The sequence below is a fragment of the Hyphomicrobium sp. 99 genome (assembly GCF_000384335.2).
In the GTDB taxonomy this organism is placed as follows: Bacteria; Pseudomonadota; Alphaproteobacteria; order Rhizobiales; family Hyphomicrobiaceae; genus Hyphomicrobium_B.
In genome coordinates, this window is sequence record NZ_KQ031382.1 from 570,942 (window position 1) to 628,612 (window position 57,671).

A 57,671-nucleotide genomic window follows, 5' to 3' on the forward strand; every position below is an offset into this window, starting at 1 on the left:
TTTTCCAAGGTAGAAAAGCTTGTGACTTTTTGTTCGTTCTCTGCTTCGTGCTGCTTTGAAATAAGCGACGAAGTGCTCCGATAATATAAAAGGGGATCAATATATGACGATCGGGCGTGTGGTATCGCGACTTGGTTTGGCGACGGCTCTTCTCGTGGCGGTATCGCCCGGAGCGTTCGCCGAAAACAGCATTCTGAATGCTTCTTACGACGTCTCGCGCGAGCTCTATAAGGAAATCAATCCGGCATTCGTCGCGAACTGGAAGAAGTCGTCAGGCAACGACATTGAAGTGAAGCAAGCACACGGGGGATCGACGAAGCAGGCGCAAGCCGTGTCTGAAGGCCTCGAGGCTGACGTCGTCACTCTCAATCAACCGACGGACCTGGACTTCCTCGTCAGCAAAGGCGTGGTTTCTAGCGATTGGCGGAATAAATTCCCGCACGGCGCCGCGCCTTATACGACAACGACTGTTTTTCTGGTCCGCAAAGGCAACCCAAAGGCCATTGCCGATTGGAGTGATCTCGTAAAGCCCGGCATCTCCGTCGTCATCCCCAACCCGAAGACGTCTGGCAACGGCCGCTATACGTATCTTGCGGCTTGGGGATATGCGCTCGATAAACTGGGTTCCGAAGACAAGGCGCGCGAATTCGTCGGTAAGCTCTTCGCCAACGTTCCGGTGTTCGACGGCGGCGGACGTGGAGCCACGACAAGCTTTACACAGCGCGCCATCGGCGATGTCCTGGTGACGTTCGAAAACGAAGCCGCACTCATCAAGGCCGAGGTCGATGGGCAAAATTTTGATGTCGTCTATCCGTCGCTCAGCGTCGAAGCGGCCCCGCCGGTAGCAATCGTCGATACGGTCGTCGAGAAGCGCAAGACAGCCGATGTCGCGAAGGCTTATCTCGACTTCCTTTATTCGGATGACGCGCAGAAGATCATAGCCAAGCATCATTTCCGCCCGCGCAGCGAAGCTGCACTGAAGGAAGCGAACCTGCCGGCCATCAAAACCTTTTCGGTCGAAGACAAGATCGGGCCATGGGCGACCGTGCAAAAGACGCACTTCGCGGATGGCGGCGTCTACGATCAAATTACGACCAAGCAGAACTGAACCGGTTCGGCACGTCCTGAGCAAGCCGCGACATCGCGCGCGGCTTGCTCCTCTTCGATCACAATCCCTCGTCCTTGGGCCGAATGACTGCTAGAAGCGTCGCGGCCGCTGGCGCTTTTTGGCGTCGCCAAGACGTTTGGAACGGGGAGGATGAGCGATGGGTGATCACTTTTGGCCGGCGATGTATCCGGGCTTGATTGTCGGCGTTCTCTACGGCTTATCGCTGCGCGGAGTATTCAATACCGTCATCGCGGCGCTCGGTGGTCTCATCGGAGCAGCCATCGCCTACGAAGGTTTGCTTGCGGCCAATCTTAATGACGGCCTCCCCTCGGTGATCGGTCTCATCGTCGGAGCATTCCTCGGAGCTTATCTTTTGACGAGTATTGCTCAGCGTTTCTCCAGCACACGTCCGAAAACCTAAGCAGGATTGCGCGCACGCCGCCCCGGGTACAATCTGAGGGTTGATTTCCCCTTGTGTCATGCGGCCGTCGCACAACTGTCGTCGAAATTTCACTGAATCCTGGAATGCAGCAATGGAATTGCTAACCAGGGAGGTGAGATGGCCGATTTCGTAACGGCGGCGGCTCTGGTCTTCTGCGCAGTGGCGACTGCCACACATCTCGTAACGATCACTCTGGCATTATTCCGCGTTGCTTCATCCCGCTCCCGGCAGCGCGGATTGAGTGTCGAGCCCGTCAGCATCATCCGCCCGGTTTGCGGTCGCGACCACTTCGACGAAATGACGCTTCGCTCGACGTTCGAGCTTGGCGCCAGCGGCTATGAAATCATTTTTTGCGCGGCTCGCGAGGACGACCTCGCGGTGCCATTCGTCAGAAACTTGATCGCGCAGTATCCGCATGTCGAAGCGAAACTACTCATTGGCGACGACAGGCCGACAAGCAATCCGAAGCTCAACAACATCGTCAAGGGATGGGCGGCCGCGCGGTTTCCCTGGATCGTCCTGGCCGACAACAATGTCTTGATGCCGAAGACCTATCTCGATGATCTGTTTCGCAGCTTCGAACCCAACGTCGGCCTCGTCTGCTCTCCGCCCGTCGGAAGCCATCCGATAGGGTTTTGGGCCGAACTCGAATGTGCTTTCCTCAATACTTATCAGGCACGCTGGCAAAGCGCCGCCGACACGGTCGGTCTCGGATTTGCGCAAGGCAAATCGATGCTCTGGCGCCGCGATATGCTCGATGACGCTGGCGGCGTCGTAGCTCTGGGCGCAGAGATCGCCGAAGACGCCGCCGCCACGAAGATCGTCCGCTCTCATGGCCTCAGCGTGCGCCTCGTCGACCGCCCATTCGAACAGCCGTTGGGTCCACGATCCGCGGCGCAGGTATGGGCGCGCCAGGTGCGCTGGGCGAGGCTGCGGCGCGTAACGTTCCCGATTTTCTACGCGCCCGAAATTCTTACCGGCTCCACGCTGCCAATTGCAGCCGGCGTTGCCGCGGCTTCGGGCTACGGTCTCGAGCCAGTGCCGGTGTTCTTCGCGCTGCTTGCCGTTTGGTTCGGCTCCGAAGCGCTTTTGGCGCGTGTGGCCGGCTGGCACATGAAATGGCAGTCACCCATCGCGTGGATGCTGCGCGATGCGCTGCTCCCTCTTCTTTGGGTCGAGGGTTGGGCCGGAGATACGTTCGTTTGGCGCGGGAACGACATGAGCGTCGCAAAATCCGACACTAGCAACCCGATCGCCAATTCGAGTGTGTAGAGCGCGGGGGCAGGACCCGACCCCGAGAGAGGGTCCTTACTTCTTCTGAGCCACCGCGGCATCCGGCACGAGCCCGACCGTGCGTCCTTCAAAGCCTGCCGCGTCGAAGTATTTCGTTTCGCCCGCAACTTGGTAATTGAGGATCGTCCGTAATCCCGACGACGACGGTTCGGAGACGAGCGTCTTACGCTCCCACGTTGGCACAGAGCCATCTGTCAAAGCTTCGCCAAGCGTTCTCCCGACAAGCTTGCCATGACTTTCCGGAATCAAGCCAAGGATCGTCGCGATGGTGCGGCCGACATCGGCGTTGCTGGCGGGCGACGCGCTGACGAAGCCCTTCTTGAAATCAGGTCCGAACGCCGCCATGAAATTTGCCGTATCCGCACGGCTGAAGCTTCCATGCATTCCCTGCCCTTGCTGGAGACCCGTATCGGCAACCTCTGCCGTGCAGAGTTCAGGTTGGGCGCATCCCGTTGAGATGCTTTTAAAATTGACGACGATCGACGGCCGCGGCATCAGCGACGAACCCTGCAGGTTGATCGCCGAGAGCGGCAAGGTCCCCGGGAATTTCCCCAGGTGGTCATCGACGAAGAGGCCGCTGACATAATCCTGAGCCAGCAGCGCATCGACTGTCTTCTGCGCCAGTTCTTGATCACCGCTCGGAATATAGATGAGGTCCGATCCGCCGTTCGCCGCGACAACCACCTTCGGTGCATTGGCATCTTCACCGATCAAGCCGTCTGCGACTTTGGGGTGGTTGCCGGGTTCGATTTTCGCGTTCGTATTCTCAGGGTCATACAGCGGCAAGTTCAACGCCGCAGCGAGATCGAGTGCGAGAAATCCCGGCGGTAGCATGACAGGGGGAACATCGGCATAACTCGCCCGGGCGGCGCCGCTCGTCTCGCTCTGCTTTGAAATCGTCGAGAATCCGTGATCTGCGGAGACGACGATATCGGTCGTCTCGGAAATACCGAGTTGATCGAGCGTCCGCCGGATTGCTGCGAGGTTCGAGTCCGCATTGCGGATCGCTGCCATCGACGTCGGTCCGTTAATGCCCGGTTCGAGCTTCAACAGGCTATCGCCCTGGTTATGTTGCGTTCCATCCGGATCGCGCGACCAGAAAACAACGACGAATGGTTTTCCGTCAGCTTTGAACTTCGGCAGAACGACCCGCGTCAGCGCCGCAGTGAAATACCCCTGCTGAACGACATTGGCGTCCTTGGTGCCGGGCTCGTGAAAATTTCCGCTTTCTTTGTTCGTCAACCGGCTCGGAGCCTCCAATGGCAGACCGGCCGCTTTGAGGCCATCGCTCAGCCAAGGGGTGAGCGGAATACCTGCGGGAGTTCCCGTCGCATCGTCCACGATGACACTTTCACCGCCGTCGCGAGACGTATGATCGAACACGAGTGTCGGACCGATCTTGCCGATCGCAGCGGTGTTGAAACCCGCGCGATGAGCAACATGCAGGATCGTTTCCTCGTCGATGAAGTTGCCGGCAAAATGCTCGTCGATGTCACCAAGAACGCCATCGTTTTCAATGAACGCCATGCGCGCCGAAGCAGCCGTGCGGATCGGGAAGCCCGCGTAGAGAACATTTCCGAAAATGCTGGTGTCGCCCAAATAATGACCGGTCGCCATGCCGCTCGAGTTCGGCATCGTGAATGTCGGAAACAGCGAATGGCTGTTGACGAAGTTGACGCCCTTGTCCCGGATATCGGCGAAGGTCGGCGCAGTCTCGGGCGTCACGATGCCGGCCCGCAATCCATCAGGAACAAAAAGCACGACGTTATGCCGGCTGCCATCAGCAACGGCTGGCGCCGCGCTCGCAAATGCGGCGAGAACTGCGCATGAGATGAGCTGCTTTGCTGACATTTAACCCTCACTCGAACTGACGCCCGGAAATTGGTCCGGGAAACGATGAACATTTGAATCTAGCGCTCGGCGATGACTCCCTCATGTCGCTCGTCATCGCGTCTGCGCCACTTTCTTGGTGGTGGAAATTTTTTCTCTACTATGCCACAGGGATTACTCCGCAGCATGCATTGGGGGGCTCGTGCGCTTTCTCGTATTTCAACACATCGCCTGTGAGCATCCGGGCATCTTTCGCAAATTCTTCGCCGCCGACGGCATTTCCTGGGACGCGGTTGAACTCGACGAGGGAGAGACCATCCCGCCGCTCGAAAACTATGATGCGCTTTGGGTCATGGGCGGACCGATGGACGTATGGGATGTCGAAGAACATCCCTGGCTAATCGAGGAGAAGCGCGCGATCCGGCGCTGGGTCCGCGATTTGGGCCGTCCCTTCGTGGGGCTCTGTCTTGGCCACCAGCTCCTCGCAGATGCACTGGGTGGCACATGTGGCCCGCAGCGCCCGCCGGAAATTGGAATCCTCGACATTGCGTTGACGCCGGAAGCCGCAAGCGATCCGGTGTTCGGCGATCTGCCGAACGAGTTTAAAGCGGTCCAATGGCATTCTGTGCGTGTAGCTCAGCCGCCTGAAGGCGCGGTGGTGCTGGCTAAATCCGACATCTGTCCCTGTCAGGCAATGCGCGTCGGTCGAAACGCCTGGAGCATGCAGTATCACGTTGAGGTCGAGGAAAATACGATCGCCGATTGGGGTAATATTCCGGCTTACGCTGAGGCTCTGGAGCGAACGCACGGACCCGGCGCGCTGCCGCGTATGGCCGAGACTGCGAAGCCTCATGCGTCAAATTTTGCTGCAAACGCACAAAAGCTCTATCGCAACTTCATGCGCGAAATTCGCTCTCGTTGAGCGACTGCAGCAATCGTCTTAAGAAAACAATTTGACTGGCAATTTGGCAAATTCGTTGCGTTCAATGATCATTATGATACGCTAAAAAGGCCCTAGTTTTACAGGGTTATTGGTTGCGATTGGTACAGAGGTTCGCATGTCCGTCCTGGACACCGCGCAACGAACCGGAGCCATAGCGGGCAGAAATGCCTGCAGCGTCTGGTGTTGTCCCAGGCGCGCGAAAATTTTCGAAATTCGACTGCTCGCTTAGCGCCACGCGCCGGAGACCCGGTTCGTGGCGCTTCTCGTTTTGCCCACTGATGAAAATCAAGCTCGGGGGATACGCATGACGGCGACTTACGAAAAACAAGCTGGGGACATTTCCGGAAACACACTTCATCGAGCAATCGATTGGCGCGGTGCATTTTGGGTGGCGAGCGGCGTGCCCGCGCTCGTCCTGTTCTCGATCGGCGGCATTGCCGGCACCGCGGGAAAGCTCGCCTTCGTCGTTTGGACACTCTCCATGATCATGGGGTTTGTGCAGTCCTTCACCTACGCGGAAATCGCCGGCCTATTCCCCAATAAATCCGGTGGCGCCTCGGTCTATGGCGCGACCGCCTGGCTTCGCTATTCGAAACTGATCGCACCTCTCTCCGTCTGGTGTAATTGGTTCGCCTGGTCGCCGGTACTGTCGCTCGGATGCGCCATCGCGGCAGGCTATATTTTGAACGCCGTGGCGCCGATCCCGCTCTTTACGGATCAATCGCCCGAAGTCATCGCTTGGCTCGCCGATCCCGCCAATACGGGGAAGGCAGCCGCGGACGCGATCACAGCCGTAACTGCGGTCCACACGCCAGCCATCCAATCCTTTAATGCGCTGAGCGTGGCGATTCCGGGTCTCGGAACGCTGAACTTCAACTCGTCGTTCTTTATCGGCGCCATACTGATGCTGATCGTGTTCGCGATTCAGCATCGAGGCATCCTCGGCACGGCCAATGCGCAGAAATATATCGGCCTTCTCGTCATCATCCCGATGCTGATCGTCGGCATCGTACCGCTCTTCAACGGCAAGTTCCACGCCGAGAACGTGGCAGGACCTTATCTCCCTGGGGCCGACGGTAACGTAGGATGGACACTCTTTCTCGGCGGTATGTTCATCGCAGCTTGGTCGACCTACGCGTTTGAAACCGCAATCTGCTACACCCGGGAATTCCGCAACCCTCGAACCGATACGTTCAAGGCCATCTTCTATTCCGGACTTCTCTGCCTTCTGCTCTACATCCTGGTGCCCTTTACGTTTCAAGGCGTTCTCGGCGTCGAAGGGATGAAAGATCCCGGGATTGTTGCCGGCACAGGTGTAGCCGATGCCATGGCGAATATGGTCGCGAGTGGCAACGCGTTCATCAAGCAAGTCTTCGTCGCGCTCATGATCTTGGCTCTCGTGCTCGCGATCATGACGGCGATGGCGGGATCGTCGCGGACACTGTACCAGGGGTCGGTCGACGGATGGCTGCCGCGCTATCTGAGCTATACGAACGAGCACGGCGCCCCGACGCGCGCCATGTGGACGGACCTTGTCTTCAATCTCTTCTTGCTCGCGATCGCATCGGATTCGGCCGGTTACTTCTTCATCCTCGCCGTATCGAACGTCGGCTACATCATCTTCAACTTCCTGAACCTCAATGCGGGATGGATGCACCGCGTAGATAGCGGCTACATCGATCGCCCATATCGTGCGCCAACGTGGCTGATCGGGCTGAATACGATTCTCGCCTTCGTCAACGCGCTTTTCATGGGGGCAGGGGCGAAGGTCTGGGGCTATTCGAACGCGCTCTTAGTCGGTTTCATCTTCGCAGCGCTCATCATCCCGGTCTTCGCCTTCAGGCACTATGTCCAAGACAAAGGGCAGTTCCCGAAAGGTGCTCTCGATGATCTGGGATTGACAGGTCAGGACCTCGGAGAACGCAAGGCCGGGATACTCCCATACTTGGCGCTGCTTGCAGGTCTCGCCGTGGTGCTTACAGCGAACTGGTATTTCGAGATGCCCCCGGCGTGACCGGGAAACAGTGAGCGTACTGAAATCTCTTCAGAAGGAGCAGGCGGTCGGCTCCTTCTGATTGCTTCCCGAAGTCGCGCCCAGCAGTCTCGACGAGTGAAAGATGGAAGATCGAGTTGGGGTCTTAATAGCGAGTTCGAGCGGGCTCGAAGGCGCACGACGTTTCGAGGGAAATCCTTCGTCTCTGCTGCGCTGCAGAAGACTTAACTTGCGCGCAGCGCGCAGAGCGAAATTGCGCGAAACGGAAGCGCTGATTTTTACCACGAAAGGGAAAGGAGAAGTCGAGGCGTGTGCTGTTTAAATAATCGACGATTGCCTTGAAATTGGCCTTGTACGCATCACGGCAATAGTCGCATAGTTCAAAAATAATCACTCCCAGGAAAAAACGGGTGATGCCGATTTCCTACTTTGATCTCAACAAAGTTGGCTTGGAGGCTAACCAATGTACCGTTCCGTCAAAGGTGTTTTGACCGGTGGAGCTTGCGCAGCATTGCTATCTTTAGCGTGTCTGCCTCAAGCGATGGCGGCTCCTGAATCCAATGATCCGATCAAGATTGCGCTGTTCGATTGGACAAGTGTGAACCTCAACGCCAAAATTCTCGGCGGCATTCTCACCAAGCTCGGATACAACGTCGAATATCCGACCGCTGATTATCTTTCGAGCCTGACGACGGGTCTCACCAACGGCGACATCGATGTCGGTGTCGAGTTTTGGGATACGACGGCTGCCGAGGCGATGAAGGCATCGGACGCTACGGGCCAGACTGAGCGTCTCGGGGCTCTGGGTCCCAAGGCAAAGGAAGAGTGGTGGTATCCGCTCTATATGAAGGAAAAGTGCCCCGGCCTTCCCGATTGGAAAGCGCTGAAAGATCCGAAGTGTGCGGAGGCGTTCTCCACGCCTGATACCGCCCCCAAAGGTCGCTATCTCGGCGGCCCCGTGACGTGGGAAGGGTTCGATGACGAGCGTGTTGAAGCGCTAGGGCTGCCCTTCACCGTTGTTCATGCCGGAACCGACGGCGCCATGTTCGCCGAACTTGATTCAGCCTACCAGCGCAAGGCGCCGATGCTGTTGTGGATCTATTCCCCGCACTGGGCACCTGCGAAATACCAAGGCGAATGGGTGCAATTCCCCGAATACGAACCGGCCTGCTACACGGACCCGAAGTGGGGCGTCAATCCGGATAAGAAATACGATTGCGGCAAGCCGCACGGCGAAATCTGGAAGTACTCCTGGAAGGGCTTCAAGGATAAGTGGCCCGTCGCCTACAAGGTCGCCAAGGCCTACACCATCGACGTCAATGAGTTGAACAAGCTGTCAGGTCAGGTCGATCTCGATGGCAAATCGATTGACGATGTCGCCGCCGAGTGGGTCAACGCCAACGAGGCGAAGTGGAAGGAATGGGCGAAGTAAGAAGAGGACTTTTTCTTTGCCGTACTGATTGAAACGACGGGAACCGGCGGTCATCACGAAGACTGTCCGGTTCTCTTTGTATTTGAGAAAATCCTTCACGACCGCATAGGGCACTCCCGAATGAACAATCAAGCGCCGCTGCGCGATGAAACAAATGCGGCCGCAGATAACCGGCCAGTGAAACTGCGTTGCAAGGACGTTTGGAAAGTCTTTGGTGCGGGGGCGGAAAAGTTTCTGGCAGACCGAAACGGCGTGGCGACTGCGGAAAATCTCAGCGAGGCCAAGCTTGTCGGCGCCGTCCGGCACGCCTCCCTTGAAGTGAGAATCGGCGAGATTTTCATTGTCATGGGCCTCTCGGGGTCGGGCAAGTCTACGCTCGTGCGTTGTCTCTCTCGCCTTATCGAGCCGACGTGGGGAAGCGTCGAGCTGGACGGTATGGATCTGCTCAAAGCGAAGCCCGACGAACTGATCGAAATCCGCCGCCATCGCATGGGCATGGTGTTTCAACATTTTGCGCTGCTACCGCATCTGACTGTGCTCGAAAACATCGCCTTCCCGCTGTCGGTGCAGGGTGTCGATCGCAAATCGCGCGAGGCTCGCGCTCAGAAAGTGATCGAGCTCGTCGGCCTGAGCGGGCGCGAACAGTTCTATCCACGCGAGCTATCCGGCGGCCAGCAACAGCGCGTCGGCATCGCGCGAAGCCTCGCCGTCGAACCGGAAATCTGGTTTCTCGACGAGCCGTTCTCCGCGCTCGATCCGCTCATTCGCCGGGAGATGCAAACTGAGCTCATTCGTTTGCAGAGCGTACTGAAGAAAACGATTGTCTTCATCACCCACGACTTCGATGAGGCAATCCGACTGGCTGACCGCATCGCCATCATGAAGGACGGTGAGATCATCCAGACCGGCACGCCGGAAGACCTCGTTTTGCATCCGGCAACGGATTACGTCGCCGAGTTCACGCGAGATGTTCAGCGCTCCAAGGTCATGTCGGCTGCACGTCTCATGCGGCCGATAACATCGGGCGCCAATTACGGTGGAACGGTTCTGGCGAGCGATAAAATATCGACGTTCTCCGCGCGAATAGTTGGCTGCCGGAAAAACTTCCTTGTTACGGCAGCCGACGGCAGGCCGCTCGGGGAAGTAACGCCTGATGCCGTCATTGATCTGCTGGCCGATCGCGATCTGTCGCGCGAGGGACGCGCATGACGGTCGCGGACACTCATTCTCCCGCGCGCGCGCCCGCAGTTTCCGGTTGGACGCTCGTGTGGGTCGCGGCCGTCGCCGGCGTCGCCGTTCTCTACATGCTGCCCGATATTGCTCCTTGGGCCGTGAAGTATCCCTCGACCGCGATCATCCCCGTCGCCGATTGGATCTCGGCGTTCATGGCCTGGTTGAAAACCAATTTTACATGGTTGACGCGAGGCATAACCGATCTCTTCAACGTGCCGCTTCAGTGGGCCATGAGCCTCCTCGCGAAGGGATGGAAATTCGGATACGGGCCGGACGCGCTCGTGCTGCCGCGATTGTCGTGGATCGGTGTTTGCACCGCCTTCGCCCTCGCCGGTTACGCCTTCGGCGGCGTCAGGCTCGCCGCACTGGCAGCAGGCTGCATGATTTACATCGCGCTATTCGGCCAATGGGATAGCGCCATGCTGACGTTGGCGTTGATCGCGATAAGCGTTCCGCTGTGCGTCATCTTCGGGCTTCTGCTCGGCGTTCTCGCATTCCGCAAGCCTTGGATCGATCGCTCCATCATTCAGCCCATGCTTGATCTGATGCAGACGATGCCGACATTCGCCTATCTCATCCCGATGCTGCTCCTGTTCGGCAACAGTCCGGTTTCGGGAATGCTGGCGACGGCCATTTTCGCGATGCCGCCGATGGTGCGTTCCACGGTGCTCGCGCTGAAGCGCGTGCCCCACGAAATCGACGATTTTGGCGAAATGGTCGGCTGCACGCCGCGGCAGAAGTTGTTGAAGGTCTTGCTGCCCTCGGGCCGTCCGACGCTGATGGTCGGCGTCAATCAAGTGATCATGCTCGCCCTCAACATGGTCATCATTTCTTCGATGATCGGCGCCGGCGGATTGGGCTACGACGTGCTTCTCGCATTGCGCGCGTTGAAGATCGGGCAAGGCATGGAAGCGGGTCTCGCAATCGTCGCGCTTGCCATCGTGCTGGATCGGCTGAGCCAGGCGGCTGCGCGCCAGCGTCCATCCGCTCACATGCCGGATCAGAATTTCCTGCAACGATACCCAATGCTGACGGCCGCGATCGCCGTCCTTGCGGGCACAACTCTGCTGAGCCATTTCATCCCGGCGTTTGCATCAGTTCCGGCAGCAATCAAGATGTCGACCGCGCCGTGGTGGAAAGCTGTCGTCGATTGGGTGAACATCCACTTCTTCGATACGATCGAAGCTTTTCGGACATTCCTGCTGCTCTACATCCTCAATCCGATAAGGGATTTCCTTGTTGGCTTTCCGTGGCTCGGAATGGTCTTTCTCGTTGGCCTTGCCGGTTATCGCCTTTCAGGTCCCCGCCTCGCGGCCATTGTCGTCCTGATGACGGCTTTCTGCGCCGCGACGGGCCTCTGGGAAAAATCGATGGCGACGCTCTACCTTTGCGGTGTCTCGGCGTTTGTCGCGGCGCTACTCGGTATCGCGCTCGGCATAGCGGCATCGCGAAGCAACCGGTTCGCCGCGTTTCTCATGCCGATCTGCGACACGCTGCAGACGCTTCCGTCGTTCTGCTTCATCATTCCCGTCGTCATGCTCTTCCGAGTGGGCGACGTAACCGCGATGATTGCAACAGTCCTCTTCGCGATCGTCCCCGCAATTCGCTACACCAATCACGGCATCCGCCAGATCCCCGAAAGCTTGATCGAAGCCGCAACCGTATCCGGTTGCACGCCGCGTCAGATGTTCTGGAGGGTTCAGTTGCCATTGGCACTGCCGGAGATCATGCTCGGGCTCAACCAGACAGTGCTGCTCGCGCTCAGCATGATCATCATCTGCGCGATGATCGGAACGCGCGATCTTGGTCAGGAAGTCTTCATTGCCTTGGCGAAAGCCGACGCTGGGCGAGGCCTGACCGCCGGCTTTGCGATCGCCTTCATCGGCATCGTCGCCGACCGGCTTCTGAGGGCATCGACGGATCGATTGCAATCGCGGCTCGGCCTCGTCTGAGGAGGCCAAGCCACCTCGGCGTTGCGATTACTGAACCACGCGCTCGATGGCGATGGCGGTCGCCTCGCCACCGCCGATGCACGCCGACGCGATGCCCTTCGTCATGCCGCGATTCTCGAGAGCATGAAGCAGCGTCACGATGAGACGCGCGCCTGTCGCGCCGATCGGATGCCCGAGCGCACACGCGCCACCGTTCACGTTGAGTTTGTCACGCGGGATTGCAAGGTCCTTCTGCGCAGCCATGGCGACCGCAGCGAAGGCCTCGTTGATCTCATAAAGATCGACCTCACCCGCTTCCCATCCGACTTTCGCGAGAACTTTGCGCATCGCAGGGATCGGCGCCGTGGTGAACCACGCAGGTTCCTGACTATGCGTCGCGTGCGCACGGATTTCCGCCAAGATGGGAAGCCCTTCACGCTGTGCCACCGACCGGCGCGTGAGAACCAGGGCGGCCGCGCCGTCGGCGTTCGCTGAAGCGCTTGCAGCTGTAATCGTGCCGTTCGGCCGGAAAGCGGGCTTGAGTTTCGCGACTTTTTCCGGCGAAACCTTCAGCGGGTTCTCATCATCCGCGATGATCTTTTCGCCGTCCTTGGTCGCGATTTTGATCGGCGCAATTTCAGCTTTGAATGCGCCAGAGTGAATCGCCGTTCGGGCTCGCGTTAGAGTTTCAACGGCGAAGGCATCCTGATCGGCCCGCGAGAATTGATAGGCTTCGGCCGTCGCTTCTCCGAAGTCGCCCATGCTTCGCCCCTTCTCATAGGCATCTTCGAGGCCATCGAGCAGCATGTGATCCAACACCTGACCATGGCCCATGCGAAAACCGGAGCGCGCCTTCTGCAGAAGATACGGCGCATTCGACATGGACTCCATGCCGCCGGAGACGACGATATCCGCTGATCCGGCCGCCAGAAGATCGTGAGCTAGAAAGGTCGCTTTCATTCCAGACCCGCAAACTTTGTTGATCGTCGTCGCGCCGGTTGCGTCCGGAAGCCCGGCGGCTCTCGCGGCCTGCCGCGCCGGAGCCTGCCCCTGCCCGGCAGTCAGCACGTTGCCGAACAGAACTTCATCGACTTTATCAGGAGAGAGTTTCGCGCGTTCGACCGCGGAGCGAATAGCGTGCGCCCCGAGTTCGGACGCCTGAAGCGGCGCCAGATCCCCCAGGAAGCGGCCAAGCGGCGTCCTGACTGCGGATACGATGACGATCGGGTCTTGCGACATGACTTGGTCCCTCGAATGGCCGTTTCTGAAGGGTGGCCTAATATATGATGATCATAATTAAAACGGCGCATCTCGCCAACACCGAAAGTTGACGCACCGGATCGCCGGGAACTTTCCGGCGGCAATAGCATCGCCCTCGACACCACAAACGCTTATGCTAAGAGCGCTTAGGCGCGTCTGGAGAAGCAATGGAACTGCCCAGGCGTCGCGGACGTAAGTGCAGGGGCGAGGAGACAGAACATGCCGCGGGTATCGCGCAAGCAGGCCGATCAACATCGCAAAGACGTTGTCGATGCCGCCTCCCGGCTTTTCCTTGAGCGCGGCATCGACGGCGTCAGTGTCCCCGATGTGATGGCCGAGGCCGGCCTCACCCACGGAGGCTTCTACGGCCATTTCAGCTCGAAAGACGCGCTGGTAGCGGAAGCCTGCGTCAAAGCCTTCGAAGATCGGCGCGCCACGTATGAAGGCTACATCGAGCGGAATGGGACCGATCGGAAAGCCGCCCGGACTGAATTCATCAAGCGCTACACGTCAAAAAATCATCGCGATGGTATTGGCGCCGGCTGTCCCGCAGCCGCGATGTGCGGTGATCTCGCGCGCGACAATCCTAGAGGATCCGTTCGCGCCGCGTTCGCAACGGCAATGGGCACGCTTGTCGAACGGCTCAGCCCCTTGTTGTCGGGAAAAAAGAAAGCCGCGACACGTGAAGAAACGCTGGCGCAACTCTCCATGTTGGTCGGCGGGCTGATGCTGGCGCGATCGACCAAGGGCCACCCCATCTCCGAGGAGATTTTGCAATCCGTCCGATCCGCTCTCATCGATGAATAGTCGTTGCCTTTGAGCATCCGACGTTGCCGAGTGCGTTGCACTCAACGTCCAAGGAGCAACCCTGCGTTTACTTTCACCGATGTCGTTGCTTTCCTTCAGCACTGAGCGCGTGCAGCTTGATGGCGGATATCCAAGTCCTCCCCAGCGGGGAAAAACTTTATACTAATTTTCCCGAACGGCCGATGAACTTGTGTTTAATGGACACCGAAGTTTCTCGGAGCTAACTGTCTCGCTTGGCAAATGGTCAACCGCAACGGTGATGAACCTTGGTCGAAGGCCTGATCACGCTTCGCAGCCACCACCCGGCGAAGGAAACAGCCGATAGGTTAGCCGCCCTGGTCGCCAATCATAATGCGACCCTCGTGGCTCGGATCGATCATGCTGCCGCGGCGGCGAAAGTCGGATTAGATCTGCGACCGACTGAAGTTCTGATCTTCGGCAATCCTAATGTCGGCACCCTTCTTATGCAGCAAGCACAGGTGATAGGCCTCGATCTCCCGACCAAGGTTCTTGTCTGGCAAGACGACAATGGCGTCACGTGGTTATCATACCAGGATATAGGATGGCTGGTGAGCCGATATGGAATAGCGTCAGCCGTCCGGCCGACTGTGGATAAATTGTCCTCCCTGTTAAGACTTTTGACTGAGGAGGCGGCGGGCCAAGGCAATTAAAGGAAATAATCGGCGATCCGACGATCGGAAATGAACATTTCGCGAAGTTACGAATTACTCCCCCAGGCAACACAGAGTAAGGAACGGACAGTCATGAAAGCGGAATCCGCTAAGGCCCGGCGCAAGCTTCCACTCGATACGCCATCGCACTTTTCCGATAACGCCATCAAAGATATTTCCGGCGCGCTGAATGCGCTGCTCGCGGACTTCTTCGCGCTCTATATCAAGACCAAAAACTTTCACTGGCATATGTCCGGTCCGCACTTCCGCGATTATCACCTTTTGCTGGACGAGCAGGGCGAACAGATTTTTGCTGCGACCGACGACATAGCGGAGCGCGTCCGCAAAATCGGCGGAACGACCATCCGGTCCATCGGCCAGATAAACAGCGAGAAACGCATTCTCGATAACAATGCGGACTTCGTCACTCCGAACGACATGCTGTCGGAACTACGGGACGACAATCTCCAGCTTGTCGATGAGATGCGCCAAGTCCACGATCTGTGCGACGAGCACGGCGATGTCGCCACCACCAGTCTTCTGGAGAACTGGATCGACGAAAGTGAACGCCGCGTGTGGTTCCTCTTCGAGGCGACGCGGAATATGCCCAGCCAAGCGTGAGGCGGTTGCGAACGAAATACAGTCTCAAAGGCAATTGTGAATTACACTGTGTGGCGTCGGGCTTGTCTCGGCGCCACGCTTGTTTCGGCTTGCCCGTCAGGGCCTCGCGATCTCGAACATGCCATTTATTCCCATGTACCAGCCGCGGCCGTGCATGCGTCCAATAAGATCCATCGCAAGCGTATCGACATAGAATTTCTCGGGATCCAGAATAAACGCATCATCGACGTGAGCCTGCACGACTTCGCCGAGTGCGATCAGCTGATTGGAAATCTCGATTGGCGTATGCAATCGGCATTCAAACGCCACAGGACTTATTGAAATCCGCGCCGGTTGAACCTTGAGCGAAGGACGCGTCTTAAGCTTCGCGAGTTCCAGTTCGTCAACATCGGGGGGCACGTCACCGGATGTCAGGTTCATCGATTGCGAGGCGGAACGCGGCACCAAATTGACGACAAATTCGCGCGTATCGAGAATGTTACGCGCAGTATCCTTCATGCCGCCGCCGGCTTCTGGGGTGATGCCGAGGGCGAGTATCGGTGGATCTTTGCAGAGCGCGTTGAAAAAGCTGAACGGCGCCGCATTGCGGACGCCGTTCTTGGAAATCGTCGTCACCCAAGCAATGGGCCGCGGTACGATCGTGCTGGTCAAAATCTTGTAGCGATCGTCCGCCGCCATTTTCTCGAAGTCGAATTCCATTTCATGACCTGCTTACCGGCAATGCAATGCCGCTGAGGATCTTCTTCACGTGCTCGACCTCGTCTTGCACGATGGTGTGGCCCATTCCGCGATAGATCTTTTCTGTCACATCGCCGCCGAGCTTGGTCAGCACTTCCGTGGACTCATGGACCCGCGCCAGCGGGATGTGAGTATCGACATCGCTGCAGCCAAGAAACACCGGCGTGCCCGCAAGCGAGCCCGGATAGTTTCTCGCCGTCCCTTCGGGCCCGATGAGCCCTCCGCTCAATGCAATCACGCCACCGAAACGGCGAGCGCTACGAGCGGCGAACTCCAAAGCAAGACACGCGCCTTGAGAAAATCCCAGAAGCACGATCCGTTCCGAGGCCATACCTTCCCTCTGCAGGTCATCGACGAGGCCGGCGAGTGTTCCAAGCGCGACGCTGAGGTCCGGTTCATTCCGAGAAATAGGGCTCATGAACGAATAGGGATACCAACTCCCCGATTGAGCCTGCGGTGCGATGTAGGCGAGGTCAGGTGCTTCGAACGCATCCGCGAGTTCGAGGATGCCGCGAGCGCTCGCACCGCGCCCGTGCACCATGATCATCGCCGCACGGGCGGCACCGATGGGTGCGCCCGTGCGAATGACTTCCGTCGTAAGTGTCGTCATGCTGCTTGTCCCAATGGTTGCAACACGGCTTCGATTTCCTTGCGCCGGCCTTCGAGGAACTCCGGCAACTTCAGCGACTGGCCGAGAGAAGCCAGAGGCTCGTCGACGGCGAATCCTGGCTGGTCGGTCGCGATCTCGAAAAGCACGCCGCCCGGCTCGCGGAAATAGATGGAACGGAAGTAATCGCGGTTCATCTGTTCCGTAGTCCGAATGTGATGGTTCTCGACGAGCTTCTTTCGCATCTCCGCCTGCACATCATCGCTCGCGGCGCGGAATGCCACGTGATGCACCGAGCCCCGGCCCAGATGTCCGGCAAGGAAACCTTTGGCTTCCCGGATCTCGACGATGCCGCCAGCAACCGCACCGTTCGCGACGAACTGTTTGATCGGTCCTTCGCTACCGGCTTCGGTAAATCCGAAGACGTCCGTCAAGATCGCACCGGTCGGCGCCGCATCCTCGAGCAGAAGACTGACGCCATGGAAGCCGCGCAGCGCGTGCTCTGCCGGAACGTTGCCGCCCTGCCAAGCCGCCTCCGCTTCCGCGCCCGGAACACCGACAAGAGCCAGGCTCATGCCGTCCGGATCACGAAACGCCAGAACCGAACGCCCGAAGCGCTTCTCGATCGCCTCATGCTTCACGCCCTTCTCAACGAAGCGGTGCGCCCAGTAACCGATCGCGCTTTCCGGAACCCGAAACATCGTCTGCTGCGTAAAGCCAACGCCGTCCCGTCCGCGCGGAGCACCATCCCACGGAAAGAAAGTCAGGATCGTGCCCGGGTTACCGGCCTCATCGCCGAAATAGAAATGGTAGGTACCCGGATCGTCGAAGTTCACGGTCTTCTTGACCAGCCTGAGGCCGAGAACATTGGTGTAGAAATCAAGATTGCGGGATGCATTGCCCGCAATCGCAGTGACGTGATGAATGCCAGACATGACTTCTCCTTTCTCGTTTGCACGAGATTCCGCTCTGTTGCTTCTCAATGTGGTCAGTCGATCCGGCGCTTCAATTGGTGCCGGCGGAACAAGACCGTCGCCGTTTTGGCGACGATCCGTGGGCGTGCTGTCAGCCTTTCAGACGCGCCGCGATCTGTGCAACGTGACGGCCCTGAAAACGCGCGCCCGCCAATTCGTTCTCGGACGGCTGCCGCGAACCGTCGCCGTCGGCAATCGTCGACGCGCCATAGGGCGAGCCGCCGGTGATTTCCTTGACGCCCATCTGACCTTGGAACGAGTAGGGAAGGCCGACGATCACCATGCCCTGGTGAAGCAGGACGGTATGCGTCGACAAAATCGTGCTTTCCTGCCCGCCATGCTGAGTAGCGCTCGACGAAAATACGCTCCCGACCTTGCCGATCAATTTTCCGGACAGCCAAAGGCCGCCCGTCTGATCGAGGAAGTTCTTCATTTGCGCCGGCATGTTTCCAAACCGCGTCGGGACGCCGATGATGATGGCGTCATAGTCCGCGAGCTCATTCACCGTCGCGATCGGAGCCGCCTGATCGAGCTTGAAGTGCATGGTCTTTGCGACTTCCTCAGGCACCAGTTCCGGCACGCGCTTGATCGTCGCCTCGGCTCCGGCTTCACGAACGCCCTCCGCGACGGCGTGGGACATCTTCTCGATGTGGCCGTAGCTTGAATAGTAAAGAACCAGAACCTTGGTCATGAGTGCCTCCGAGCCCTGTGAATGCTGCCGTCCACGACCCCTCAGAGCCGCCAACGAGTAAAATATCGCTCGTTGACGTAAGTTCCTCAATACGGCAAGATTTTACTAGTCTGGTTCCAATTTGGATACAAATGGACAAGCTCGCTGCCATGAACGCGCTGGTGAAGGTGATCGCGAGCGGCAGCTACGCGGAAGCAGCCCGCCGGCTCGGCCTTACACGCTCGGCCGTCAGCAAGGCCGTCATGGAGCTGGAGCAGTCCCTTGGCGCACGCCTCCTGGATCGCACGACGCGACGCGTCACGCCGACCGAAGCGGGCCTCGCCTATTATGAGCGGTGCATGGCAATACTCGCTCAGGTCGAGGAAACGGAAGCGCAGGTCTCCCGGCTTCATGACGAGCCGAAAGGGACGTTGAAAGTCAACGCACCGATGTCGTTTGGCACGCTCTATCTGGGCAACGCCATCGCAGACCTCATGATCCTCTACAGCGATCTGAAAGTCGAACTGACATTGACCGACAGATTGGTCGATCCGCTGGAAGAAGGCGCCGACGTGACCGTGAGGATCGGCATGCCGACTGACTCGAGTCTGATCGCGCGACGTATTACGCCCGCGCGTATCGTCCTCGTCGCGTCGCCGGACTACATCGCGACGCACGGCGAACCTGAAACGCCAGGAGATTTGGTCGGCCATCGCTGCCTGAGCTACGGCCATACAACTTCATTGCAGCGCTGGCATCTGACAGTCAACGGCGAGCCCGTTTCTGTCTCGGTTGCTTCGTGCATGTCTTCGAACAACGGCGACGCTTTGCGCGATGCGGCCGTGAAAGGCATCGGGATCGCCATTCTTCCGACGTTCATCGTCGGCAACGATATCGCGGCTGGCAGATTGAAAGTCGTCCTGCCGCACAATTGTCCGCCCGATTTGACGATCCACGCCCTTTACGCGCCCAATCGATATCTCGCCGCGAAAACCCGCGTTTTTATCGATTTTCTGGTCGATCGTTTCGGAAAAAATCCGCCTTGGGATGCCTGGGACAGAAAGGGCTAAGCTGAGCCGCTACCGCCGCGGTTTTCGCCGCAAGAGATAGGTGTCCATGATCCAGCCTTTCCGCTTTCGCTCTTCTGCACGCGCCTCTTCTATCGCCGCGACGCATTCATCGAGCTTTCCGGAAATCAGGATTTGATCGGGCGTGCCGAGATAAGCACCCCAGAAAATCTCGGCGTCCTCATCGATCCAGGCTCTCAGTCCCGATCCGTTATCCAGCATGACCACAGCCGTATCGATGCTGTCAGGCAAGCCTTCCAGAAGCCGTCGGCCTGTCGTGATATGAACGGGTTCGCCAATCGGATTGAGCGCGATTTTGTGTTCGGCCGCGAGCGCCTGCACGCTCGTGATCCCTGGAATGATCCTGTATTCGAACGCGAGCGTGCCTTCAGCGATGATGTGCTCGATGACCCGCACGGTACTATCGTAGAGGGAAGGATCACCCCAAACGAGGAACGCGCCCACCTCGCCGTCCGCAAGCTGATTGGCAATGAGGTCGGAGAAAATCTTCGCCTTGTCCCGGTGCCATGCATGGACGCCCGATTTGTAGTCTGGCGCACTCGCGTCCCGGATCGGGCCCGGAACCTCGACAATTCTGTACGACTTGTCCTCTATGAACCGCTCGCAAATGGTTCGCCTGAGATTGATGAGGTCTTCCTTCTCCTCCCCCTTATCGAGAAAGAAGAACACATCGGTCTCGTTCAGCGCCTTGACGGCCTGTATCGTGACGTAGTCCGGATTACCGGCGCCGATACCTATAAGAAGGACCGTCTTCATCGGAACTCATCTCCAGTTTTGATCGACGACGAAAACCGTAAATCCAGTGATTTGTCGATGGGGCATCCAGGGGAGATTGCGCCGCGCCCCGTTCGGTGCCAATTCACGCAAGAAGCGTTCGTAAAAGGAAATGCACGCCGATGGCCAAGCGCATCGTATTGGTAACCGGATCGCTGGCCGAGCCCCGGGTAAAGCGTATCGCCGAAGAGCTCAATGACGCCGAATTGGAGCCGATCGTCGCCAACGTCGGCGTCAAGGTGGCAGCATTGATGACGACGGAGATCGTCGAGCGGCGGTTGAAGCTACCCGAAAACGCTGACCGCGTGATTCTTCCCGGCCGTTTTCGTGGCGACATCGACCGTCTTTCCGATCACTTCGGCACGCGCTTCGAACGGGGCCCCGAGGAGATCGCCGATCTGCCGGCCTACCTTGGACAGAAGGCGAGAAAAGTCGATCTTTCCGAATACGACGTCACGATCTTCGGCGAGATAGTCGATGCGACGCTGATGACGCCCGAGCAGATCGTCGAACGCTCGCGCAAAATGCGCGCCGACGGTGCAGACGTCATCGATCTCGGCTGTCTGCCGGATAGTCCTTTTCCCCATCTCGAAGCGGCGATTGCGGCTCTGCACGCCGATGGCGCCAAGGTGAGCGTGGATTCGTTTAATCCCGAGGAGCTGTCCAGAGCGACGCGCGCAGGCGCCGACTATCTCTTCAGCCTCAACGAAAAGACCATATCCATCGTCGACGAAGGCCCCGCAACGCCGATCCTCATCTCCGCGGGCGCAGCGGACATGGACTCGCTCGATCGCGTGATCGACATCATGATCACCAAGGACAGACCCTTCTACGCCGATCCCATTCTTGATCCGATCCATTACGGGTTCACCGCCTCCGTCGCACGTTATTACGACCTGCGCAAACGCCGCCCCGATATTCCAATCCTTATGGGGATCGGCAACGTCACCGAGCTGACGGACGCCGATACGACCGGCATCAACGCGCTGCTGATGGGCATGTGCTCGGAGCTTCACATCACTGGCGTTCTCGCCGTGCAGGTGAGTCCGCATTGCCGGACGGCGATCAAGGAGTTCGACCGGGCTCGACGCGAATACTTTGCGGCCCGAAAGGCGGAAGCGCTGCCGCAAGGTTTTGGCGAAGGGCTGATGGCTTTGCGAGACCGGAAAGGCTTTGCGTCAACGCCCGAAGAAATAAAGGCGCTTGCGGCCGAGATTCGCGATCAGAATTATCGCATCGAAGTCGCGGAAGATGGCATCCACATCTACAACCGGAACGGTCACCACGTCTCCGACGATCCGTTTCAGCTTTTCCCCCACCTCGATACGCGCGCCGACATCGGCCACGCTTTCTATCTTGGTGTCGAGACTGCACGCGCCGAAATCGCTTATAGATTGGGAAAACGCTACGCACAGGACGAGCCGCTGCAATTCGGTGTCGTCGCCGAGACGAAGGGGGCCGCCGACGACGCCCACTTGCTGAAGTTCAAGGACGCCGGATCGACTTTGCAGAAATCGTCAAAGTCCGAATGAGATCCTTCACCGGCGCTATGCGTAGCGCCGGTGAGAAACGGCCTGATGGCGAGAATTCGCCTCGGAAATAAAGGATCAGGTCAACGTCGCCATATCGATGACGAAGCGATATTTCACATCGCTCTTCAACTGACGGTCGTAGGCGTTATCGATCTCGGACATCGCAATCATCTCGATATCGCACGTGATGTCGCGCTCGGCGCAGAAATCCAGCATTTCCTGCGTCTCGGCGATGCCGCCGATTAACGAACCGCCGATCGACTTGCGTCCGAAAATCAAAGTGCCGACAGACGGAGAGGGATGCGGATCCTCCGGAACGCCGACGAGTACAAGCGTTCCGTCATGCTTCAGAAGCCTCGTGAACGTGTCGAGATCGTGGGAAGCCGCGACCGTATCCAAGATGAAATTGAAGCTGCCGGCGTGGGCCTTCATTTCTTCGCGATTCGTCGAGATGATGACCTCGTCAGCGCCAAGCTCAAGCGCCGCCAGCTTCTTGGAAGGTGACGTCGTGAATGCCACGACGTGCGCTCCAAGCGCATGCGCAAGCTTCACGCCCATGTGGCCCAAACCGCCGATGCCGACGATGCCAACCTTCTGGCCTGGTCCAACCTTCCAGTGCTTGAGAGGCGACCATGTCGTGATACCGGCGCAAAGCAACGGCGCCGCAGCGGCGAGCTGTTGCACCTTGTGACGGATACGAAGCACGAAGTGCTCATCGACCACGATGTGCTTGGAATAACCGCCGTATGTGTTCGGCAGTCCGCCCTTTGCTGCGCCATTATACGTGCCTGTGGATCCGTGAGGCCCCTCGCAGTACTGTTCGAGATCGTGCTGGCAAGGATCACATGTGCGGCAGCTATCGACCATGCAGCCGACCCCGACAATATCACCGGCTTTGAACGTCTTGACGTCCGTGCCAGTCTCGGTGACGCGGCCGATGATTTCATGGCCCGGAACGCATGGGTACAGAACGCCCGGCCATTCGCCGCGCGCGGTATGCAGATCGGAATGGCAAACGCCGCAATAAAGGATATCGATAGCAACGTCCTTCGGTCCGGGCTCCCTGCGTTCGATCGTAATCGGAGCGAGCGGGGCTTTGGCCTTTTCCGCGGCGTAAGCTTTGGTCTGCATGATGGTCCTTCTCTGCTGAAATGTCAGGGCCAGCGCGAACCGCTGGCCCTAAATCGTTGGTTCGCCGTTTATCGGTCGAGAGACTCGCGAGCAAGGCGAATGCCGACGTGCGGCAATATTCAACCTGACCGCGTCTAGCTCATGCGCGAAAAGCCACAGCAACTTTACGTTGGTTCGAATGTAACCGAAGTTTCCCTTCCAGCTGAAAAGACAGACGTTGTTGTGCAGAAACTGCGCGACTGAGGAAAAACAACATTGGACGATCGAGCATCAAGTCGCGGTCAGTTAAATGACGCGAGTTTCCCGGGACCCGATTCAAAATTAGCCGAGCCGTCTGCGGTGCTCGTCGCCGTGTTCGCCGTCGCGGCAGGCGCTCTCGTTGCCAATCTCTACTACGCTCAGCCGTTGATCGCTTCGATCGGACGGGAAATCGGTGTCAGGGAGGACCTTGCGGGGTCGATCGTCGGCGCCACTCAGATCGGCTATGGGGTCGGCCTCTTTCTTCTCGTTTCGCTGGCGGACCTCGTCGAAAATAAGCGCCTTGTCCTGACGACGCTCTCATTAACGATCGTCGGCCTCATTGGCATCGCGACGGCGACATCAGCTTCAATATTCTTTGCTGCGTCTTTTCTGGTCGGACTATGCTCTACGGGCGCGCAGGTGCTCATTCCCTTTATCGCGCATCTCGTGCCTGAAGCTCGTCGAGGCCGCATCATCGGCAATGTCATGGCCGGTGTTCTGACCGGCATCATGCTCGCCCGTCCGGTCGCGCTTTTCATCGCTGCCAATCTCGGATGGCGCGCCGTCTTTTGGTGTTCGGCCGGATTGATGGTGCTCATCGGCGCAACGCTGATGCGCCTCATGCCGAAGCGCCAGCCGCCAAAAGGAAGTCACTACCTGCAAATATTGCGGTCGATGGTCGGTCTGTTCCGAAGCATGCCCGCCCTGAGAAGACGCGCGCTCTATCAGTCGCTGATGTTTGCCGCATTCAACATGTTCTGGACCGCTGCGCCGATTATGTTGGCGGAGCGCTTCGGCTTGAGCCAAATGGGCATCGGAATATTTGCCCTGGCAGGCGCTGGGGGCGCACTCGCCGCGCCGATAGCAGGGCGATTTGCAGATCGGGGATATATTCGATCCATGACCGTCGCCGCGATGGCGACGCTAGGTCTGACATTTTATGCGACAGGAATCGCAACGGATTGGCAATGGCTCACCGCCCTCGTGGTGCTCACGATTGTGTTCGACGCAGCAATTCAAACGAACCAAATAGCGAGCCAGCGCATCATTTTCCTGGCGCCGAAGCAAACGGCCGGCCGCGTGAATGCGATTTATATGACGATCAATTTCATCGGCGGCGCCATAGGCTCTTTGCTTGGCACGATCACCTATCATGCCGGCGGTTGGACGCTGACTTCTGAAGTGGGCGCTATTATCGGCATTCTACTGCTGGCATTTTTTATGACCGAGCGCCGTGATTTGCCGAAGCCGAAATGACGGATTTCCAATAAGCGGAAATAAAAATTGGCGGGACGCAATCGAAAATACGGCAATGTGAGTTAAATAGCACACAAATTAACGTTTTGTTTACCGAAGCATTGCGGACTCTCTATATAGCCAGAATCATAAACACCGGACTGAATGCAATGGCGTCTATCAGGTCAGCGGCGATTGTCGTCATGTTTGCCATGGCAACTATGTCGTGCTCCAGCATCAGCTTCGCTCAAGACCTCAGCGACGCTTCGTTGATCGTTGGCACGGACTGGCCGCGCGGATACATGACCCTGGGCGGACATTTGGGTAAGGCACTCGCCAAGCCTACCCGAGTCAAAAAAGCTGCGTCGCGGCAGCGTCCGCGCGTTCAAAAAATTCGGAAGATCCCCGAAGTGGCCAACCGTCGCGACATAACACCCCTGTACCTGGTCTCCATGTCTTTGGATTCTACAGGTTTGAATCTCGCCGGATTGCCATCGCGCCAACTGCACTAAGCCCGCATTCGCCGCAGTTTTTCGAGTCCGCGAAGGATAGACGCTCGCTGCTTGAGAATGCAGTGCAGAGCCCCAGTTCTCGGCGTCTTCGATGGTTTATCGACGAAATCTGAAGTTAGGGGTTTCCAGACGATTTTTTTGTGCTATACGGCGGTCAGAGGCCGCTCCGAAACGAGCGGCCTTGTTTATCCTAAGGACGCGCAAGCCATACCGGGCCGCGCGTTTTGGTGACGCGGGGTGGAGCAGCCCGGTAGCTCGTCAGGCTCATAACCTGAAGGTCGTTGGTTCAAATCCAGCCCCCGCAACCACCGTTATCCCCCAAGGCAGTACTTTGCATCGTTATCACTCCTTGAAGTTTTGCTGCTGTGAGTAGTTCGGCAATCTTGCCCCGAATTTCCAGTCTCATCGGTTGCTGTTCGTCAGAACGCTTTATGGTAATGGCGCTGACCAACTTGCGCAGTGTCTTGGCAGGTCCGCCGTCCGAACCGTGCGCAAGTATCGCAGGAAGATTGTTCAGCATCGCTCGATAGGCCGCCATCGCTTGCGGGTGAAGCTCTATGAACGTCGGCGGTTTTTCTATGGTCGCCAACTCGGCTTCTAGGCTCGCCATTTTCTCGCGCAAGGGCGGGACGTTTGTCGTCATTTCGGCATCGGTTGCGTGGCCCGCAACATAGAGCTTCTGCCAGCGTTCGATTGATGCCCTGATCTCTGCCAGCCCGCGTTCGGTCTTGGCGCGTCGGGACGAACTATCAGTGGTCTGCCGCCTCAATCGTTCATTGTATCCTTTGACGAAGTCGGCCGTCATTTCCGGCTTAGAAAACTCAGACCTGAGAGCATCGACCACTAGCCTCTCAATGATGCGCATGTCGTAGGCGTCGCGGTTGCCACAGGCACCTGTCTGATCCCAACGGGCGCAGCGAAGGCGCACCCGGCCGTTGCGGGTGTCGTGAACCGTCATGCCAGCGCCGCAGCAGCCGCACTTGATAAGGCCGGATAGAAGGTATTTGTGTTTGCGCTTTTCATGTGGACGAGGGCCGCCCCGCGCGGCTTTTTTGGCCTGTGCGGCATGCCAGAGACTATCGGGGACAATCCGCCGCTCGGGCGTATCCTGATACAGCCACTCTGATTGCGGGTTCGGTCTGGACACCCGCTTGCCCGTGTCAGGGTCCTTCATAAATGACTGTCGGTTCCAAACAGTCACGCCGTTATAAAGGTCATTCAAAAGAATGCCGTTGCGTCGCTCGCGAGAGCCGTTGATCGTAGAAGCGGTCCAGTATCGCCCTCGGGGTGGGAGTACAAGTAGGGCATTAAGGGCTTTTGCGATTTCTCGAGGAGTCTTGCCGGAAACGTATTGAGTGAAAATCTCACGAACGATCTCGGCTTCGTGCTCGACGATCTCCAGCTCACCGCGCTTTCCGGGCACGGCCCTGTAGCCATATGCCTTCCCGCCAGCGTGTCGCCCATCGCGGACGACACCGCTTAGTCCGCGTCGCGTCTTGTCCGCAAGGTCTTTCAGATAGAGCGCACCCATCGTGCCCTTCAGGCCGATATGCAGTTCGTTCACCTCGCCTTCCGACAACGTTACTATGGCGACGCCAATGTAACGCAGACGCTTGTAAATACGGGCGAGGTCTTCCTGGTCGCGCGAAAGTCGGTCGATGCTTTCTGCCAGCACGACGTCGAATGAACCGTGCTTCGCGTCGGCTAGAAGACCTTCTAAGCCGTAGCGGCCAAAAACCGATGCGCCCGACTTCGCCTTGTCGGCATACACTTCGACGACTTTGAAGCCGTTCTTCTGCGCGTAATCGCGACAGAGCGCGGCCTGATCTTCTGTTGATTTCTCGTTTTGCTTGTCGGTCGAAAATCTGGCGTAGATGACTGCGCGGCGCGATTTAGTCATTGCTTCCTGCATGTGAATTTACTGATCCCAAAGATGACTTCTTCTTCGGCGTTATCGTCACCGTCTTGGAATGCTCGGATGCCTCCGAAAGAATAGCAGTCGGTTGTTCCCGCTGGCGCATACTTGCCAGCTCTAGGACATGATCCTGAATGAGCGTTCGCTTAGGCCAGCGATTGCACACCACTCTCAACTGAAGCCTTTGATTACACCGTTGCGAATTGCATCTTCGACACTGGGTACTCCCCATTGTTCATTGTCCTCGGCCGCTTGATCCACTGCCTCGAGCAGCGCTTCGTCGGCGTCGTGGTCGAGCAAGAATTGCCTTAACTTCTCCAAAAGCTGCCGTTGGCGAATGCAGATTTCAGCCTCTTCGACGTCTTCCGGCTTTATTTTCCTCATCGGTAACCAACCTTTCTCCAGCAACTTGCAGTAAATCGACATATGCCCAATGCTATATGGCAGGCAGTATGCGCCCAACTTCATTTTTTGAAAGGACAACTGGTCAAAATGGTGAAGAACCGTTCCCGCGACCAAGGTAAGTTCTTGATCCGCTTTTCCGAACAGACGAGGAAAGATTTAGACAGAGCCGTAGCGGGCAGCGGTAGAACTATGACCGCTGAAATTGTCGCGCGACTCGGTTGGAGTTTTGAGGAAGAACGCCGTTCGTCGGAGGGTGCGGCATCGTTCAGAGAATATGCCGCTCGAGACGCCCTCTCCCAGGCGGAAGCAGCAATAGGTGTCTTGGAAAAAGAACTGGCGGAACTGAAGGCGAAAATCGTCGCCACAAAATCGCAGCTAGCTGCTTCGCGTCTTCTTAAGCTGTAAGTGTGCAATTAATTGCACAGCTCGTCCGAATGTTAGCGACGTACATGGTGCAAGCGCGACTCGCTAGGGACAGGGTCGCGCTTATTCAAATCCTTGGCCTGAGGAAGCAACATTATGTTGTTGTTTTCGTCCGGGACGAGGTGGCTTTGAGGAAGCATCAGGGGATCGAGGCCAGCCTGAAGAATGGCCTCGGCGATGATACGGTTGCGCGAGTCATAGACGAGAAACTCCTGCGTCTTCAGCCCAGGTGCTTCAGTCTTAGAGACACGGCCCCTACTCTCCGGCTGAAGTGCCAGACGCGAGATGCTGAAGGGCGAAGAGCGCGCAAACTCCAGCTCGAGCGGTGAAAATACTTTGTTATTGCAGGTCTGACAGACGCATTTTTTTTAGGAGCCACTGCTTGTCGTCTGCACCGATCGACGCTGGGATAACGTGTTCATCGCCGAAAGGCGGGGGTTCTTCGCAATAAATTCAGCGCGACGGAGGGGGTATCGATAGCGGCATGCAACGGCCTCTTCGAAGGATGGGACCACCGGCCGGCTTTATCGATCCGACCGCACTTATGGGATGCCGTCTGTAGAGTGTCCGCCCGCAGTCCGGTCCATCGTACCCCACTTACATCGAGTCCAGTATGATACTCAGACGAGTCGGTACCGTAGGGGGCGATAAGGCTCAGCGAAGGCAGCGATGCAACATCTCACGATCAATTTTGCGCCCATCTCTCTTGCAGGCGCAACCAAGGTGCAGGTGGGTCGACAGGACTACGATCACGATCGTCTCCGCGAGCTGCGCCAGGAGTTTGCCGCGACCCATGTGCTGATGCGACGCCGCGAAGGCGACGTCATCGTCGACATACCTGTGGTCCATGGCCAGAAGCCGATCGGCAACGTTATCGAGGAGCTTGATCTGTCACAGGAACGCTGGCTCTGGCCTGCGCTGTTCGAGGCTGCTCTGATCAGGGCATTCCATAATGTGCGCGAAATTCTGCCGGGGCGAGGCGTGACCGTGCTCGGTAAACGCGATCGTGGCCTCCTCATCCATTCCCGGTTGCCAGCGTCGATCCAGCGCCGCCACGCGCTGCACTTCGGCACTCGTTCCATGTACGCAGGCGGTGAGCGCAGCGTCGGTCTCGTTTGTGAGCTGAGCCTTAAGAACCTGATCCGTATGAGCTGTGCCGAGCTCATCGGCTTCGATGTCCCGATCGAAGGCCATTATGTTCTGGTCGAGGAGCCGGCCCCTGATCCGCGCATTCTACCCCGCCGCAAACTAGCTGGCCGCGTCACGAGCATTGCTGATGGCATGCTCGTGCTCGACGACCACGCAGAAGGCTTCGAAGTTGTCGCTGCTGATCGCGCATTCCTTGAGCCACGCGTCGAGACGGTCGACGACTGCGTTCGGCGCATGATCGGGGTCGACGCGCCGCTTCTGCTAGCCGACGCCGAGCGCGCCGCCGTGCACCTCAACTCTGGCCCTGGACGGAAGGAGAAGATCGACGAGGCAATGAGTTATCTGCGCGACAAGGCGGACCTGAACGCCATCCCCGGCGCTCGCTTCGTCATCGATGAGATGCTGACCTCTGACCGGCCAGGATTCCCCATCCGGGAGATGATCGAGAAGCCGGTCCTTGTGTTTGACCCGAGCGGGACTCGCAAGGACGACTGGAGCGAGCGCGGTCTCAAGCAAAACGGCCCATACGATCAACGTGTGTTTAGCCCGAAGCGGCTCAGGATCGCTGTCATCTGCCAGGCGCGCCACGAGGGCCAAGTGGACGCATTTCTCGCCAAGTTCCTTGAGGGCATGCCGGACGTTGTCTCCGGTCGGAAAAAGGTAGCGCGCTACGGCGACGGCTTTATCCGACGGTTCGCGTTGCAGAACCCTGAGGTGGCTTTCTTTACAGCCCCGACCGCGATTGCCGCCGACTATGTCCAGGCAAGCCACCGTGCCCTGAGTGCCGCCACCGATGGCGGCTTCAGTTGGGATCTCGCCCTGGTCCAAGTCGAAGAAGAGTTCAAGAGCTACGACGACGGATCGAACCCCTACTTCGCAACCAAGTCTGTCTTCCTCAAGCGGGGCGTGGCGGTGCAGAGCATCCGCCTGGAAACTATGGCACAACCCGATAGCCAGCTGGTGTTCTCGCTTAACCACATGAGCCTCGCCACCTACGCTAAGCTCGGCGGCACGCCCTGGTTGCTCGCCTCGCAACAGACGGTGGCTCACGAACTGGTCATCGGCCTGGGCTCCCACAGCGTTGCCAGCAGTCGCGTCGGTGCCCACGAGCGGTACGTCGGCATCACGACGGTATTCTCAAGCGACGGCAGTTACCTGTTGAGCGACCGCACCGCCGTTGTGCCCTTCCAGGGCTACGCGTCGGCCCTTTACGAGGCTCTCAAGCGCTCCATCACGACGGTGCGCAAGCAAGACAATTGGCGAAGCACCGACAAGGTCCGCCTCGTGTTTCACGTTTTCATGCCGCTGAAGGACGCCGAGGCAGAAGCTATCGAACGTACGGTCCTGGACCTACATCTCGACAACGTCACCTTTGCATTCCTGCATATCGCGCCGAAACATCCATTCCTAGTTTTCGACCACGGGCAATCCGGCATTGGGTTTTCGGAGCCGAAGAAAGGCGTTCTGGGTCCGGCGCGGGGCCTGCATCTAAAGCTAAGTGATTATGAGTCCCTAGTCGTCTTCGCCGGCGCTTCGGAGCTCAAGCTTGCCGAGCACGGCATGCCTCGTCCCTGCTTGTTGAAGCTTCATCGGCTTTCGACCTTTACCGACATGACCTATCTGGCGCGGCAGGCCTTCCAGTTCTCGGGTCACTCTTGGCGCATGCTGGCACCCGAGCGGTATCCGATCACGATCCGCTATTCCGACCTCATAGCAGAGCGATTATCCGGGCTCAGTGCAGTCGATGGATGGGATACCGAGGCCGTGCACTTTGGGCCGATTGGCCGAACGCTGTGGTTTCTCTGATGGTCAACCTTGCGGAAATTCGCACAAGCCTGGAAGCGCAGGTCAACGCCGCTGGCCCCTTGCCGTGTCACGTCGGTGCCTTTTGCGCATGGCTCCTGCTCGATCACGGGCAGCTTCAACGCCATCTCGTTGATGCTGCACGTGTTGAGACGCCGGGTCGTCACCCTGAATTCATTGCGGCACTTGGCTACGGAGCGGCGGCGGGTTTGCTAACCGACGAACAGCGCGGGCTGCTGGCTGCCGATCTCGCTCATCTCGCCGGGCGATCATTCTTTGCTCATGGCCGACCGCTGCGCTTTGAGGTCGACGGCGTCGCCTTGCTGGGCGTAGCGCTGGCCCTCAAGCACAACACCGTTGATGCCCTGTGGATGCACAAGCTGCTAGAGCGGTCTATCGTCGAGATGAGCGGCGATGCTTGGCAACTCGGTCTTGCCAACGCTGCGGCGTACAGCCTGGGCGCTCCAATTGGAACCCCCTTGCCGCCGGAGCTTGCCGTGGCCCTCGCTAGCAACGGATCTGTCATTTGTACTGACGACGACGTGCGTCGCGCATGGGGCATAATTAAGTCGTTCGAGCTTCATCACGACGGTCCTACCCGTGATGCCGCACGGCTTTCCGCTTTTAGACATGCTTGTGCGCTCGATGCGCAAATTAATCCCTCTTCGATCACGCGGGATGGGCTGATCGCGCTGCTATCCGGTATTCGCCGATCCATGCGCCGGTGGACCTACGAGGACCAGCCCCGCACGTCGAAGTCGCGCGAAGCCCGGTGGGAGGTCGAGAACGAGTATCACGTCCAGAATCTCCTCTGGTCGGTCCTCGCGCCCATCTTTCCGGATCTCGAGGATGAGGAGAACCTGTTGTCCGTCGGACACAAAAATCCCCGCGCCGACCTTGGTGTGCCATCGCTGGGAACCATCATCGAGGTGAAGTTCCTGCGGTCCGCCGGTCAGGCGGCGTATGCCTCACTCATCGAGGAGATAGCGGCCGACGCCGGCCTCTATCTCAGCAAGCCGTCACCGTACGACGCCATCGTTGCCTTCGTCTGGGACGATGCGGCCCACACGGAACAGCACGACGAGCTACAATCCGGACTGGTGGCCATTCGGGGTGTTGCAGGCGCGGTTGTCGTCCCGAGGCCCGCCAAGATGCGTCGACGCATGGCGTAGGCGTCGAACTCGCTGGAACTCCGCCATTCTAAGCTGAGCTCCCGTGAGAAAAGACAAAAGGGGGTACAAGCGGGTCTAGGCTGATCACGGGCGCGATTTCAGATCGCTTCATGGCAGTGCGGAATTTGGCCGGCTGCATTGTGAAATTAATTGCAATTTCGCGAGCGTCCCGCCCCCAGATGAATTAATGGGACCGATGTAGGTTAATCGCGATAATGAAGGTTATCGGAGGTAAAAAGTTGAAGAATGACGGCCTATAGCGAACATCAAACACAGGGTCGTACGCTATCAGCGGCAAGCTAAAAGTCTGCTGAAAGCGGTCGATACCAGTCGGGGCATGCTTCATTTGATGTGTACATTAGGGATCAGAAGTGTGGGGGCGCCGGACCAAGACACCCGCAGTGTTTTTTTCGCGCGCGTGGCAGCGACGTGCAGGAGCGATCGATACTGATCGACTATGTCCGTCCGGTCTGCTTGATCCACCGCCGCGTTTAGCGCGCCGACAGGTGGAAACGCAGATTCCGACAGCAACGGGATGGCCACGGAAAAGAACTCAAGCCCCTTGGCCCGGTGCATAGTGGTCACTCGAACTCCGGGGGCGGAACGATCATCTGTGCTTCCGGCCTGCAGCTCAATGGTCTCAATCCCCGCCGATGAGAGCGCTCGTCGCACCCGCGCTACATCAGCCCGCCGACCACACAAGACTCCTAAGTCCGCGAGTCCGATCTGGTCCGCAAGCTGAACTCGTGTCCAATCGACCAATCCCTTCAACTCCTCCGTCTCAGACCGGTACGAAACGAGCTCAGGCGGCGCACCGCGCAGGACGCTGACGTAACCACGTAACGAGTCGGTTCCTTGATCGAGGTCATCGACGCAGACTCCCTCAAGGATAGACACGGCCCAGGTGCGGATCTCCTGGGTAGTTCGATAGTTGAGCCGAAGCTGCCGCGAGCGGCCGCGCACGTTGATCCCGCAGACGGACATGCTTGCGCGGCGCGCGTAGATTCGCTGATGCGCGTCTCCTACCACGAAAATAGAATTTCGGTCTCCAGACGAGGTCTCCGGCACGATCGCGCGGACCAGTCGAAACGCCTGTTCCCCCATGTCCTGTGCTTCGTCTACGATGACGGCCGCGTAGGGGAGGTTCGGCGCCTGCGCCAACAGGATCTCTATCGCTTCCCGATAGGCGTCATCCGGCTCTGCCAGCCCCTCGCTGATCATTCGCGCACGGTAATCCGAAAACACTTCCCAGAGTGCGGCCCGTTTGCGTCGGTCAAGCGGTGTGCCACGTCCCGCACGCGACGCCTTCAAATAGGAGCGTTGCTCGGTCAAGCCAGTTGCTTGGACGATCTGCGCCCATTCAGCCTTCACGAACGCTTCGGAAAGTCCATCAGGCAGCACATGATCGAGAAACACATCACGCCAGATCTCCTCAAGTCGGTCGCGGGCTTCCCCGAAATACGCAACCTTCCGCTCGAAGTTTTTACGCTTTAGGAACTGAGAGACCCAGCGGTCAAGGTTGATCACCTCGATGCGGGGCGGCTGCGCATCGAGATGCTCCGGACAGAGGGTCCGAAGATTCGCTTCGATGTCCTGCGCGAGACTGGTTGTAAAGGTGGTAAACAGGACTCGTTGACCCGCGCGCGTAGGGTCCGACATGATCTGATCGGCTAGATACTTCGCGCGGTGCATCGCGACTACAGTCTTTCCGGTTCCGGCGCCCCCACGAGCCATCGCTGGGCCGTTGTAATCACGGTAGGCAATCTTGCGTTGCTCCGGGTGCAGGAAGATCCGCCAACCCTCGAGCCCCTCCTCGAACACGCGCCGAAGCTCTGCTTCCGACTCCGGAATGAAAATCGTCTGACGGCTTTCCTCCGTTTCGATCAGCGCGCCAAAATTCAGCTCGGTCTTTGGAGACTCCGCCTCTGACTCGGCACCGATGCCCGTCAGCGCATGGACCTCCTCGTCGTTGTAACCAGCGACGAGGGCGTAGAGGATTTGGTAGGTGAGCGGGTCAAACCGCTCCTCGGCCGCCTCGAACGCTTCAAGGGTGGTGAGCAGGCGCACTGCCGGAAGCTCCTCCTCCGGAACCCCAAGAGCACCAAGCCTCTTATCGGACAATTTGGCGAAGAGGCGGGGCTCGGACGGGGCCGGGGCACGCTCTGTTCCCGCGTCGACCTCCTCGATCACCCGGATTCGGTTGGTGTCCGGGTCGAGCTTGACTCTCCGTCCCATAGCCCACCGATATGCCTTGTCATGTTCGTTGACGTGGACAAACATAATGTCCCGGCCCACTTCAAAGGCGATCGCGCGGTAACCCTGATCCACGCGGAGGGATTTGATCGCGTTGTCCTTCGCCCCCTGGACCGTCTCCAGGTTCAGCCCGTTTCCGGACGGGTCAGTCATGTAGCGAGTCATCATATCCATGAACCGGACGACGACCTTGTCCGGCAGTTTCCTCAGACTCTTCATGCAGCCGATGTCGTAGGAGACCCGTTTTGTGATCGCGACCGTCATGGGTATGCTCCCGCAAGCGCCTGAAGAATTTTGGTGACGGTCTCACCGACCGGATCCGTCTTCGGATCGAATATGACCAGGGTCCAACCAGTGCCACCGTGTCCTTCCTCCGAGACGGCGATGCTGGCCCTTGACCAGCCAAATTCTATCATCCCGACAACCCGCCCTCCTGCGAGGAGGTCGTCTCCGAACCGGTCAGGTGCAGGGGTTTCTGCCGAGGTCAGCGCGTCGATGAGCGGGGAAAATGCTTCGTCGCACAACGCCCGCGCTTCGGCCCAGGCTCGGGCCTCTGCCCCCCCATCCAACGCGTCGGACGGGGCAGTCATGTCAGGTGGAGATAGGACATCGAGCCCCTCGATCTCGACGTGGAATCCGCGCAGCTCCTGAAACAAGTTCACGAGTCTCCATAACCCTCGCCAAGCATCGGTATAGGTCGCCTTGGCGGCCGGTATCTTACCCGGCTCCGGGAGCGCGGCCCGAAGCAGAATCCGAAGGTCTGCATCTGTCTCCCGCCACTCTGTCGGGGAAATCTGCTTGCAGGCCAAATAGAGATCGAGCACTCCGACCCCAACATGCTCGGTGAGCCCGGAAGTCAAGAGGAACCCACGCCCCTCTCCAGAAAGGGCGGCTGCCCTTGGCAGCTGGTCCAATGGCTTTCCCGTCGCGACCAGGCCCCGGATCAGAACGGACCGGGCTGAAGCAGAAACAGTCTCTATCTCTCCATCCAGAAGCCGCCGAAGCGCGCACAGGGCGGTGTCGTTCTGAATAGCCCTCACCGAATCGGCGAGCGGGGAGAAAGCCGTATGGGCCAAAACGCGGCCGAGGCGTCCGATCTTATCGGTGCCGAGGACTGCTTCTGCGAGCGGGTTTTGTGGTGGAGCGGCGTTGGCGTCGAGATCTTTCCAGGCAAGCGTCCACACTCGGACTTCCCCAGACCGGATCATAGTCAGGCGATCGAGCAGGTCCTTCGCGACGGTCGCGGCATGATACTCGACTCCGTCCATCTCAATCACGATCGGTCGGGCCCCGACGCGACCGATCGGGGTGAGCAGAAAGTCTATCCGCTTCTTCGGGAAGTCACGATATCGCACGTCAATCTGCACCTGCGGCTCGATGGTCCAGAGACGAGGCGCGCCCGGGCGTCCTGCCCTCAGCACGAAGCCTCGACGCCCTCCGGAAAGTACCTGTGGGGTCAACGCTCCCTCTCCGTAGATCTCCGAGAGAGCTCGAAGGAGCTGCTTCTCAAGCGCGCTCTCGACGAGTGCACCGCGGATGGAGTCGTCGATCCCCGTCTCCGTTCGGGAGAGGCTGTCCCATTTCTGCAGGATCGACTCCAACAGGTCGCGCGCCCGATCCCGATCGGGTTCTCCGGGCCCGAACTGCGCCCGGTAAGGTTTAACGCAGCGATAGCACCCATTCCGATCCGGCTGCTGATTGCAGGGACAGTCCCGAAGCGCCTCCACCGCTCTCAAAACGACCGCTCGCATCGTCTCCGGATGCTCGCCGATCTGGCGCAGATATCCGGATCCGCCGGGCACGGAGTCGTATAGATAGAGGCTGCGGACTGTCGTCATCCCATCGAGTTGCGCCTCGAAGACGGTCGAGCGGATATGGTCCACCTTGCCTGCGAAATGCCGGCGCATGCCCAAGTTAATCGCGGCGACAAAGCTTTTTAGATCGTCATCATCGGCCTCACCGAAGACGGGAATCACGATCCGGATCGCCTCCGTCGAGAACCTCCGCATCAGGAAGACCTCCGTCTCCCATGCGTCGCGTGCGAGATCCTGCTCCCGGGAGGCGCGGCAGTTCGGCGGATGCGTGCCCCGGTCTCCGTCCTCACGAGGCGGCTTTTGTAGCGTGCCGCAGTGCCGACAGATCCGGAACGGTTGCGCCGGACGACGTTCCCCGGCGATCTTCGGCCCTGTCGAGGCCGAGGTTTTCGGGCCAAAATTGAAGTCACGAAAGGAGCACCTTGGGATGAACTCGAACCCGAAGGGGGCTCCCGTCTCGCGACTCGTGAACCAGGACGCAGTGATGTCGCCTGGCTCATGGAACGGCATCAGGGCCCGATCGAAACGGCGCTGATCACGCTGATCAAGATCCCGGATGACCGCTTTATCTTCGCTGTCGACCGAGATCACGGACCTGAGCTGCACCACCTCATGGTGCGATCCGGAATCCGACCACATCTCGTCTCCGCATCGAGGGCAGGCTCGGCTCTCCGCCCCCTCTATTCGCCCCGCGACATGGGAGCAGGAGGGGCAGAAGGTCCATGCGGCCAAGTCTTCCTTGCCAATCTCGATCCGTTCTATCTCCACCTGACGTCCATTGGCGTAGAAGAACTGGCCCGGCGCAAACTCGGACAGGGCAGAACTCGCGGGGCGGGAATACTCGAGATAAAGGAGCCCATCCTCGTCGCGAGCGTGGTCGTTCCGCCGAGACAGGATCGAGGTGAGTTTCACCCCCTCCTCCGGGAAAGCGTAGTTCGGTAAGATCCCCTTGTCGGTCAGGAATTTTATGACCGGGACGTCATCGATCCCGCTCCGGATGAGCCGGTTGATCGCGGTCCGATCCCGCGAGATCTCCGCCTCACGCTTTTCGTACTCTTCCTCGGTCAGTTCCGCCCGTCGCCGCCGTAACCGTTCCAATTCGCGTGTGGCCTCCTCGCGCTTCTGCAGCAAGCGCGCCCGCTCCTCGGCCGCCTCGTCGAAGGTGGCCCCGATCCGCCATCCGATCGATAGGGTATCCGTCCCCGTAAGATAGGTCCGGATCCGTTCCGCGAGATCCGCACGCTCCCGGACCTCTTGGGGAAGCCCGGACAGGAAGGTGCTCGCGAGTTCCGTCCCACGTTTCCCAACCAGCTCCAGCCACTCGACTGGAAACCCCTGCATCACCCCGTCCGCACGGCGTTTTAGGACCTCGCGCACCTTCCCATAATCCCCAGCCTCAGCGGTTGCGGCAACGTAAGCATCAAGGGTGAAGGCGGTTACCTGGCGGAGGAGCACCTCCTCTGCGGCAAGGAACACCCCGGGCGGGCGCACCTGGCCGGAGAGCATCGGGGTCGGGTCCTCCCAGAACTCAAGGTCATGAGGCCGCGCATTGGCGAGGACCATATTCAGAGCGTTTCCGTCTCGGCGGCCGCTCCGGCCCATCCGTTGGACGTAATTCGCCTCCTCCGGCGGGACCGAGCTGAGCAGCAGGGTTGAGAGATCGCCGATATCAATTCCCATCTCGAGGGTCGGGGTAGCCGAGATCAGGTTGGGTGCCCAGCGGGCCTCCTCCTTGATGAACCCGGTCTCCACCCGAAGCCGGTCGCCTGCTTCGAGGATTCCCGTATGCTCACGGGCGACCACCCGGTGGTTCCGGTCGGAGAGGAGGGAGCGTCGCAGGGCCGGTCTCGGCGGCAGGACTGAGGACTCAAGCCGTCCCTCACAGCCGATCCGCGTACAGGGAGAACCAATCGCATGGTCCGCGTTCTCCGCGAGCACCGTCTCACGCCGGCCGCATTGATCGCAAACGAGGCCCAGCGTTGCGGTCGAGACGGTAACCTGCGTCGGCTCTAGAAGCCAGGCGTGGCGGTCCTGCCCGTCAGGCCCGTTCACTCTCGTAACAAACGCATCCGCCTCCAGCCGGCTCAGAACCATCGGGTAGACGCTGTCGGGATCGGTCCCGAGCCGGAGATCAACGGGCCCAAGCGTACGGAATAGCCAGTCGCGATACCAGTTGGAGATCTGGCTCCGAGTGATCCGCTCGAACCCGACCGGGCTGTTCTGGAGCGTGATTGGGATGGGAGCGAGCGCGTTGCGGGGATTGGGGCTAGGCAGTGTCCCAGTCTTGCCGAGACCGAGTTGTGCCGCAGCAGCGAACCAGTTCAAGCCTCGGCCCCCCTTGCTCGTCGCTACCGCGCTCGCGATATACGGGTGCGCAACTGACCCCTGTCGCCGCATCCTCTGCATCACCCCAGATAGAAACCGAGCCAGAGTGAAAGGGTCAATCTCGGGTAAGCGGGGAAACTGATTTCGAAGCTGTTGGGCGAGCTTTTCGGCTGAGGCGCGAGTTTGCGACGAGGGGATGTCCGCGACCGCAATTCCGTTCACCTCGAGTGTGTGACTGAAATGCGCCCGATAGCTTAGGTCGACGAAATACTCCCAGCCGAGCCGGATCCGCATCTGCTCGAGAAAGACGGGGTCGGAGATAGAGACGCCGTCGCGGATCAGGTTCTGGTAGCGACCGCGCCAGGTCTGCTCCTTCGAGATGAAGAGCGCAGTGAAATCGTCTGGCCCCAACGCATCGAGGTGGCGGGCTGGAACATCCTCGATCACCTCCCGCAACGACAGCCCGTTGGTCTCGGCGCTCGTCAGGGCGGCAAATAGCGACTTCTGGTAAACGGCGAGCGCGTTCCGAGTCTCGGCGATAGCCGCACGATGGGCCGCGTCCTGAATCGAGTCTGAGAACATCAAGAACCGCGGTTTGGCGGCGATGCGCTCCTCGTTCTGTTCGGAAGTGTAGAGTGTTCCGATCACCCCAGTTGTGAGGCGCGCAGCGCGCATCCCGAACAGCAGGAGTCCTCTCGCCTGTCCGCATGCAGGGCAGGTACGGTCGATCCGACCTTGGGCGTCAGAGGGATTGTACATCCAGACGGGCGAGTCAGGGCCCGGCTCGAGCCCATCATGCTCTGAGGGGTGAAACTCCATCGATTCCGAATTGAGGAGCCCCTTCACGATCTGGCCCGCGCCCTCGCTCGCGTTCACCTTCCGGTCGATGGAGTCATGATAGAGCAGCCGGATCCGGTCGCCGCCGTTCTCATCGAAGAATTCTTCATGGAGCTGATCGAGCGGAGCCCAGAGGGATCTCGATCCGCCGTTCAGGCGACCTATGTGGGCGGTGGCGCCGCACCGATTGCAGTTCACCACCGGTAACACACCCCGGAGCGCGTGACGGTCGAGGTCGAGCGCGTGGAGCAAATGGATCACGGAGCGCCTGCCGCCCGCCTCGATGCGCGGCAAGCTCGTGACCATTCGGGACATCTCTCGGACCCAGAGCTGCAGGCGAACGTTGAAGAGCGGGCGCGGATTCTCCGGGGAGCCGGAACGGGCCCAGGCGACAAGAGCAACCACCAGCTCCGCAAGAGCGCGATGATCCGCGGGCGCCCAGTCCCGAAGGACCTTTACTTGGGAAAGTCCGGTGGCAATTGCGTCGAGGGAGGCGGGAGCGGACTGCTCGGCGATGAGCCTGAGCGTCCTCTGGCAGAGGTGATGCTGGAGAAGCCGATCCCCGAGCGCGATCCGCCAAGTCTGGTCAGCTGGATCGCCCTCACGCAAAAAGGTCAGGTCGGGGTCGGCAGTGTCCGGAAAGAGACAAGCGGCCAGCCGGAGCGCAGCGCCGGGCTGATCGAGGTCCTCCGCGTCTTTTAGAGCGGCGCGGATCGCCGCCGGGGCAGGCCGGTCGAGGTATTCTGGGTCCCTGAATACCTCGTTCGGGGTCTTCCGGGTTTCGCGAACGACCGCGCCAGTGTCAAACGGCTCCCCGAAAATTGTCTCCGCGTATCGCCGCAGCTCCGTCGCTGCGTCATCTCCCGATCCGAGCGTAGCCGAGGAGCCGACGCAGATAAGATGTCGCTCAGGCGTCCCGAGCCTGTACTTCAGCCGCCGCAAGAGAAGCGCCAAGTCCGCCCCTTGCGCCCCATCAAACGTGTGCAACTCATCGACCACGAGGAATTGCAGGGTCTTCGGGTCGTTCTTCTCCCAAAGCGGTCGGTCTCGACCGCGCAGGAGGAGATAGTCGAGCATTTTGTAGTTCGTGAGCAGGATGTCCGGCGGATTGCGCCGCATTGTCTCGCGATGAGTGATGATGCTGTCCGCCGTCACCTCGTGGGTCGCGTTCTGCGGCTCGGCATCCGCATAGATTCCTGCGCGGACTCCATACAGAGATGGGATGGAGGTCAGAGCAGAAGCAATCCGGCGTGCTTGGTCCGTGGCCAGCGCGTTCATCGGGTAGATCAGGATTGCCTTGATACCTGATTTGCCCTTGTTCCGGCGGCAATGCTCGAGGATCGGCCAGAGGTAGGATTCCGTCTTGCCCGATCCGGTCCCCGTCGCCACGAGGGTCGAGCGCATTGCCGTGCCGCTCAGTCGCGCGAACGCGTCCATCTGGTGCTGATAGGGGGCGAAGCGGAGCGGGATTTCGGGGAACGGCTGGATCCAGGTGCCGTCCGCCGCCCCATCGATCTGCCGGAACGGCATGTCGACCGACACCCAGGGACCCTTTATGAAGTTCGCAGGGTCAGCAAGGAACCGATCCACTACACCGTCGAAGGCACGGCTCGAAGTATTGAGCGTCGTGCGGACGAGTTCACGTAGGCCCTCCTGAACATGGCGGGCAAGAAGGATGGGGTTCATCTCAGGCGGCCTCTTTTGACTTCAGTCGCTCGAAATGCGCCCAGGCGCGCTTGTAGTCCTCGATCCGGTCGCAGCGCGTGAAGGGTCCGACAAAGTGGCGGGTCACCGTGCGCGGTCCGCCGGGCAACGTGTCGTCTGTGGCGCTACAGGTCAGCTCCGAGGGGCTCTCGGCGAGGATCTTCTCCCACGCTGCGCGACCGGGACTTTTGCTGCGCTCGTCCAGCCAGCCGATGCCGGGCAGGCCCTTGGAACATGTCCAGACGATCCGGCCCTTCTGATCGTACCAGGTGCCCGCCTCGTATTCCTGAAGAACAGGGAAATAGATGCGGTAGATCTCGATCAATTGGTCGAGGGTCAGGCCGAGTGCCTGCGCAACCAGCACATCGATCTCCACGAGTGCCAAGCGGCGAGAGAACTCGCTGCGTAAGGCGGCAGTACGGTTCCACTTTGCAGGGCCTGCGAGCGGGCCTTCGAGGCGGAGGCGAGGATCGGGCGACGACCATGGCAATACATGGAGGGTTGGCGCAAGACGGTTCCAAAGTTCAGAATAGGCCGACGTAAGGCATGCGAGGCGCAACGCACGGTGATGGGCAGTTGGACCAACATCAACCCACGGCAATCGAGCCATGTGCGAGTCTCGAATGTCCGAAGTGCCCGACGCCTTGACCAAGAAGTCATAGGGCACAGAGCAGGCAATTGCAGAAAGCGTAATAAGGTCATGGTCGCGCTCAGTCGCGACGCTCTCAATCCCATCGACATGGGCCACACCCCGAGGGATCAACGCGGGAATGAGACTCCTCTCGCTGTTTAGGTTGATCATCCTTCGAAATGCCACACGGAAGAACTCCGCATGAGTCTTCGTCGAATCCCAGCGGCAGCGGGTCACGCGGCGAAGGTATTCGGCCATGTCCAGCGCCGGACAATAATTCGTGCGGGGTAGATAGACATCGGGCAGCATACTAAGATCAATAACGTCGTAATCCGCTTTTGTGCGGTGCGTTGAGCGCGCCGTCTTGTACAGCGGATTGCCAACATGGATCATCGGCCCTTGTAAGATCGTCTGGTCGGCATCACGAAAGGCAGTTTCCCGTCGGATCGTGCCGTCCTTTTGCGATCCTGTCTCATGCCAGTGCGCTGACATCTGCCAGAGCGGAATCTCTACCGTCCTTGCTCCAGCCGCTGTGCTGATCGTTCGCTCGATCCGCGGGATTGAGGCGTCTAACTTCGAGAACCGCGCCAGCTGGCGGAACACGTCCAGCGTCCGGACCGAGTAGGGCTGAATGAAGCGGGATTCCTCTACCGGCACGCTTTCGCTCTCTGACAGCGCATGGATGACGGCTAGCGCTGCGCGGTCGATCCGCATCACGCGGTCACGATGACCGCGGGTATCCCATTTCCCATCAGGTCCTTTGATATCGGGGATCGGGCCTGCGCCGTCATGTGAATAGGAATCTTCAACCTGCTGTGCCAAGAAGCCTGTCGTAAACTGTTCGAAAGAAGCATCAGCATCGAACCCGCGATAAATGTTCTGGCTGAACCGCATGTAGTGAGCAGCATCGGCAAAGTTCTTCAACTTGATCGTGTTGATGTAGCCGAAATGCTTCACGATCCGCGCGTACCAGTGCCGCCGCAACGTCACGGATTTCGGGTCGCCGAGATGCCCGTCCTGATGGATCAGCGCCGCATAGCCCTGCGGCGCAACGAGCCGGAAAGACAGATCTATGAAGCAACGATACAGGTTGTTCGAACCACCGCCGGCAAAGGGGTTCATTACCTCAGATGAGGTGACTTCCATCGCACCACGGATGGAGACGAAATCCTGCAGGAACGCCTCTTGCGCGGAAACCAGCTTGCCCTCTCGCCTAATGGCGGTCGCCTTCGGCAGAGCCTCGGGCAAGATCCTCTTCGCGTCCGAAGCAGATAGTCCCGCATAGCGCGGGTCAATATCCGCCAACACCAATCCCTCGTTCCAGGATGGTTTCGCCCAAGGCGGATTCCCGACGATTATGTCAAATCCACCGCGCACATTCATCACGTCGGCAAAGATCAGGTCGAAATGCACGAAGCGCTCGCGCTCGGCCACCTCGATGGCGACCCCCAGCCAGTCGAAGGTCTCGATCAGCGCTTCGACATTAGTCTCGCGGAAGAGACTGTCATGGTCCTTGGCCTGCCGTTTGGCGGAAGCCTTGAACAGGTCGCTAGCCGGCGCGTCAGGCTCGAGCTGGCCGAAGAAGTCGGGGGCCGCTTCGGTGAACTCCGCTACACTCGGGGCTGCGAGGGCTCCGTCGGCTGTGAACCCGCCTTCTAGGATCATCGCCATTCCCTGCAGAAACTCCGCTCGGCTGGGCAGAAGCTCCGCCTTATCGAGCGGCCAGAGCCATAGCGCACACCATGCATCCATCGCCGTCTTCAGTCGCTTGTAGGGCAGCGTGTTCGTGGCGTGGTCTGCGCCGGTGAGGCGGTCATTCCGTAGCGCCTTTTCGCGGAAATCCATTCGTTTGTTGCCCGTCATAACCTTGTCGGGCCAGATTTTGATCTCGTCGTTGGTTTCGGAACGGGAGCGCGCGAGATCTTCGGCAACTTGGTCGAACAAGGCCTCGGCAATTCGGCTCAGCTTCTGGACCAGCTTGATCTCATGCGGTTCCAACTTTTTGAGGAAACCATCCTTGCGCCACGACTTGATGTGGTCCTGCGCGCTCTTGGCGAAGGGCGCAATCGACTTATCCTTGTCGAAGTTCGCCATATCCTTTGCGGGCAGAAGCCACTGCCAGACGTGCCCATCGATAAGGCGCTTCCGCCAACCGATCTCCTCGGGCTTGGCGTTGAACCAGAGATCCTCCTGTTTCTTCGCTGTTAGGAGCTCCGGCGAGTACGAGGCGCGCCGGGCGCCGATCAGCGAGTTACCGGCGTGGAATTGGTCGCCGAACCAGGGCGAGAAGTCGCTCGCATGTAGACTGTTGAGCCACAGAGAGATCGCGCCGAGTTCTACTGCGATCGGGTTTAAATCCACCCCGAAACAATTGCGGTCAGCGATGTAGGCCCGGACCTTCTGCTTCTCGATGACGACTTGATCTTGCGGGATAGTGCGTCCCGTCTCCTTCTGCTTGCGCTCGAGATAGAGGTCCGCAAGTTGGTTGGTCGTCTCAACGAGAAAGGCCGCCGATCCCATGGCGGGCTCGAGGATCTTGAGATCGAGAAGTTCTTCGGCCGACAGATCTTTGCAACGCTCGATCAGCGCGTGCTTTACGAGCAAACGCGCGAGTGGTTCTGGGGTGTAGTAGGAGGCGGACTTTTCTCGATCTCGGCCGGCAAGCCGGTAGATGAAACTGCCTTTTGGATAAATCCGCGCCTCCGGGCCGTTAAATACGATCTCATCGGGGACGAAATCATTGATCCGGCTACGCGGGACAAACCAACTTGCCGCAAGTAAGTCCACCTTATCGCGGCGGAACGCCTCGTCCTGCTGATCTTCGTCACCCGCCTTATCGACCTCGTCCCCCTCGTCGGCGCTCTCGCGCTCCTCGCCGGTTTCGTCATCGGCGTCACGCTCAAGGGACTGGCTCTTACGCGGCTTCAGCTCGATCAGATCCGTCTTCGCGACAACACCGGTAAAGGAAATCAGGGTTTCATAGACCGCTCCCAACTGGCCGATTCCGAGCTTGGCGTAAGAGATGCGACCGGTGCTCTTGCCGGTGGAGCGAAGTGACAGCAGGCGGATCACCTTCTGGACCGCCTCGTTCCGAAGTCTTAGCGCGTTGAGGAGAGGTGTGCTCTGCGGGTCAAGCAGGGACACCTTGACTGATGGAAAGCGCAGACCGGTCCCCTTCTCCTCATCAATGAGGTCCAGTCCGGTGTTGAGGAGTTCGAAAGTCCGTTGGAGGCTCTCCCAGAGGAACGTGCCCTCGCGATCCGCCGTCGTCCGCAGCGGAACAGATTCGAGTTCGCGCAGCGCCTCCAGCGAATATCCGGTCGCGTAAATAGGGTTCTTGAGATCAAGAATATTTAGGCGCGGGTTTGCCTCCGCGTAGAACAGAAACAGGAGCCGGTACATGTAGCGCAGGCATTCCCGCGACAGCTCCGGCCCGTCGATCCAGACGCCACGACGCCCGGGTTCCGGGAAAGTCGATGGATATTTTCCGCCCGTGACGTCGAGTACCTCCTGGCCCAGGATCTCGATCGCGTCGCGCACCGTCTGCTTTAAAGAAGTGGTGACTGCATTGGCGTTCCGCTGCGCCTCTTCCTCGAGCCGGTCCGAGATCGGCACGCCTTGCTCAGGAACGCGGGCTTCACGTGAGATCAGGCAGGCCACGACAGTCAGTGTGTCGTGGTCGGACCGAGTGAAGATCTCCTGAAGGTCGAACCGGAGCACCGACCGAGCAGGCCACTTTCGCTTGTCGATCAGGACGAGTTGGGAAAGACCCAGAACCAGTACGTGGCGCGGCCCGTCAGGGAGCTCGAACACCGCGTCGGCGAGTAAATCCTCGATCGTCCGATCGATGAGCGCCGCCTCTCGCGACTCCACCGGAAACTGGTCCGTCGTGAAACATGCGCCGAGCGGGTCGGCAGCCTCATCACCAACGTCCGCAATCGGCGCCTCGATGATCCAAAGCGCATCCCGGCCGGAAGTGTCGGCAATCTGAGCGACGAGGGGGATGACTGGGTGACCGTTCAGCGCTGTCAGCGCGGTTTCCCGCTTCCAGACGTAGCCGAGCGCGGAGAGGAGCCCGCGATGCGTCTCCCGGATCAGCTCCTCTCTGCGTACCCGATCGGACTCGTTTCTGATTTGCCGCAGCGCCTCCACGGTCGGCGCCGCTGTACGAACGAGCCGCTCCACCGGATGTGTATTCCGGTCAAGCCCGGCCCAACGAGACGTGATGTCCTGCAGTTCGTACTTTAGGACGTCCGATAAAGTCCCGGATGGGAAAAATTCGGCTTCGTTCTCGATCCCGATCAAGTCCATCCGCTCAACCCACAAACACTGCCTTGACGTCGACATGCGGGTTCGGGTCCGCCATCATGCGGCGGGTCCGCTCGAACCATTCTGTCCAGTCCCTGAAGAGGCGCTCGATTTGTTGCTCCTTCGCCTGCCTTACGGCTAGGCGTCTCTTCTCGGCCGCGCTGATTGCCCCATCCTCCTCCGGTGGCGCGTCAAGATTCAGGGAAAGCTGAGCCTTGAACCGAGTTTCAAGAGCTGTCAGCCGGTCCAGAACCGCATCCAGATCACGTTCGATCTCTGCCTCACGTGCGCGTCTAAGATCGACGAGATGCGTCTGGAACCTGTCGACCACCTGCGGCACCACTGCGCGTATCGCCTCAAGATCGTCCAGCGCGCGACTGGGGGTATCCTCGGAGAGGCGTGTCCGACTCAGGAAGTTCCGGACCTCCTCGATCCGGAGTGCTCCATCCGGCGCGCTGACCACCACGGCCCACCGATCAACGACTGGTGCTCCATTCGCGTTTGGGATTGCCCCGTGGAGGATCACGGCGATCTCGCCTGGGGCGAGGTGCCCGCTAAGCGGTGCTACCGGAGCCGCATGCTCCGGGAAGAACGTGCTGGCGCGGTCCGCGAACCACTCCAAGATCGGGTGACCATCCCAGAAGTACTGGACCGTCGGCCAGGATCGGTCCTGCATCTTCGCCGCTTCTATCGCCCGATTGATCAGCTGTGCGTCATCAGTGAGTTCGATCCGATCGCCCGGACCGACAGCCTCCTCAGGCATATATCGGCCGTCGACCGCGCCCTCGCTCGCGTACCCGAAACCGTCCCGTGCCCTCATATCGTCCGGTAGCGTTATGCGAATCAGACGTTCCTGGGGCGAGACGGACGGCGCAATGGGGAAGACACGCTCATCCGGACGGGACAGTCGCGCGAACATGGCCGTCGCATAGCTGAACGTGTCAGGAAAGAGGCGAGGCGGCGCCGTTTCTTCGATGCCGTGATCCGCCGGGACGGTCGTTGTCGGGGCCGCATAGTCCCCGAACAGGGCGGCGAATTCTTCATCGAGGCTTCGGCGCGAGGTTGCCTCGGCGGCACGCGCATCCATCTGCGCCTCGAACGCTTCAGGGCCAATCCCATTGGCAACGGCCTCGGCGACAATTACCTCCTCCTGGTCTGCATCGCCGGCGCCGAGAAAGACCGCCGGGTCACCGACCCCCTTTTGGGCGGCGATGTCTTTGACCACCAGCTTCTCGAGAACCCACATCTGGCGAATCTTCGGGTGAGAGCTCTCCGCGACGAAATAGGTGATCTGCGGGGCGCGGTCCTGGCCATACCGGTCGATCCGACCATTACGTTGCTGAAATCGGAGCAGCGACCAGGGAAGGTCGAAATGGATGAGCCTGTGGCACTGGAAGTGCAGGTTCAGTCCCTCGGATGCCATATCGGAGGCAATGAGGATTCGTATAGGCGAGCGCTCTTGACCGAACGCCTCGATCACCTGTTGCGTGCGCACGTCCGCCTCGACACTGCCGCCGTCGACGCGCGCAACCTGATCTTCAGTCAGGCCTAGATCCTCCCTCAGCCGTTGGGAGAGCCAAGCGACGGTGGCAATCCGTTCGGAGAAGATCACGAGCCGATCGCGAGAGTCCCGGCCGGTCCATCGCAGGTCACGAAGCAACGTGAGGAGGTCCTGGTACTTGTTGAACGAGCTTGTATCAATCGCAGCGACTTCGTCCGCTAGGGCCCGAAGCCGATCCCGATCCGACGGGGTGCCACGAGCAGTTCCGTTCTCGATATCCCTGATCCTCCGCTCCAGGGTTTCGAGACAGGCGGCCGGGCTCGAGAAGATCGCCTTAGCGAGCGTGGTCCGGAACAGGTCGATCGCGCGGCCCCGCGGCGTCTCTGCGTCAAGGTCCAGATGCAGGGCCGCGACGGACTGATAGGCAATCTCCTCCTCCCGGCTGAGCGGGAAGGCGCGTCGGAACAGCTCCCGTTCCGGCACGACTTGGCCCAGATCGGCCACCACCTCGGGGGAGGACCTGAAGCGGCGCACCACGAGGTCCTCGATGTCACTCCGATGAAGGCGCGACGGGTCCGGTACGCGGGTCGGGTCGAGCATCTCGATCAGGCTCGAGAAGCTCTCCTGTGACCCGTCATGTGGGGTGGCGGTCAGTAGTAGGAGCGAGTCGGTTCGGCGGGACAGGAGCCGGGCGAGATTGGCCCGTTGGGAATTGGTCCCGGTCGTGCTCTTTCGAATCGCGGCGTTATGCGCCTCGTCAATGATGATCAGATCCCAATACGAGTTCCCGATCGCGTCACGGACCTGCGCGTCCCGCTTCAGCGTGTCGATTGAGACAATGGATCGGTCAAACTGGTCGAACACGTTATAGTGGGCCGGGATCCGGTTCCTCATGCGCCGGATCGCGGCGCTGTCGAGCCGCGCTAGTGGGATCGAGAACCGAGTCCAGAACTCCTTTTGAAACTGGGTCAGCATGGACCGGGTGGTGACCACAAGGATCCGGTCAGCTCGGCCGCGCAGGGCGAGCTCCGAGGTGATGAGGCCCGCTTCAAGCGTCTTTCCCAGTCCCACATCGTCCGCAATCAGAAGACGGACACGGTCCTGTGCCAGAGCCTTCTCGACTGGCAGGTGCTGAAAGGCGAGATCGACGATTGCTGCCCGGCCAAGCGCCAGGGGGCGACGGCTGGTCGTCGGAGTGTGCCGAAACGCCGCCTCAAGATGAAGTTTCGTATCCATGAGGCCCGGAGACCTGTCCGGAACGAGGTCGATCGCAGCGGGGTCAAGAACACGCGCATCCTTCTCGAGGTCCCAAATGAATCGAGCCTCCTTATCCCGGACGATCCCGGAGAGCCCTCGACAATGCACTGCCCGGTACCCGCGCTTGAGTGTGGCAGTGCCGAGCACCTTCCACGTGGCGGACCGGAGCTTGACCAATGATCCGGGTAAAGGAGTGGAGTTCACATTTCACCTGCGCGTCCGACAGCGCGGGGGGCGGGCTGATCTTCCTGCGTGATCTCGATATTCCAGTCGCGTACTTCGCCTGCCGATATCCCCCTTTCGCGGGCGGCGCAGGCGACCCGGTAAAACACGAAGTCCTTAAGGCGCGCGTCGGTGAGCCGAACACCTGTCGCACGTTGAAAGCCAAACCTGGCGAACGTCATCCCCCCTCCTGACAAGACCGCCCCCGAGATCAGTTTTTCAGGAAAGCGAGGGAATGTCTAATTTTGTATCACCACGGGTCCCCCGCATATGCACAGGCGTGAGCGAGTTCAGGGCCACAACCGGAAGGAGCGCCGCTTTAGGAGTGAGCTGCTACGGTGTTATCCGCGTCGACTTGCCTTTAGGTCATGCAAGGGCGCTCTCGGGTTGTTCAGGCCCGTATTCCAGAGCTGAGAAGAACGGGAGCCGAGTTTGAGCCGCAGCAGCTGACAACTATCATCCATGGCGATGATTGATGGTGAGCTGTTGGCGGCTACGGGCTCAACCTCGGGGGATAAACATTCAGGCCGCTGCTTTCGATTATTCAAGCCGGAAGAAAAACCGGCTATGAGCCTTTTTAAGTAAGGGAGAAGCCCTCCCTTTCGACGTCACGAGCTTTTGGCGTTGGACTTTTTCGGATTTTGTGAGCAACACCGCACGCGGCATTCTGGCCGAGTACATCGTGGCACGAGCTGTCGGCATCGGCAATCCTGGCATTCGGCCGGAGTGGGCCTCCTTCGACATCACCACGCCGGAAGGGATCAAGAACGAGGTCAAGTCCGCGGCGTACATTCAGTCCTGGCAGCAAAACGATTATTTCAAGATTTCATTTTCGGTCGCTAAGAAGCGAGAGTGGGACGCGCAGACGGGCCTGAGGGTCGAGCCTACCCGTCACGCCGACGTTTACGTGATGGCCCTTCTACATCACAAGGATCAGGCAACTCTCAATCCCCTAGCGCGGCCTCCGTGCATGTACCGCGGGCAGGGGAATTTCCTGTCTCTCATCCCTAAGCAACCGCATTCATCGTGAAGTGCGGTTGAGTCGCTGCCGTTTCTTCTTCAGAAAATGTCCGTGCAATTGCGGCAACTGCCTCCCTTTGCTCCCGGGTCACAGGGCTTGATCAGGAGGTCGGCCGCCGCATTCTGCGCAAACAGCCCACTAGTCCGAATATAGCGCGCCACGCCCTGGTCAGTTACATGGCGTGTCTGCATTCGGATTTTCCAGAGAGGCGCGCCCGCGACAGCCGCGGTTGTCGCAAAGCCAGCTCGTAACGAATGGCCCGAGTAGCCCGTTGGGTCTATTCCGGCGGCAGCCAACCGCTGCTTGATGATAAGCGAGACGGCTTCGCCTGAGAGGCGCTTGTCCGAGAGGGAGCCACCTCTGTTAATCGGCCGGAAGAGGGGACCGGTCACGATTGCCGATCTTCCGAGCCATAGGTTCAGTGCCGTGACGGGGCAATGCTGGGAATGGCCGTGCGGGATACCGAGCTGACGTCCTTCGTTGAGCCGATCGGTCTTTGAACGCCGCAACGTCACAACGAGGCCCTCAGACACGGCCGCAAGATCGCGAACATCGAGCCCAACCAACTCGGATCGTCGAAGGGCTCCGGCAAATCCCAACGTCAGGAGTGCACGGTCTCGGCAATCAGCAAGCGACGAGCCCATCACGTCGAGCACCTTGGAGAGGTCGTCTCGGACAAGCGGCTTGGCGACCGCGTCGCCCCGAAAACCGAGTCTGCTCCTGCGGATGCCGCGCATCGTCGCCTTGACCAGCTCAGACGAGGTCGGGTCGGGCAACGAGCGAGCGCGGTGGGATTTGGAGATCGCGGCGAGATAACGGGCTAGCGTGGAGGGAGCGTGGGATTGAGCATGTGTAGCAACGAACGCGGCGACGAGTTGAGGAGATGTTGGAATGCGCCCGCCCCATTGAGTAAATCTCTCAAGGTCTGATGCGTAGGCACGCAGGGTGTTAGGTGCGAGGCTATTGCGGACGAAGGCGCTGACGAGTCCGGAGATGCCTGTGCAATTAATTTCACATTTTTGGAGGTCGCCAGGCGTTAAATCATCAGGAGAACACTTCGAGCATTTTGTGCAATTAATTGCACAATCATTGGTCGGAGGCGTTTCGGCCATCTTTATGCGCCCTCCAGGTAGCGGACGAGCACGTCTTCGCGGATGTCATTCAGATGCTCGATGTGGCTCTCGAATGCCGAGAGAAGAGGAGCAACGTGCTCCAACGGCACCCCTGCGCGAGCGAAGTCGGCCTCTACGCCGAGCTGTTCAAGTTCGCCTTTGAGTGGCCAATCGAGGCTGACCGCGCAGCAGTCTGCGTCAGCATAAAAAGCTCCAAGATACGCAGCCTCGGTGTGCCGGTTGTTCCGGATGGACTCCCGTATAACTTGCCGAATTGCTCCGTTTTCGCGCGCAAAACGCTGAATGGCGGCCCGCCCGGCGCGAGTATGGAAATCGAGAGTCCAGAGCGGCAGTCCACAGACAGTCCTTGCGGGTGGAAGGTGGCGGTGCACAGTTCCAGGCTCAGGCCCGGATCGAGCCTCCAGCCAGAGAAGCGAGAGGAGCGCGCAGAACGGTTCTCGTGTCCGAGACGCCGCCTCAGCGACGACCTCGATCAACTCTCGCGGTGTGCCGAGGTTGTTGAAGATCGTCAGTAACGAGCGAAGATCGGCGCAGTTGTTCTTGCGACCAGTCGCGATGCCCGAGGCGAACCAAGTTGCGACCGCTCTTTCGTAGAACAACCTGGAGGGGTCCAAGACCCAACTAAGACGCTCCTGAGGTGGAAGTGCTCGGACCTGATGGCGTATCGCCTCAAGTGCGGGATGATAGCAGATGGCTGATGCAAGCAGATCAGTAGCCCTGCTCTTCGGAGCGGAGGCCAATCTGCGCGCTACAAACCGTGCCGCGTCTTCTTCACTTCCCAGCTTTCGTCGAAGGGCTCGTTCGCTACAAATCGCACTGACTTCGATCAGTGCCTCAGGACAGGCAACGCCGATGTCCTCGATCGCAATTACCAAGAACCGACGCCAGATTGATGATCTTCTTAGACGGAAGAGCGCAGTCGAGGCGTACTCAGCGAGCTGTACCTCGCCACGCCTTATTGATTTCTGCAATAAGCTCGAAAGTAGCCAGCCGTCATTGATAGTCAGGAGTTCGGAGCTCAGGCTGCTGTCTACGTCGTTCTCAGAACCTACCCTGTTGGGATTATTCATTCGTCGTTCCATATACGCAGTTGGATCGACGTAAAACGATAACTTGAGATCGACATAAGGCAAAGGAATTGCGAGATATTTACTTTCTTGTTTGAGTCCGTAGCTGAGCTACGGAGAAGCGAAACTCGCTCGAAATAGTTTGTCCCTCTGGCTGGCCAATCGGGCCATCTGGGCCATCCCATTGGACACGCAAGCTCGGCAGTCCGTGCAATTAATTTCACAACGCCGACGGCATTTCGGACGAACTACGAGGGCATCGTTCGCCCTCGGCATCTGGTAAGGGCGAGAGACATATCAGCGGCCAACCGGTTTAGGTATCGTCTACGGTGCAAGCCCCGTCGCGAGTGCCGTTGCCAGGGACCTCTGCGAGTCAAAAGGAGGGTGCCTTAGCTCTGCTTTTCATCATCGGCGCAATCCCCTGAGCGGCTGCAAGGCTTCATCACGTGACCACGCGGTGTGAGGGAAGCATCCTGGAAAGGTGACTCATAACAGTTCGGCGAGTTCGCCTCGCGAAGCCGGCTGGACGTCCCGCGCATTTGAAAGTCTTTCAGTGTACTTCTCAATCTCAAGAGGCTTGGCGCGGAACCAGTCGGGGTCGACCTCAGCGTAGTCGGCACGCTGTTGTTCAGTCAGGTGCTCCAACTGGACGTCGTATTTAATTTGGTCCCATCGAAGCTTCAGTTGTCCCAAGACTGCTTGGCGGGTAATTGAGCATGGGGCAATTTCTAGGATTTCAGCCACGGTCTGCAAACATTCATCGTAGGTGTCCAGCGGGGCTACTCCACCTCGGTCAGCCACGGTCTGCTCGTAGGCCCGCTTGCGTAAGTCTTTCGGGTCGGGAGATTGCACTGCCGGGCGTGCAATTAATTTCACGACCTTCTCTGCTTCAGCAGCAGCGCGAGCACGTTCACTGCGGCATGGAGAGGGTAGGCGAAGCTCTTCTCGCTCTTCAGCAGTAGTGTGGTCGAGGTAGAAGCGGGCGGCGATGTCCGGATACCGAGCGAGAAACTCCAGTCGGGGTTCCAACGGTGTGGTCCTGAGACCTGCTGCGTTCTCAACTTTTCTTGCGAAGCCGACCCAGTGGCGTACGGCGAACCTGATAACGGCCGCAGTATCGCTTAACGGTGTTCGCTCTCTGATAGCCTTCAGCATGCCTCGATCCTTGCCATTGATCGACGGCACGAACGGCGCACGGGAACCATTTCGTTCGAAGTAGGCGTCAAGCTCGTGGAACCACGTGTCCTCGAGTTCCACCAGATTGGAGAGACCTTTCTGATCCGGTTTGGAAGGTGCACTCGGCAGCTTCCTTCCGGCAATCTGATCAGCATCTGTCCATCCTCGTTCCTTCCGTTTCCGAATGACAGCTGAACTTCTGCCATGTTTCTTCATGAGATCGGAGGTGGTGTATTTTTTCCCCGTCTTGGGATCGATGAAGATGTTGGTGTCGCTCTTGTTGTTGTTCTGGGTCTTCTTGTCGGCCCAGCGGACTAAGCTAGGCCCGTAGGTCTTGTTGTCGTTATCGATGCGATCAACGGTGAAACCTTTCTTAGGACGCGGCCCAAGCTCTCGCAGGAAGCATCTGAAATCGCGGAACTCCTCAGCTACGGAGCAGAGGCCATCCCTCTCCCGACGAAATATTCCACGCCAACTCGTATGTTCGGCCCAGTACAACTTGCGCAGTTCAGCGTCTGAGAGAGAGGAGCAGTCCACGGTGAGCTTCTCTTTTCTCTTCCGGTATGAGCGTGACGCCGCGAAAGCAGAGGTCTGTGTTGTCGCGCTGTCGCTCGAGGTGTTGGAAATGTCAGCATTTAAGGGCGGTTTATGGTTTTGCGCCGTAATGGAAGGAGCTGCGTCTACCGTCCCGGCATGTGACGCAGACGTCACGCCGGATGTCACGCTCGCGGGAGAGTTGAGTCCAATTGTGTGTGGGTCGCACATGATCCGTACTCGTCATAAGTGTTGACGGACGTATCGGATCGAAATAGAAAAAGGTTGTGATGACCCTTTTTCCTTCGAGCCTTGCCCGTCCGAAGGTTTCAGCCGCTCCAGCCTCACGCTGGGGCGGTTTTTATTTTCAGCGCCATGATCGTCCGTTGTCATCAATCTGCTTGGACGGTGGTTCGTCCGTGGCCCGGGTGCTGACCGACCCAGTTCCTATTTCGCCGTTCAAGAAATCGATAAGAACGCGATTTTCGCTACCCACGTTCTGCTCGTAGGCCCTCACAAGCGCTCGCGCCTTTGCGCCCGAGATCACGAAGCTACGGAGACCACTATGGTCGTGGACTTGAAGCACCCATTGGCTACGGAGGCGACGGATAGCGGCGTAGACTGGTCTTGTACCGGGCCGCTTGCAGCATTGGAGACTGACGACGTTTGTCATGCGCGCCACTCCGCAATGAAGTCATCCAAGACGCGCGCTCGTCCACGCGAATTTTGCTGGAGGGCTAGGCAACTCTGAAGCACCTCGGCACGGCGCTTCGAGACCTCAGCCACAAAGACCCGCCCAGGCCATACAAGAGTTACCGTTGCGCGGGACCGGCGAACGTTGAAGAAGACGTCAATAGTCACCGGCCTATTCATCCCCGCCTCCCGCAGAAACGTGGATGGTGAATTCACCAAAATCGCTTGAGGGAACTAGCTGGGATGGCAAGAATTCAATGGGGGATGATGATTGCTGCGAGCCCCCGCAACCACTTATTCTTGCGACTTCGTTTGATTCTAGCGGAACTCAGCTCTTACTTTCATCTGACGCGTGAGAGCCGCTTTGCCGAGAAAGCGGACGTCCGGTCGTTCGAAGCCCCCGTTGTTCGGATTGGCCTCGATAGCGTCCGCGACGCACTCGAAAGCAGACAACCGTCAGATGACGCTACGGGCCAAAAGCGGATATAGTTCGTCATCGCAATTGACATCTGTCCTTCCCTTTAAAGCAGGTGTGACCGGGTCGGCGCGGACAACGCCCGTCGATCGCGCCCCAGTGATGGCGATCTCGATCGCCAACCGAGCGTGCCCATCAAGTTCAAAATCGGTCAAATCACTTCTCGCGTCCCGTGAAGCTAGAAGCCAAAATGACTGAGAGCAGGATGGTCGTCCGGTCGGCGGCCAAGCGGCCAGTGAAACTTGCGATCGGCTTCCGCAATAGGCTGTTCGTTTATGCTGCAGTGGCGCGCGCGCATGAGCCCATCCTCGCCGAACTCCCAGTTCTCGTTACCGTACGCCCGGAACCAGTGGCTGCTGTCGTCGTGATATTCATAGGCGTAACGCACGGCGATGCGGTTGCCCGCAAACGTCCACAACTCCTTGATGAGCCTATAGTCCAGTTCCCGGTTCCATTTGCGCGTGAGAAATGCCTTCACCTCCGCGCGACCGTTCAAGAGCTCGGCTCGATTTCTCCAGCGTGTATCGACAGAGTACGCCAGCGCGACCTTTGCAGGATCCCGGCTGTCCCAACCATCTTCGGCGAGGCGCACCTTCTCGATTGCAGTCTGTTCGTTAAACGGCGGCAGGGGTGGGCGGGACATGAAGTTTTCCTTTCGGTGAAGGGTGGTGACGTCAAGCGCAGTTTTGGGGCGCGGGGCCTACTTCCGCGCCCCAGCCACACGGCCCTACTGACCGGTATGGCTCTGAGCGATATGCTCGCTGATGCCGTCAGCGACCTGACGGATCATCGCTTTCGTCGTTGGCATGTCCGCGAGAGCGTTGAGAACCCCGAAGTCATGGATGGTGCCGTTGTAGCGAGTGAAGACGACGGGCACGCCGGCGTCTTGAAGGCGGTGCCCGTAGGCCTCCCCCTCGTCGCGCAGTACATCGTTTTCACCGGTGATCACGAGAGCGGGCGGAAGGTCGCGCAAGTGATCGAGACTGGCACGCAGCGGTGAAACATAGGGGTTTTCACGCTCGGCCGCTGTTGGTGCGGAGAGGTCCCAGCCGTACTTCATGAAGGAACGACTGAGAAATCGGTCGTTCGCAAATTTCACATATGAACAGGTGTCGACGCTGGCGTCGGTGGCGGGCCACAGTAGCACCTGATAGCTAATCTTCGGCCCCTTGCGGTCCTTGGCCATCAGCGTCAGCGCGGCGATCATATCGCCGCCGACCGAATTGCCGACAACGGCGGTTGCGCATCGGTTCTTTCCGAATATTCTTCCCTATACGGTCGGCACCCCGGCAGCGTTTGGATTTGCCGAATGGAACGGCCGATCACTAACGGACAACGCACCGAATGTGATGTTCACGATTGCCGCAAATACCCCAGTCCGTCTTGAGATCGGCAAAGAAACGGTGACCTCGAAGCCATCGAATAAATTCCCGTACGTTCCGGCTGCCAATTGAGTTCTCTCGCGGCACCGTCGGCGACGAAACCCGTCCCGGCGCCGACGATGCCTCTGAGCGATATCGCGCTCTCAATTTGCTCAGATCAGATTTCCAATCGGGAGAGCATCATGTCCACGTCCGGCGGTTCTCGGTCGTCTTCGACCGTCTCGAGGCTTCAATCTTGGGGGCCGACGCTGCGTGGCAAAGCTTGATCGCGAAGTTCGTCTTCATCGGAGCGCTGCATGTCATTGGCTGGTTCACGCTGATCGCCATCGTTGCTCCGCAACACTTGAGCGTCGGTAGCAAGGTCTTTGGCGTTGGCATCGGTGTGACCGCTTATATGCTCGGCGTCCGACATGCTTTCGACGCTGACCACATCGCCGCGATCGACAACACTACGCGAAAGCTCATGCGTGACGGGGAACGTCCATTATCTGTCGGATTTTGGTTTTCTCTTGGTCACTCAAATGTCGTTTTAGCGCTGACTGTGCTTCTCGCCTCGGGAGTCCATGCGCTCGCGGGAGCGGTGTCAGATGAGGGATCTTCGCTCCACAACTTCGCTGGCCTGATTGGAACGATCGTCTCGGGCGGATTTCTTTACCTGATTGCGGCGCTTAATCTGGTTGTCCTGATCGACATCTGGAAGGTGTTTCATCGCATGCGCAGCGGCCATTACGATGAGGCCGCGCTCGAGAAGCAGCTGGACAACCGCGGTGCGATAAACCGCCTTCTCCAACCTGTCGTCAGGTTCGTTACGAAGCCGTGGCAGATGTATTTCGTGGGATTGCTGTTCGGGCTGGGCTTCGATACGGCAAGCGAGATTGCGTTGCTCGTTTTGACGAGCTCGAGCGTTAGCTCCGGTTTGCCTTGGTACGCGATCCTTTGTCTGCCGGTGCTCTTTGCCGCCGGCATGTCGCTCATGGACACCATCGACGGATCGTTCATGAACGTCGCCTACGGTTGGGCCTTCTCCAAGCCGGTGCGAAAAATATATTACAACCTCGTCATAACGGGACTTTCTGTCGCCGCCGCACTCATCATCGGCACGATCGAGATTCTAGAGTTGCTCGGCGACAAGCTCGGCCTAAAGGGTGTATTCTGGGATTGGGTTTCGGAAATTGATCTCAACTGTGTCGGCTTCGTTATTGTTGGGCTCTTTGTTGCGATGTGGATTGTTGCGCTGGCGATCTGGAAATACGGCCGCATCGAAGAGAGATGGAACGTCGCTCTTGAAAGCTCGGCCGTGGAAGGCAAAACAATTGAAGCGCGGTAGTAGTAAGTAGAAACTCCTCAGGCAAACACCATTCGACGTTTGCGTCGGGTTCTGTACCGTCGCTAATCATAAAGGGGC

At 59.0% G+C, this 57,671-nt stretch carries 41 protein-coding genes, 1 tRNA gene and 1 pseudogene; 22 read left to right on the plus strand and 21 right to left on the minus strand.

The window, feature by feature from the left end; translation table 11 throughout:
- The first annotated feature begins 103 nt into the window (after positions 1 to 103).
- The 3 genes from G359_RS03090 (at position 104) to G359_RS03100 (ending at position 2,822) form a co-directional block, all read left to right on the plus strand.
- Positions 104 to 1,108 carry a sulfate ABC transporter substrate-binding protein gene (locus G359_RS03090; RefSeq protein ID WP_045834941.1) on the plus strand — a complete coding sequence of 335 codons (1,005 nt, stop codon included), beginning with the start codon at positions 104 to 106 and terminating at the stop codon, positions 1,106 to 1,108.
- 157 nt (positions 1,109 to 1,265) lie between these two features.
- Positions 1,266 to 1,529, plus strand: coding sequence for a hypothetical protein (locus G359_RS03095; RefSeq protein ID WP_045834942.1), 264 nt, complete (start codon positions 1,266 to 1,268; stop codon positions 1,527 to 1,529).
- Positions 1,530 to 1,667: 138 nt separating this feature from the next.
- Positions 1,668 to 2,822 (plus strand): ceramide glucosyltransferase, encoded by a 1,155-nt coding sequence (locus G359_RS03100; protein WP_045834943.1) that lies wholly within the window; start codon positions 1,668 to 1,670, stop codon positions 2,820 to 2,822.
- Positions 2,823 to 2,858: 36 nt separating this feature from the next.
- Here G359_RS03100 and G359_RS03105 read toward each other — a convergent pair whose 3' ends face one another.
- Positions 2,859 to 4,694: an alkaline phosphatase family protein gene (locus tag G359_RS03105; protein ID WP_045834944.1), complete on the minus strand. Its 1,836-nt coding sequence runs from the start codon at positions 4,692 to 4,694 to the stop codon at positions 2,859 to 2,861.
- A gap of 181 nt (positions 4,695 to 4,875) precedes the next feature.
- Here G359_RS03105 and G359_RS03110 point away from each other — a divergent pair, with 181 nt between their 5' ends.
- The 5 genes from G359_RS03110 (at position 4,876) to G359_RS03135 (ending at position 12,226) form a co-directional block, all read left to right on the plus strand.
- Positions 4,876 to 5,595, plus strand: a complete 720-nt coding sequence (locus tag G359_RS03110; RefSeq protein WP_045834945.1) for a type 1 glutamine amidotransferase — start codon at positions 4,876 to 4,878, stop codon at positions 5,593 to 5,595.
- 325 nt (positions 5,596 to 5,920) lie between these two features.
- Positions 5,921 to 7,630 carry an APC family permease gene (locus G359_RS03120; RefSeq protein WP_045834947.1) on the plus strand — a complete coding sequence of 570 codons (1,710 nt, stop codon included), beginning with the start codon at positions 5,921 to 5,923 and terminating at the stop codon, positions 7,628 to 7,630.
- Positions 7,631 to 8,072: 442 nt separating this feature from the next.
- Complete coding sequence (locus G359_RS03125; protein WP_156150646.1) at positions 8,073 to 9,041, plus strand: ABC transporter substrate-binding protein; 969 nt, start codon at positions 8,073 to 8,075, stop codon at positions 9,039 to 9,041.
- A 120-nt stretch (positions 9,042 to 9,161) separates the two neighbouring features.
- Positions 9,162 to 10,250, plus strand: a complete 1,089-nt coding sequence (locus G359_RS03130; RefSeq protein ID WP_045834948.1) for a quaternary amine ABC transporter ATP-binding protein — start codon at positions 9,162 to 9,164, stop codon at positions 10,248 to 10,250.
- Positions 10,247 to 12,226, plus strand: a complete 1,980-nt coding sequence (locus G359_RS03135; RefSeq protein WP_045834949.1) for an ABC transporter permease — start codon at positions 10,247 to 10,249, stop codon at positions 12,224 to 12,226. The genes G359_RS03130 and G359_RS03135 overlap by 4 nt, the downstream gene beginning before the upstream one ends.
- A 27-nt stretch (positions 12,227 to 12,253) precedes the next feature.
- On the opposite strand, the gene G359_RS03140 is transcribed toward G359_RS03135, so the two are convergent.
- On the minus strand, positions 12,254 to 13,444 hold the full coding sequence (locus G359_RS03140; RefSeq protein ID WP_045834950.1) for an acetyl-CoA C-acyltransferase: 1,191 nt from the start codon (positions 13,442 to 13,444) through the stop codon (positions 12,254 to 12,256).
- A 240-nt stretch (positions 13,445 to 13,684) separates the two neighbouring features.
- Between G359_RS03140 and G359_RS03145 the strand changes: the two genes are divergently transcribed.
- From G359_RS03145 to G359_RS03155, 3 genes are all read left to right on the plus strand, one after another.
- Positions 13,685 to 14,272, plus strand: a complete 588-nt coding sequence (locus G359_RS03145; RefSeq protein WP_045834951.1) for a TetR/AcrR family transcriptional regulator — start codon at positions 13,685 to 13,687, stop codon at positions 14,270 to 14,272.
- 266 nt (positions 14,273 to 14,538) lie between these two features.
- Positions 14,539 to 14,943 carry a DUF302 domain-containing protein gene (locus tag G359_RS03150; RefSeq protein WP_045834952.1) on the plus strand — a complete coding sequence of 135 codons (405 nt, stop codon included), beginning with the start codon at positions 14,539 to 14,541 and terminating at the stop codon, positions 14,941 to 14,943.
- A gap of 93 nt (positions 14,944 to 15,036) precedes the next feature.
- Positions 15,037 to 15,564, plus strand: a complete 528-nt coding sequence (locus G359_RS03155) for a Dps family protein (RefSeq protein ID WP_045834953.1) — start codon at positions 15,037 to 15,039, stop codon at positions 15,562 to 15,564.
- A gap of 96 nt (positions 15,565 to 15,660) precedes the next feature.
- On the opposite strand, the gene G359_RS03160 is transcribed toward G359_RS03155, so the two are convergent.
- From G359_RS03160 to wrbA, 4 genes are all read right to left on the minus strand, one after another.
- Complete coding sequence (locus tag G359_RS03160; protein ID WP_045834954.1) at positions 15,661 to 16,263, minus strand: flavin reductase family protein; 603 nt, start codon at positions 16,261 to 16,263, stop codon at positions 15,661 to 15,663.
- 1 nt (position 16,264) lies between these two features.
- Positions 16,265 to 16,912, minus strand: a complete 648-nt coding sequence (locus tag G359_RS03165) for an alpha/beta hydrolase (protein WP_045834955.1) — start codon at positions 16,910 to 16,912, stop codon at positions 16,265 to 16,267.
- Positions 16,909 to 17,844: a ring-cleaving dioxygenase gene (locus G359_RS03170; protein WP_045834956.1), complete on the minus strand. Its 936-nt coding sequence runs from the start codon at positions 17,842 to 17,844 to the stop codon at positions 16,909 to 16,911. The genes G359_RS03165 and G359_RS03170 overlap by 4 nt, the downstream gene beginning before the upstream one ends.
- A 130-nt stretch (positions 17,845 to 17,974) precedes the next feature.
- The gene (wrbA, locus tag G359_RS03175) at positions 17,975 to 18,574 is read right to left on the minus strand and encodes an NAD(P)H:quinone oxidoreductase (RefSeq protein ID WP_045834957.1); all 600 of its coding nucleotides are present in this window, start codon (positions 18,572 to 18,574) and stop codon (positions 17,975 to 17,977) included.
- Positions 18,575 to 18,705: 131 nt separating this feature from the next.
- Here wrbA and G359_RS03180 point away from each other — a divergent pair, with 131 nt between their 5' ends.
- Positions 18,706 to 19,623 (plus strand): LysR family transcriptional regulator, encoded by a 918-nt coding sequence (locus tag G359_RS03180; RefSeq protein ID WP_045834958.1) that lies wholly within the window; start codon positions 18,706 to 18,708, stop codon positions 19,621 to 19,623.
- 9 nt (positions 19,624 to 19,632) lie between these two features.
- On the opposite strand, the gene cobF is transcribed toward G359_RS03180, so the two are convergent.
- Positions 19,633 to 20,397 (minus strand): precorrin-6A synthase (deacetylating), encoded by a 765-nt coding sequence (gene cobF / locus G359_RS03185; RefSeq protein WP_045834959.1) that lies wholly within the window; start codon positions 20,395 to 20,397, stop codon positions 19,633 to 19,635.
- A gap of 140 nt (positions 20,398 to 20,537) precedes the next feature.
- On the opposite strand from cobF, the gene G359_RS03190 reads away from it, so the two are divergent.
- Positions 20,538 to 21,947 (plus strand): DUF6513 domain-containing protein, encoded by a 1,410-nt coding sequence (locus G359_RS03190; RefSeq protein WP_045834960.1) that lies wholly within the window; start codon positions 20,538 to 20,540, stop codon positions 21,945 to 21,947.
- 75 nt (positions 21,948 to 22,022) lie between these two features.
- Here G359_RS03190 and G359_RS03195 read toward each other — a convergent pair whose 3' ends face one another.
- Complete coding sequence (locus tag G359_RS03195; protein ID WP_045834961.1) at positions 22,023 to 23,078, minus strand: NAD(P)-dependent alcohol dehydrogenase; 1,056 nt, start codon at positions 23,076 to 23,078, stop codon at positions 22,023 to 22,025.
- A gap of 339 nt (positions 23,079 to 23,417) precedes the next feature.
- Between G359_RS03195 and G359_RS03200 the strand changes: the two genes are divergently transcribed.
- From G359_RS03200 to G359_RS03210, 3 genes are all read left to right on the plus strand, one after another.
- A complete protein-coding gene (locus G359_RS03200) occupies positions 23,418 to 24,575 on the plus strand; it encodes an MFS transporter (protein WP_045834962.1) in 1,158 nt (385 codons plus the stop codon).
- A 149-nt stretch (positions 24,576 to 24,724) separates the two neighbouring features.
- On the plus strand, positions 24,725 to 25,066 hold the full coding sequence (locus tag G359_RS03205) for a hypothetical protein (protein WP_045834963.1): 342 nt from the start codon (positions 24,725 to 24,727) through the stop codon (positions 25,064 to 25,066).
- 231 nt (positions 25,067 to 25,297) lie between these two features.
- A tRNA-Met gene (locus G359_RS03210) sits at positions 25,298 to 25,374 on the plus strand.
- On the opposite strand, the gene G359_RS19860 is transcribed toward G359_RS03210, so the two are convergent.
- Positions 25,353 to 26,978: a recombinase family protein gene (locus tag G359_RS19860; RefSeq protein WP_082072772.1), complete on the minus strand. Its 1,626-nt coding sequence runs from the start codon at positions 26,976 to 26,978 to the stop codon at positions 25,353 to 25,355. The two genes, G359_RS03210 and G359_RS19860, sit on opposite strands and share 22 nt — an antisense overlap.
- Positions 26,979 to 27,152: 174 nt before the next feature.
- Positions 27,153 to 27,407, minus strand: a complete 255-nt coding sequence (locus tag G359_RS03220; protein WP_045834964.1) for a hypothetical protein — start codon at positions 27,405 to 27,407, stop codon at positions 27,153 to 27,155.
- A 66-nt stretch (positions 27,408 to 27,473) separates the two neighbouring features.
- Between G359_RS03220 and G359_RS03225 the strand changes: the two genes are divergently transcribed.
- From G359_RS03225 to G359_RS19560, 3 genes are all read left to right on the plus strand, one after another.
- Positions 27,474 to 27,791, plus strand: a complete 318-nt coding sequence (locus G359_RS03225) for a hypothetical protein (RefSeq protein ID WP_197077519.1) — start codon at positions 27,474 to 27,476, stop codon at positions 27,789 to 27,791.
- Positions 27,792 to 28,478: 687 nt separating this feature from the next.
- On the plus strand, positions 28,479 to 30,764 hold the full coding sequence (locus G359_RS03235; protein ID WP_045834967.1) for an argonaute/piwi family protein: 2,286 nt from the start codon (positions 28,479 to 28,481) through the stop codon (positions 30,762 to 30,764).
- On the plus strand, positions 30,764 to 31,933 hold the full coding sequence (locus tag G359_RS19560; RefSeq protein ID WP_052699162.1) for a PD-(D/E)XK nuclease domain-containing protein: 1,170 nt from the start codon (positions 30,764 to 30,766) through the stop codon (positions 31,931 to 31,933). The genes G359_RS03235 and G359_RS19560 overlap by 1 nt, the downstream gene beginning before the upstream one ends.
- Positions 31,934 to 32,275: 342 nt before the next feature.
- Here the strand turns inward: G359_RS19560 and G359_RS03245 are convergent, their stop codons facing one another.
- From G359_RS03245 to G359_RS03265, 5 genes are all read right to left on the minus strand, one after another.
- The gene (locus G359_RS03245) at positions 32,276 to 34,450 is read right to left on the minus strand and encodes a UvrD-helicase domain-containing protein (protein WP_045834968.1); all 2,175 of its coding nucleotides are present in this window, start codon (positions 34,448 to 34,450) and stop codon (positions 32,276 to 32,278) included.
- Positions 34,447 to 40,848, minus strand: a complete 6,402-nt coding sequence (locus G359_RS03250; RefSeq protein WP_045834969.1) for a DEAD/DEAH box helicase — start codon at positions 40,846 to 40,848, stop codon at positions 34,447 to 34,449. Before G359_RS03250 ends, G359_RS03245 begins: the two co-directional genes overlap by 4 nt.
- A gap of 1 nt (position 40,849) precedes the next feature.
- Positions 40,850 to 45,157, minus strand: coding sequence for an N-6 DNA methylase (locus tag G359_RS03255; RefSeq protein ID WP_210165510.1), 4,308 nt, complete (start codon positions 45,155 to 45,157; stop codon positions 40,850 to 40,852).
- Between the two features lie 655 nt (positions 45,158 to 45,812).
- Entirely contained in the window at positions 45,813 to 48,542 is a 2,730-nt protein-coding gene (locus G359_RS03260; protein ID WP_156150650.1) for a DEAD/DEAH box helicase, read from the minus strand.
- A 221-nt stretch (positions 48,543 to 48,763) separates the two neighbouring features.
- The gene (locus tag G359_RS03265; protein WP_045834972.1) at positions 48,764 to 48,967 is read right to left on the minus strand and encodes a hypothetical protein; all 204 of its coding nucleotides are present in this window, start codon (positions 48,965 to 48,967) and stop codon (positions 48,764 to 48,766) included.
- A 461-nt stretch (positions 48,968 to 49,428) separates the two neighbouring features.
- Between G359_RS03265 and G359_RS03270 the strand changes: the two genes are divergently transcribed.
- A complete protein-coding gene (locus G359_RS03270; protein ID WP_052699164.1) occupies positions 49,429 to 49,815 on the plus strand; it encodes a hypothetical protein in 387 nt (128 codons plus the stop codon).
- Positions 49,816 to 49,844: 29 nt separating this feature from the next.
- Here G359_RS03270 and G359_RS03275 read toward each other — a convergent pair whose 3' ends face one another.
- From G359_RS03275 to G359_RS03295, 6 genes and pseudogenes are all read right to left on the minus strand, one after another.
- Complete coding sequence (locus G359_RS03275; RefSeq protein WP_245280103.1) at positions 49,845 to 50,582, minus strand: site-specific integrase; 738 nt, start codon at positions 50,580 to 50,582, stop codon at positions 49,845 to 49,847.
- A gap of 27 nt (positions 50,583 to 50,609) precedes the next feature.
- Positions 50,610 to 50,918, minus strand: a pseudogene (locus tag G359_RS20870) (site-specific integrase); the annotation flags it as partial.
- A gap of 2 nt (positions 50,919 to 50,920) precedes the next feature.
- Positions 50,921 to 51,538, minus strand: coding sequence for a hypothetical protein (locus G359_RS19865; RefSeq protein ID WP_045834973.1), 618 nt, complete (start codon positions 51,536 to 51,538; stop codon positions 50,921 to 50,923).
- 954 nt (positions 51,539 to 52,492) lie between these two features.
- Positions 52,493 to 53,947, minus strand: a complete 1,455-nt coding sequence (locus G359_RS03285) for a hypothetical protein (RefSeq protein WP_197077522.1) — start codon at positions 53,945 to 53,947, stop codon at positions 52,493 to 52,495.
- Between the two features lie 1,115 nt (positions 53,948 to 55,062).
- Positions 55,063 to 55,527: a nuclear transport factor 2 family protein gene (locus G359_RS03290; RefSeq protein ID WP_045834975.1), complete on the minus strand. Its 465-nt coding sequence runs from the start codon at positions 55,525 to 55,527 to the stop codon at positions 55,063 to 55,065.
- A gap of 84 nt (positions 55,528 to 55,611) precedes the next feature.
- Positions 55,612 to 56,091, minus strand: a complete 480-nt coding sequence (locus G359_RS03295) for an alpha/beta hydrolase fold domain-containing protein (protein WP_082072775.1) — start codon at positions 56,089 to 56,091, stop codon at positions 55,612 to 55,614.
- A gap of 16 nt (positions 56,092 to 56,107) precedes the next feature.
- Between G359_RS03295 and G359_RS03300 the strand changes: the two genes are divergently transcribed.
- Positions 56,108 to 56,338 carry a hypothetical protein gene (locus tag G359_RS03300; protein WP_197077523.1) on the plus strand — a complete coding sequence of 77 codons (231 nt, stop codon included), beginning with the start codon at positions 56,108 to 56,110 and terminating at the stop codon, positions 56,336 to 56,338.
- A 76-nt stretch (positions 56,339 to 56,414) separates the two neighbouring features.
- Complete coding sequence (locus G359_RS03305; protein WP_197077524.1) at positions 56,415 to 57,593, plus strand: Nickel transporter NicT; 1,179 nt, start codon at positions 56,415 to 56,417, stop codon at positions 57,591 to 57,593.
- The last annotated feature ends 78 nt before the right edge of the window (positions 57,594 to 57,671 follow it).

Bases quoted from the DNA above. Each gene is read 5' to 3' on its own strand.
- G359_RS03125 (WP_156150646.1), top strand. From the start codon at position 8,073: ATGTACCGTTCCGTCAAAGGTGTTTTGACCGGTGGAGCTTGCGCAGCA.
- G359_RS03165 (WP_045834955.1), bottom strand. From the start codon at position 16,912: ATGACGACACTTACGACGGAAGTCATTCGCACGGGCGCACCCATCGGT.
- G359_RS03130 (WP_045834948.1), top strand. From the start codon at position 9,162: ATGAACAATCAAGCGCCGCTGCGCGATGAAACAAATGCGGCCGCAGAT.
- G359_RS03160 (WP_045834954.1), bottom strand. From the start codon at position 16,263: ATGGAATTCGACTTCGAGAAAATGGCGGCGGACGATCGCTACAAGATT.
- G359_RS03195 (WP_045834961.1), bottom strand. From the start codon at position 23,078: ATGCAGACCAAAGCTTACGCCGCGGAAAAGGCCAAAGCCCCGCTCGCT.
- G359_RS03190 (WP_045834960.1), top strand. From the start codon at position 20,538: ATGGCCAAGCGCATCGTATTGGTAACCGGATCGCTGGCCGAGCCCCGG.
- G359_RS03220 (WP_045834964.1), bottom strand. From the start codon at position 27,407: ATGTCGATTTACTGCAAGTTGCTGGAGAAAGGTTGGTTACCGATGAGG.
- G359_RS03120 (WP_045834947.1), top strand. From the start codon at position 5,921: ATGACGGCGACTTACGAAAAACAAGCTGGGGACATTTCCGGAAACACA.
- G359_RS03155 (WP_045834953.1), top strand. From the start codon at position 15,037: ATGAAAGCGGAATCCGCTAAGGCCCGGCGCAAGCTTCCACTCGATACG.
- G359_RS03235 (WP_045834967.1), top strand. From the start codon at position 28,479: ATGCAACATCTCACGATCAATTTTGCGCCCATCTCTCTTGCAGGCGCA.
- G359_RS03105 (WP_045834944.1), bottom strand. From the start codon at position 4,694: ATGTCAGCAAAGCAGCTCATCTCATGCGCAGTTCTCGCCGCATTTGCG.
- G359_RS03285 (WP_197077522.1), bottom strand. From the start codon at position 53,947: ATGTGCGACCCACACACAATTGGACTCAACTCTCCCGCGAGCGTGACA.
- G359_RS03180 (WP_045834958.1), top strand. From the start codon at position 18,706: ATGGACAAGCTCGCTGCCATGAACGCGCTGGTGAAGGTGATCGCGAGC.
- G359_RS03260 (WP_156150650.1), bottom strand. From the start codon at position 48,542: ATGGATACGAAACTTCATCTTGAGGCGGCGTTTCGGCACACTCCGACG.
- G359_RS03135 (WP_045834949.1), top strand. From the start codon at position 10,247: ATGACGGTCGCGGACACTCATTCTCCCGCGCGCGCGCCCGCAGTTTCC.
- G359_RS03290 (WP_045834975.1), bottom strand. From the start codon at position 55,527: ATGTCCCGCCCACCCCTGCCGCCGTTTAACGAACAGACTGCAATCGAG.
- G359_RS19560 (WP_052699162.1), top strand. From the start codon at position 30,764: ATGGTCAACCTTGCGGAAATTCGCACAAGCCTGGAAGCGCAGGTCAAC.
- G359_RS03140 (WP_045834950.1), bottom strand. From the start codon at position 13,444: ATGTCGCAAGACCCGATCGTCATCGTATCCGCAGTCAGGACGCCGCTT.
- G359_RS03095 (WP_045834942.1), top strand. From the start codon at position 1,266: ATGGGTGATCACTTTTGGCCGGCGATGTATCCGGGCTTGATTGTCGGC.
- G359_RS03295 (WP_082072775.1), bottom strand. From the start codon at position 56,091: ATGATCGCCGCGCTGACGCTGATGGCCAAGGACCGCAAGGGGCCGAAG.
- cobF (WP_045834959.1), bottom strand. From the start codon at position 20,397: ATGAAGACGGTCCTTCTTATAGGTATCGGCGCCGGTAATCCGGACTAC.
- G359_RS03170 (WP_045834956.1), bottom strand. From the start codon at position 17,844: ATGTCTGGCATTCATCACGTCACTGCGATTGCGGGCAATGCATCCCGC.
- G359_RS03205 (WP_045834963.1), top strand. From the start codon at position 24,725: ATGGCGTCTATCAGGTCAGCGGCGATTGTCGTCATGTTTGCCATGGCA.
- G359_RS03100 (WP_045834943.1), top strand. From the start codon at position 1,668: ATGGCCGATTTCGTAACGGCGGCGGCTCTGGTCTTCTGCGCAGTGGCG.
- G359_RS03090 (WP_045834941.1), top strand. From the start codon at position 104: ATGACGATCGGGCGTGTGGTATCGCGACTTGGTTTGGCGACGGCTCTT.
- G359_RS03145 (WP_045834951.1), top strand. From the start codon at position 13,685: ATGCCGCGGGTATCGCGCAAGCAGGCCGATCAACATCGCAAAGACGTT.
- G359_RS03265 (WP_045834972.1), bottom strand. From the start codon at position 48,967: ATGACGTTCGCCAGGTTTGGCTTTCAACGTGCGACAGGTGTTCGGCTC.
- G359_RS03245 (WP_045834968.1), bottom strand. From the start codon at position 34,450: ATGACGGTCGCGATCACAAAACGGGTCTCCTACGACATCGGCTGCATG.
- wrbA (WP_045834957.1), bottom strand. From the start codon at position 18,574: ATGACCAAGGTTCTGGTTCTTTACTATTCAAGCTACGGCCACATCGAG.
- G359_RS03250 (WP_045834969.1), bottom strand. From the start codon at position 40,848: ATGAACCCCATCCTTCTTGCCCGCCATGTTCAGGAGGGCCTACGTGAA.
- G359_RS03225 (WP_197077519.1), top strand. From the start codon at position 27,474: ATGGTGAAGAACCGTTCCCGCGACCAAGGTAAGTTCTTGATCCGCTTT.
- G359_RS19860 (WP_082072772.1), bottom strand. From the start codon at position 26,978: ATGCAGGAAGCAATGACTAAATCGCGCCGCGCAGTCATCTACGCCAGA.